General features: G+C 60.1%; 59 protein-coding genes (2 of these 59 running past the window's edge). 16 read left to right on the top strand and 43 right to left on the bottom strand.

All coding sequences use genetic code 11. From position 1 onward, the window contains the following. Both AX768_RS25965 and AX768_RS25960 read right to left on the bottom strand, forming a co-directional pair. Positions 1-201 carry the start of a MipA/OmpV family protein gene (locus tag AX768_RS25965; RefSeq protein ID WP_231941610.1) on the bottom strand. 615 nt of this gene lie to the left of the window's left edge, so 201 of the gene's 816 nt are visible here — the first part of the coding sequence; it begins with the start codon at positions 199-201; the stop codon falls past the left edge of the window. A 95-nt stretch (positions 202-296) separates the two neighbouring features. Next, positions 297-1,175, bottom strand: coding sequence for a LysR family transcriptional regulator (locus tag AX768_RS25960; protein ID WP_062002962.1), 879 nt, complete (start codon positions 1,173-1,175; stop codon positions 297-299). 137 nt (positions 1,176-1,312) lie between these two features. Here AX768_RS25960 and AX768_RS25955 point away from each other — a divergent pair, with 137 nt between their 5' ends. Genes AX768_RS25955 through AX768_RS25945 form a run of 3 tightly spaced genes read left to right on the top strand, consistent with a single transcriptional unit; the run spans position 1,313 to position 4,786 of the window. Further along, positions 1,313-2,425 carry a TauD/TfdA family dioxygenase gene (locus AX768_RS25955; protein ID WP_062002961.1) on the top strand — a complete coding sequence of 371 codons (1,113 nt, stop codon included), beginning with the start codon at positions 1,313-1,315 and terminating at the stop codon, positions 2,423-2,425. Between the two features lie 45 nt (positions 2,426-2,470). Further along, positions 2,471-3,355 (top strand): isocitrate lyase/PEP mutase family protein, encoded by an 885-nt coding sequence (locus tag AX768_RS25950; protein WP_082779087.1) that lies wholly within the window; start codon positions 2,471-2,473, stop codon positions 3,353-3,355. A gap of 48 nt (positions 3,356-3,403) precedes the next feature. After that, positions 3,404-4,786, top strand: coding sequence for an MFS transporter (locus AX768_RS25945; protein WP_062002960.1), 1,383 nt, complete (start codon positions 3,404-3,406; stop codon positions 4,784-4,786). Between the two features lie 107 nt (positions 4,787-4,893). On the opposite strand, the gene AX768_RS25940 is transcribed toward AX768_RS25945, so the two are convergent. The 4 genes from AX768_RS25940 to AX768_RS25925 form a co-directional block, all read right to left on the bottom strand. After that, positions 4,894-6,384 (bottom strand): helix-turn-helix transcriptional regulator, encoded by a 1,491-nt coding sequence (locus AX768_RS25940; protein WP_062002959.1) that lies wholly within the window; start codon positions 6,382-6,384, stop codon positions 4,894-4,896. 133 nt (positions 6,385-6,517) lie between these two features. Continuing rightward, positions 6,518-7,507, bottom strand: a complete 990-nt coding sequence (locus AX768_RS25935) for a YrzE family protein (protein ID WP_062002958.1) — start codon at positions 7,505-7,507, stop codon at positions 6,518-6,520. A 68-nt stretch (positions 7,508-7,575) separates the two neighbouring features. After that, a complete protein-coding gene (locus AX768_RS25930) occupies positions 7,576-7,824 on the bottom strand; it encodes a CsbD family protein (RefSeq protein WP_062002957.1) in 249 nt (82 codons plus the stop codon). 86 nt (positions 7,825-7,910) lie between these two features. Then, the gene (locus AX768_RS25925; protein WP_062002956.1) at positions 7,911-8,108 is read right to left on the bottom strand and encodes a CsbD family protein; all 198 of its coding nucleotides are present in this window, start codon (positions 8,106-8,108) and stop codon (positions 7,911-7,913) included. Between the two features lie 354 nt (positions 8,109-8,462). Here AX768_RS25925 and AX768_RS32995 point away from each other — a divergent pair, with 354 nt between their 5' ends. Beyond that, complete coding sequence (locus AX768_RS32995; RefSeq protein WP_155524342.1) at positions 8,463-8,639, top strand: hypothetical protein; 177 nt, start codon at positions 8,463-8,465, stop codon at positions 8,637-8,639. Here the strand turns inward: AX768_RS32995 and AX768_RS25920 are convergent. The 6 genes from AX768_RS25920 to AX768_RS25900 form a co-directional block, all read right to left on the bottom strand. After that, on the bottom strand, positions 8,636-8,992 hold the full coding sequence (locus tag AX768_RS25920; protein ID WP_231941643.1) for a DMT family transporter: 357 nt from the start codon (positions 8,990-8,992) through the stop codon (positions 8,636-8,638). The genes AX768_RS32995 and AX768_RS25920 overlap by 4 nt on opposite strands. 84 nt (positions 8,993-9,076) lie before the next feature. After that, complete coding sequence (locus AX768_RS25915) at positions 9,077-10,243, bottom strand: IS256 family transposase (RefSeq protein WP_062002954.1); 1,167 nt, start codon at positions 10,241-10,243, stop codon at positions 9,077-9,079. 135 nt (positions 10,244-10,378) lie between these two features. Further along, positions 10,379-10,504, bottom strand: coding sequence for a hypothetical protein (locus AX768_RS34160; protein ID WP_257722391.1), 126 nt, complete (start codon positions 10,502-10,504; stop codon positions 10,379-10,381). A gap of 17 nt (positions 10,505-10,521) precedes the next feature. Then, a complete protein-coding gene (locus AX768_RS25910) occupies positions 10,522-11,769 on the bottom strand; it encodes an arsenic transporter (protein ID WP_062003680.1) in 1,248 nt (415 codons plus the stop codon). Positions 11,770-11,828: 59 nt separating this feature from the next. Continuing rightward, positions 11,829-13,043 (bottom strand): MFS transporter, encoded by a 1,215-nt coding sequence (locus AX768_RS25905; RefSeq protein ID WP_062002953.1) that lies wholly within the window; start codon positions 13,041-13,043, stop codon positions 11,829-11,831. 71 nt (positions 13,044-13,114) lie between these two features. Next, positions 13,115-14,242 (bottom strand): metallophosphoesterase family protein, encoded by a 1,128-nt coding sequence (locus AX768_RS25900; RefSeq protein ID WP_062002952.1) that lies wholly within the window; start codon positions 14,240-14,242, stop codon positions 13,115-13,117. Between the two features lie 434 nt (positions 14,243-14,676). Here AX768_RS25900 and AX768_RS25895 point away from each other — a divergent pair, with 434 nt between their 5' ends. Together AX768_RS25895 and AX768_RS25890 are read left to right on the top strand one after the other, a co-directional pair. Beyond that, the gene (locus tag AX768_RS25895) at positions 14,677-15,531 is read left to right on the top strand and encodes an alpha/beta fold hydrolase (RefSeq protein ID WP_062002951.1); all 855 of its coding nucleotides are present in this window, start codon (positions 14,677-14,679) and stop codon (positions 15,529-15,531) included. Beyond that, a complete protein-coding gene (locus AX768_RS25890; protein WP_062002950.1) occupies positions 15,485-17,059 on the top strand; it encodes a hybrid sensor histidine kinase/response regulator in 1,575 nt (524 codons plus the stop codon). The genes AX768_RS25895 and AX768_RS25890 overlap by 47 nt, the downstream gene beginning before the upstream one ends. Positions 17,060-17,167: 108 nt before the next feature. Here the strand turns inward: AX768_RS25890 and AX768_RS25885 are convergent, their stop codons facing one another. The 8 genes from AX768_RS25885 to AX768_RS25850 all read right to left on the bottom strand — a co-directional run bounded on the left by AX768_RS25885 (position 17,168) and on the right by AX768_RS25850 (position 25,429). Further along, on the bottom strand, positions 17,168-17,386 hold the full coding sequence (locus AX768_RS25885; protein ID WP_062002949.1) for a hypothetical protein: 219 nt from the start codon (positions 17,384-17,386) through the stop codon (positions 17,168-17,170). A 152-nt stretch (positions 17,387-17,538) separates the two neighbouring features. Continuing rightward, complete coding sequence (locus AX768_RS25880; protein WP_062002948.1) at positions 17,539-18,873, bottom strand: amidase; 1,335 nt, start codon at positions 18,871-18,873, stop codon at positions 17,539-17,541. Between the two features lie 11 nt (positions 18,874-18,884). Next, a complete protein-coding gene (locus AX768_RS25875; RefSeq protein WP_062002947.1) occupies positions 18,885-19,865 on the bottom strand; it encodes an ABC transporter substrate-binding protein in 981 nt (326 codons plus the stop codon). 30 nt (positions 19,866-19,895) lie between these two features. Then, entirely contained in the window at positions 19,896-20,738 is an 843-nt protein-coding gene (locus AX768_RS25870) for an ABC transporter permease (protein WP_062002946.1), read from the bottom strand. Further along, a complete protein-coding gene (locus AX768_RS25865) occupies positions 20,735-21,511 on the bottom strand; it encodes an ABC transporter ATP-binding protein (RefSeq protein ID WP_062002945.1) in 777 nt (258 codons plus the stop codon). The genes AX768_RS25870 and AX768_RS25865 overlap by 4 nt, the downstream gene beginning before the upstream one ends. Before the next feature lie 39 nt (positions 21,512-21,550). Beyond that, the gene (locus AX768_RS25860; RefSeq protein WP_062002944.1) at positions 21,551-22,795 is read right to left on the bottom strand and encodes an acetamidase/formamidase family protein; all 1,245 of its coding nucleotides are present in this window, start codon (positions 22,793-22,795) and stop codon (positions 21,551-21,553) included. Between the two features lie 100 nt (positions 22,796-22,895). After that, positions 22,896-24,500 carry an amino acid ABC transporter permease/ATP-binding protein gene (locus AX768_RS25855; protein WP_062002943.1) on the bottom strand — a complete coding sequence of 535 codons (1,605 nt, stop codon included), beginning with the start codon at positions 24,498-24,500 and terminating at the stop codon, positions 22,896-22,898. Beyond that, entirely contained in the window at positions 24,500-25,429 is a 930-nt protein-coding gene (locus tag AX768_RS25850; protein ID WP_082771481.1) for an ABC transporter substrate-binding protein, read from the bottom strand. The genes AX768_RS25855 and AX768_RS25850 overlap by 1 nt, the downstream gene beginning before the upstream one ends. A 332-nt stretch (positions 25,430-25,761) precedes the next feature. On the opposite strand from AX768_RS25850, the gene AX768_RS25845 reads away from it, so the two are divergent. Next, positions 25,762-28,137: an acetamidase/formamidase family protein gene (locus tag AX768_RS25845; protein WP_062003678.1), complete on the top strand. Its 2,376-nt coding sequence runs from the start codon at positions 25,762-25,764 to the stop codon at positions 28,135-28,137. A 5-nt stretch (positions 28,138-28,142) separates the two neighbouring features. Here AX768_RS25845 and AX768_RS25840 read toward each other — a convergent pair whose 3' ends face one another. Then, complete coding sequence (locus AX768_RS25840) at positions 28,143-29,018, bottom strand: lipid A biosynthesis lauroyl acyltransferase (protein ID WP_062002942.1); 876 nt, start codon at positions 29,016-29,018, stop codon at positions 28,143-28,145. A gap of 269 nt (positions 29,019-29,287) precedes the next feature. Further along, a complete protein-coding gene (locus AX768_RS25835; RefSeq protein WP_062002941.1) occupies positions 29,288-30,394 on the bottom strand; it encodes a LacI family DNA-binding transcriptional regulator in 1,107 nt (368 codons plus the stop codon). 303 nt (positions 30,395-30,697) lie between these two features. Here AX768_RS25835 and AX768_RS25830 point away from each other — a divergent pair, with 303 nt between their 5' ends. Both AX768_RS25830 and AX768_RS25825 read left to right on the top strand, forming a co-directional pair. After that, entirely contained in the window at positions 30,698-32,065 is a 1,368-nt protein-coding gene (locus AX768_RS25830) for an MFS transporter (RefSeq protein WP_062002940.1), read from the top strand. A 32-nt stretch (positions 32,066-32,097) separates the two neighbouring features. Beyond that, entirely contained in the window at positions 32,098-33,261 is a 1,164-nt protein-coding gene (locus tag AX768_RS25825) for a mandelate racemase/muconate lactonizing enzyme family protein (RefSeq protein WP_062002939.1), read from the top strand. 33 nt (positions 33,262-33,294) lie between these two features. Here AX768_RS25825 and AX768_RS25820 read toward each other — a convergent pair whose 3' ends face one another. From AX768_RS25820 to AX768_RS33910, 4 genes are all read right to left on the bottom strand, one after another. Beyond that, entirely contained in the window at positions 33,295-33,672 is a 378-nt protein-coding gene (locus tag AX768_RS25820) for a TraR/DksA family transcriptional regulator (RefSeq protein ID WP_062002938.1), read from the bottom strand. Between the two features lie 80 nt (positions 33,673-33,752). Next, positions 33,753-34,763, bottom strand: coding sequence for a Dyp-type peroxidase (locus AX768_RS25815; RefSeq protein WP_231941609.1), 1,011 nt, complete (start codon positions 34,761-34,763; stop codon positions 33,753-33,755). A 54-nt stretch (positions 34,764-34,817) separates the two neighbouring features. Then, positions 34,818-35,261, bottom strand: a complete 444-nt coding sequence (locus tag AX768_RS25810; RefSeq protein WP_062002937.1) for an ester cyclase — start codon at positions 35,259-35,261, stop codon at positions 34,818-34,820. A 106-nt stretch (positions 35,262-35,367) separates the two neighbouring features. Beyond that, positions 35,368-36,483: a GAF domain-containing protein gene (locus AX768_RS33910; RefSeq protein ID WP_062002936.1), complete on the bottom strand. Its 1,116-nt coding sequence runs from the start codon at positions 36,481-36,483 to the stop codon at positions 35,368-35,370. Between the two features lie 237 nt (positions 36,484-36,720). Here AX768_RS33910 and AX768_RS25800 point away from each other — a divergent pair, with 237 nt between their 5' ends. After that, positions 36,721-38,310 carry a methyl-accepting chemotaxis protein gene (locus tag AX768_RS25800; RefSeq protein ID WP_062002935.1) on the top strand — a complete coding sequence of 530 codons (1,590 nt, stop codon included), beginning with the start codon at positions 36,721-36,723 and terminating at the stop codon, positions 38,308-38,310. 315 nt (positions 38,311-38,625) lie between these two features. Here the strand turns inward: AX768_RS25800 and AX768_RS25795 are convergent, their stop codons facing one another. Further along, positions 38,626-38,934, bottom strand: a complete 309-nt coding sequence (locus AX768_RS25795) for a putative quinol monooxygenase (protein ID WP_062002934.1) — start codon at positions 38,932-38,934, stop codon at positions 38,626-38,628. 21 nt (positions 38,935-38,955) lie between these two features. Then, complete coding sequence (locus AX768_RS32990; protein ID WP_086382831.1) at positions 38,956-39,126, bottom strand: hypothetical protein; 171 nt, start codon at positions 39,124-39,126, stop codon at positions 38,956-38,958. A 269-nt stretch (positions 39,127-39,395) separates the two neighbouring features. Here AX768_RS32990 and AX768_RS34155 point away from each other — a divergent pair, with 269 nt between their 5' ends. Further along, a complete protein-coding gene (locus AX768_RS34155) occupies positions 39,396-39,530 on the top strand; it encodes a hypothetical protein (RefSeq protein ID WP_257722390.1) in 135 nt (44 codons plus the stop codon). Positions 39,531-39,656: 126 nt separating this feature from the next. Then, the gene (locus AX768_RS25785; protein ID WP_062002932.1) at positions 39,657-39,893 is read left to right on the top strand and encodes a hypothetical protein; all 237 of its coding nucleotides are present in this window, start codon (positions 39,657-39,659) and stop codon (positions 39,891-39,893) included. Between the two features lie 85 nt (positions 39,894-39,978). Here the strand turns inward: AX768_RS25785 and AX768_RS25780 are convergent, their stop codons facing one another. Further along, the gene (locus AX768_RS25780; RefSeq protein WP_062002931.1) at positions 39,979-40,710 is read right to left on the bottom strand and encodes a Crp/Fnr family transcriptional regulator; all 732 of its coding nucleotides are present in this window, start codon (positions 40,708-40,710) and stop codon (positions 39,979-39,981) included. 874 nt (positions 40,711-41,584) lie between these two features. Here AX768_RS25780 and AX768_RS25775 point away from each other — a divergent pair. After that, positions 41,585-42,100: an SLATT domain-containing protein gene (locus tag AX768_RS25775; RefSeq protein WP_062002930.1), complete on the top strand. Its 516-nt coding sequence runs from the start codon at positions 41,585-41,587 to the stop codon at positions 42,098-42,100. Between the two features lie 4 nt (positions 42,101-42,104). On the opposite strand, the gene AX768_RS25770 is transcribed toward AX768_RS25775, so the two are convergent. The 7 genes from AX768_RS25770 to AX768_RS25740 form a co-directional block, all read right to left on the bottom strand. After that, positions 42,105-43,049, bottom strand: coding sequence for a histone deacetylase family protein (locus tag AX768_RS25770; protein ID WP_062002929.1), 945 nt, complete (start codon positions 43,047-43,049; stop codon positions 42,105-42,107). 123 nt (positions 43,050-43,172) lie between these two features. Further along, on the bottom strand, positions 43,173-43,388 hold the full coding sequence (locus AX768_RS25765; protein ID WP_062002928.1) for a hypothetical protein: 216 nt from the start codon (positions 43,386-43,388) through the stop codon (positions 43,173-43,175). Between the two features lie 28 nt (positions 43,389-43,416). Next, the gene (locus AX768_RS25760) at positions 43,417-43,623 is read right to left on the bottom strand and encodes a hypothetical protein (RefSeq protein WP_144022237.1); all 207 of its coding nucleotides are present in this window, start codon (positions 43,621-43,623) and stop codon (positions 43,417-43,419) included. Positions 43,624-43,712: 89 nt separating this feature from the next. After that, complete coding sequence (locus AX768_RS25755; RefSeq protein WP_062002926.1) at positions 43,713-45,086, bottom strand: sigma-54 dependent transcriptional regulator; 1,374 nt, start codon at positions 45,084-45,086, stop codon at positions 43,713-43,715. Between the two features lie 233 nt (positions 45,087-45,319). After that, positions 45,320-46,831 carry an aldehyde dehydrogenase gene (locus tag AX768_RS25750; RefSeq protein ID WP_062002925.1) on the bottom strand — a complete coding sequence of 504 codons (1,512 nt, stop codon included), beginning with the start codon at positions 46,829-46,831 and terminating at the stop codon, positions 45,320-45,322. Positions 46,832-46,845: 14 nt separating this feature from the next. Then, positions 46,846-48,234 (bottom strand): MFS transporter, encoded by a 1,389-nt coding sequence (locus AX768_RS25745; protein WP_062002924.1) that lies wholly within the window; start codon positions 48,232-48,234, stop codon positions 46,846-46,848. 47 nt (positions 48,235-48,281) lie between these two features. Then, positions 48,282-49,013, bottom strand: coding sequence for an enoyl-CoA hydratase/isomerase family protein (locus AX768_RS25740; RefSeq protein ID WP_062003676.1), 732 nt, complete (start codon positions 49,011-49,013; stop codon positions 48,282-48,284). A gap of 68 nt (positions 49,014-49,081) precedes the next feature. Between AX768_RS25740 and AX768_RS25735 the strand changes: the two genes are divergently transcribed. Both AX768_RS25735 and AX768_RS25730 read left to right on the top strand, forming a co-directional pair. Next, entirely contained in the window at positions 49,082-49,840 is a 759-nt protein-coding gene (locus AX768_RS25735; RefSeq protein ID WP_062002923.1) for a GntR family transcriptional regulator, read from the top strand. Positions 49,841-49,869: 29 nt separating this feature from the next. Continuing rightward, positions 49,870-50,460, top strand: coding sequence for a pyridoxamine 5'-phosphate oxidase family protein (locus AX768_RS25730; RefSeq protein WP_231941608.1), 591 nt, complete (start codon positions 49,870-49,872; stop codon positions 50,458-50,460). An 81-nt stretch (positions 50,461-50,541) separates the two neighbouring features. Here the strand turns inward: AX768_RS25730 and AX768_RS25725 are convergent, their stop codons facing one another. Genes AX768_RS25725 through phnG form a run of 7 tightly spaced genes read right to left on the bottom strand, consistent with a single transcriptional unit; the run spans position 50,542 to position 56,371 of the window. Continuing rightward, positions 50,542-51,675, bottom strand: coding sequence for an alpha-D-ribose 1-methylphosphonate 5-triphosphate diphosphatase (locus AX768_RS25725; RefSeq protein WP_062002921.1), 1,134 nt, complete (start codon positions 51,673-51,675; stop codon positions 50,542-50,544). Then, the gene (gene phnL, locus AX768_RS25720; RefSeq protein WP_062002920.1) at positions 51,669-52,460 is read right to left on the bottom strand and encodes a phosphonate C-P lyase system protein PhnL; all 792 of its coding nucleotides are present in this window, start codon (positions 52,458-52,460) and stop codon (positions 51,669-51,671) included. Before phnL ends, AX768_RS25725 begins: the two co-directional genes overlap by 7 nt. Before the next feature lie 9 nt (positions 52,461-52,469). Continuing rightward, positions 52,470-53,255 carry a phosphonate C-P lyase system protein PhnK gene (gene phnK / locus AX768_RS25715; protein ID WP_062002919.1) on the bottom strand — a complete coding sequence of 262 codons (786 nt, stop codon included), beginning with the start codon at positions 53,253-53,255 and terminating at the stop codon, positions 52,470-52,472. After that, positions 53,252-54,127 (bottom strand): alpha-D-ribose 1-methylphosphonate 5-phosphate C-P-lyase PhnJ, encoded by an 876-nt coding sequence (locus AX768_RS25710; RefSeq protein ID WP_062002918.1) that lies wholly within the window; start codon positions 54,125-54,127, stop codon positions 53,252-53,254. Before AX768_RS25710 ends, phnK begins: the two co-directional genes overlap by 4 nt. After that, entirely contained in the window at positions 54,124-55,224 is a 1,101-nt protein-coding gene (locus tag AX768_RS25705) for a carbon-phosphorus lyase complex subunit PhnI (RefSeq protein WP_062002917.1), read from the bottom strand. Before AX768_RS25705 ends, AX768_RS25710 begins: the two co-directional genes overlap by 4 nt. Continuing rightward, positions 55,224-55,880: a phosphonate C-P lyase system protein PhnH gene (phnH, locus tag AX768_RS25700; protein ID WP_062002916.1), complete on the bottom strand. Its 657-nt coding sequence runs from the start codon at positions 55,878-55,880 to the stop codon at positions 55,224-55,226. Before phnH ends, AX768_RS25705 begins: the two co-directional genes overlap by 1 nt. Continuing rightward, complete coding sequence (phnG, locus tag AX768_RS25695; RefSeq protein ID WP_062002915.1) at positions 55,880-56,371, bottom strand: phosphonate C-P lyase system protein PhnG; 492 nt, start codon at positions 56,369-56,371, stop codon at positions 55,880-55,882. The genes phnH and phnG overlap by 1 nt, the downstream gene beginning before the upstream one ends. 184 nt (positions 56,372-56,555) lie before the next feature. On the opposite strand from phnG, the gene phnF reads away from it, so the two are divergent. Then, positions 56,556-56,597 carry the 5' portion of a phosphonate metabolism transcriptional regulator PhnF gene (gene phnF, locus AX768_RS25690; RefSeq protein ID WP_062002914.1) on the top strand. It continues 717 nt past the right edge of the window, so the window shows 42 of its 759 coding nt (coding positions 1-42); the start codon lies at positions 56,556-56,558; the stop codon falls past the right edge of the window.

Here is a 56,597-nt window from a genome sequence, read left to right as displayed (position 1 = left end):
CTTGTACGGCGCCTGCTGGTATCCGAAACCGGCTCCCAATCCCCAATGCGTGACGTTGGTCGCGTTGCTCAACACGGTGAAACCCGAGTCGTCCGCGTCAGGTGGCTGCGCGCCTGCCCCGTCGGCCCAGACCGGCGCTGATACGAGCATTGAAGCAAAGGCCAGCAGCCACGCACATTCGCCGCATACATTCTTTCTCACTGTCGATCCCTGGTTAAATGGCAAAAACGGGACCGACTTTAAAACGGTGTGACTTACTGTTTACTTACCTGCAACGCCGGTTGCTTATCGCCTGCCTATGGCCTTGTGGTCTTCAATGCAAGGCTCAGCGCCTCACGAACGGCCAGCAACAGCCGGCTATCTACGTCATCCTTGCGGGTCACCACGGACAACTGCAAGGTTGGCGGCGACGCGCCGAGACGGATCGTTTTGACCGGGTACTGCTCGCAGACACGCGGATCCACCACCTGCAGCACGGACACGCCAAGCCCGGCGCTCACCATCGCGACAATCGCAGTCACGCTGTCCAGCTCGAGCGCGCTGCGCTTCTCAGCCATCACCTCACGAACGTAACGCGCGCCCATTGCTCCCGTCGTCGTCTGGCGATCGTAGCGAATCCAGTCGTAATGCCGAAGGTATTCGTACACGGTTGCGGCTTTGGCATCAGGCGGCGCGATAAGGACCAGCTCCCGCTTCAACAGCGGATACCAGATCAGTCCGGCTACTCTCCCCTTCTCGGGCTGCGCGGCCACTGCTGCGTCAAGCACACCTGCCTTGACGTCGGCCGTCAGGCCCGCGCTTCGTCCCCGCTGCGGCCTCAACAGGAGTCGCGGATGGGTATCCCGGAGCACGCGCATGGTCCCGGGCAGCAGCATGGGCTGGATCGATTCAATCAGGCCGAGCCGAATGGTTCCTTCCACGACGACGGTATTGCGACGCCTCAGCACGTCGATCTGTTGCAGGCCCTCGCGCATCGCGGCAATCACCTGATGCGCCATTGCGGTCGGTTGTACGCGCAAGCCGGCACGCCTGAACAGTGGTTGGCCGAGATACTGTTCGAGATGTTTCATCTGCATGCTCACCGCGCTCGGCGTAAGGTTCATCGCGGCCGCGGCAGCAGCAAACGAGCCTTCGGAAAGAACCGCTCCAAGCGTTTCGAACGCTTCCAGTTTCATCAAGATCTCTTATCTAAAGAGTGAAATAAAGTCACTTTTATTGACTATCCGCCGAGCCTATACTTTTTGCAAGACATGCAGCGGGAGTTCACTCCATCCCGCCGCTGACAATTCAGACAGCCGGAGACATGACAGCAATGAACAGCTTCAGACCCGTTCCGTGGCTCGCGACCGACGCGAAAGACGACACATCCTGGATGCAGCGTCTGAGCGCCGACGAAGTGGCCGGATTCGACGTCGCACTCGCGCATGCAAAAACGCTCGGCCGCGACCTTCTTGAGATGACCCCCGACGATTTCCCGTTGACCGCCGTCTCCCGCCATGCGCTGCAACGCGCAGTCGATACGACGCAGGGCCGCTGGGGCATGTGTCTGCTGAAAGGCTTCCCGGTGGACCGCTGGAGTGAGGACGACACCCGTCTTGCATACTGGGGCATGGGCCTGCACATCGGTGTGGCGCGCACGCAAAACCGCGCGAGCGACATCCTCAACGATGTACGCGATGTAGGTTCCTCGTACAAGACCACGAACGGCCGGGGTTACAACACGAACGCATCACTTGATTTCCACATGGACTCATGCGATGTAGTCGGCCTGCTATGCCGTCGAGCGGCGAGGACGGGCGGCGAGAGCAAGGTTGTCAGCTCGATCGCCGTGTTCGAGGATATGCAGCGCCAGCATCCAGAACTTGCAAATGCGTTGCGCGGACCTTATTACTTCAGCTATCAAGGCGCTCAGGACCCAGCCCAGCCGCCTTACTATTGCTGCCCGATCGTTGGCAACCAGCCGGAGCATTTCGCCATGCGCACGAATCGTAAGAATATCGTCGCTGCGCAGCGCGATTTCGATGACGTTCCGCGTCTTTCAACCCTTCAGACCGCCGCACTGGATCTGCTCGATGAAACGATGATGGACCCGCGCTTCTGCTTTTCGATGTCGCTCGAGCGTGGCGACCTGCAACTGCTCAACAACTACGTCACGATCCATTCCCGAACCGGCTTCGAGGACTACGAGGAGCCGGACATGAAGCGTCATCTGCTGCGTCTGTGGCTGTCCATTCCGAACGCGCAACCGCTGCCGGAAAACTGGCTCGAATACTTCGGCGACATACGCGCTGGCGCAGTGCGCGGCGGCTTGCGCGGAAGCGCTCGCTCGCAGGCATTCGAAGCGTATGAAAAACGTCAGGCGGCGCTCATGGGCATGAGCCTGCGCGAATGGACGCCGACATCATCGCCGGTCAGCGCGGCCTGATTTTCAACGCGCGGTCCGCTATCGGGCATTTCGGAGACTAGGCTCTTGAACGACAACAATCAGGTCCCCGCTGCGGCACGTCTGCGCCAGCACTTGAACTCGGGCGACATGCTGGTAGCGCCTGGCGTCTACGACGGCATCACGGCGCGGCTTGCCGAGCAGGCGAAGTTCACCGCGTTATACATGACCGGCGCAGGCACGGCCGCGAGCTACGGTTTGCCCGACTATGGACTGCTCACAATGACTGAGATGGTTGCGAACGCGGCGCGCATCGTCGCGTGCACCACCCTGCCGGTTATCGCCGATGCCGACACTGGTTTTGGCAACGAGCTGAACGTGACGCGGGCCGTACGCGCTTACGAGCAGGCGGGCGTCGCGGGCATTCATATCGAGGACCAGGTGTCGCCCAAGCGCTGCGGTCATCTCGACGGCAAGGAACTCGTACCCGCCGCAGAGTTCGTGGCCAAGATCCGTGCCGCCCTCGCTGCCCGTCGCAATCCGGATTTCGTGATCATTGCGCGGACCGATGCGAACAGCGTCTCCGGTCTCGGCGATGCAATCGCGCGTGCAAACGCCGCGCTCGCTGCGGGAGCGGACCTCGCGTTTGTCGAAGCGCCGCGCAACCTGGACGAAATCGCCGCGATCCCGCGGCGCGTGAACGGCCCTTGTCTCTTCAATATCGTCCGGGGCGGCAAGACGCCCGACATCTCGCTGCACGATGTACGCGAGATGGGCTATCGGCTAGCGATCCTGCCAAGCTTGCTGCTGGCAAGCGTGATGCGGGTATGCGAGCAGGAACTGGCGGCGCTGGCCGCAACCGGCATGCCCCCGCTTGCAGCCAGCGCACTGAGCGCGAAGGAACGTTTCCAGCGCATGGGTTCGGACGACTGGGACGCGCTGCGTACGCGTTTCATCGATAAACCGCGCTGACGCCACGCACAACAACGCAACAAAACAGAAAAACAAACAGGAGACAACATGGCATCCCCGGCATCCATTGGCTTGCGCCTCGACGCGCTGCCGCTCAGCGGTTTTCACCGGCGCATGCTGTGGCTCATTGCGGCAGGGATGTTCTTCGACAGCTTCGACATCACGCTTGCCGGCTCCGTGCTCGGTGCGCTGGTCCATAGCGGCATGTCGAACCTGCAGCTCAACGGCTATTTCATATCAGCCACGTTTGTCGGCATGGCGATTGGCGGAACGCTGGCAGGCATGCTTGGTGACCGTTTCGGGCGCCGCTTCACCTATCAGGCGAATCTTCTTGTATTCGGTCTTGCGTCACTGGCGGCGGGCTTTGCGCCTTCCATGCCGTGGCTCATCGCTTTCCGGCTCGTGATGGGTATCGGACTCGGTGCCGAAATTGTGGTGGGATATTCGACCCTGATCGAGATGACGCCGCCGAAGCAGCGCGGCCGTTATTCCGCATTGCTCGCACTGGTGACCAACAGCGCGCTGTTCGTGTCGTCGCTCGCGGGTTATTTCCTGATTCCGTTGTGGACCTGGCGTTCCATGTTTTTCGTCTCCGGCGCGGGTGCGTTGCTTGTCTGGGTTGCGCGTAAATCGATGCCTGAGTCGCCCCGCTGGCTCGCAAGCGAAGGCCGGCTGGAAGAAGCCGATGTGATCGTGACCCGCATCGAGGAAGAAGTGCATGGCAAGGGTTATCGGGCGCCCATGCAGTCCGGCACGCCCCCGGACCTCGAGCCGACGCCGCCCCTGTCGGTGCTGTTTTCAAGCCAAGTCTGGACGCGTACGCTGGTCGGTTCAACCATATCGATTGTCATTGGCATCGCCATTTACAGCTTCGTCACCTGGGTGCCTACATTTTTGCTTAGGCAGGGCCTCAGCCTGTCGTCATCGCTTGGGTACAGCATGGTGATGTCGCTGGGTGGCCCGATAGGCGCGGGTATCGGTCTCATCTGCACTGACCGCTTCGGGCGCCGCCGATGCATCGCGATCGCATCGATAATCGGCGCGGCAATGGGCGTGAGCTACGCGCTCTCGAGCTCGCCGATGATGGCCGCAATAATGGGCTTTCTCCTTTTTTGCTGCCTATATGCAATCGTTGCTTTGGCTGTTGCCTGTTACATTCCCGAGTTGTTCGGAACGCGCTACCGGCTTCGGGGCAACGGTTTTTGCGCCGTACTCGGACGGATTGCGTCGTTTTGCGCGCCCGGCATTACGCTGCTCCTGTACCGCACCGGTGGCATTCGATACGTCGCCTTCAGCGTCGCGGCATTGCTGGTGGTCCAGGCACTCGTGGTGCTCGCGTTCGGCATCGAGACACGCTCGCAATCGCTCGAGGCAATCGAGGAACAGGGCGGCCCGCTCGAGCCGGAAGGTGCCCGGCTATCGCAGCAGTAGTCCAGCTTTTGAAGGCAACGAGTGCCGTACCACGGAAGCCGGGTAGCACCGTACACCACGGCTAGATGTTCATCTTCCGGAAAGTCCAGAACTCAAGCGACCATGAGCTACCGGTTGTTCTTGCGATCAGCAAGCCCGAAGTAAGAATTCTCGCGCGCCCAGACCAGCACCTCGCTGCGACTGTGCAGATCGAGTTTTGCGTAGATGGTCGCCACGTGATTACGAACCGTGTTCAATGCTAGACCGAGATGCTTGGCGATTTCCTTGTCGGCCTGCCCTTCACACAGGGCATCGAATACGTCGCGCTCCCGTGCGGTCAGGTCGTCGAGTCGGCCAGCAGACGTTCCCGGCGCATTGGCACGCCGGACATTCGCCAGCTTTTCGATCAAGGTCTTGCTGAACCAGGATGCATCCTGCATGACCGCTTCGATGGCATCGACGAGTTCCATTTCCGAGCGCTTTCGTTCACTGATATCGAGCCACGCCATCAACACGCAATCCTGCCGATTGATGCTGACTGATTCCGCCGAAACAAGGCAGCGAATCGTCTCGCCATTCTTCTTCCGTACGTCGAACTCGACGTTGCGCACTCCGGTGCCGGTCTCGAGCAGACTTGCGAGTCGGCTGCGGACATCACCCATCCAGACGTTCGCATCTGCGCCTGCCCGACCGATGATGTCTTCGGCCGCATAGCCCGTCGTTACAGTGAAGGCCTCGTTGAGATCGAGAATCACGAACTCGTCTGCGGTCACAACGGCACTGGGGACCGGCAGCATGCGAAAAGCCTTTTGAAACCGCTCCTCGCTTTGACGCAGTGTGCTCTCTGCTTTCCTGCGCGGTTCCAGATCCATGAAGGTGAAGAGCATGCAGTTTTCTTCACCGATATCGATTGGTTGTCCCGCCACCACGACGGGTTTCAAACCGCCGTCCGGAAGCCTGAGCTCCGCTTCCATTTGTGGGATGGTCGCGCCCTGGCTCAGGCGTTCGATCGCGATGCCCCGCTTCTCGGCGTTTTCGAATACATCGAGTTCATACACTGATCGGCCAATGACGTCTTCGCGAACGTAACCCGTCATCTCCAGGAACCCCTGATTGACCTTCATGTAGCGCTGATCGCTCAACCGGCAGATCACCGCAGGTGCCGGGTTTGCATTGAAGGTCTTCTCGAAGCGCTGTTCGGCGCTTGCCCATTCAGTCGCATCGTGAACGATCAAGGCGAGACAGTCCGGTTCGCCCTGGCTGTTCGTCAGCACTAGACTGCGCACCCGATGCACCCAGTTGACCGAGTCGTCATCTGCGGGGAATACCTCGACCACGACGTCGCTAAAACATTCTCCCGCGATCACGCGCTCGATCGGATACTGCCCATTCGAAAGAATATGGTTGTTACGATAGCGAAGCCGGAACCGTTCCCGATACTCCCCCACGTCTTTGCCGAGGTCGCTCACATTTTCCACACCATGCATGCCGAGAGCAGCCTCATTCGCCCATAGAATGCGTTGATCCGGCTCGATCAGGATGACGCCCTCGGTCAGTCCGGTAATGATCTGCTGGAGCTGACGCCGGTCCGTCTCGGTACGCAGCACGCGGTCGTTCATGGTTGGGTTCTTCCTGGATGTCGATGCGGCCATGCCGCCTGCACTGTCGTGAAATATGAAAAATCGCGCCTTGGTGCTGCGAGCAAAAGAGATCGCGGCAACCAAGGGCACTGGCAGAATACGTCAGTCGCCATTACACCACGACTTCCTCACGCAGAGGATTGCTACGGCGTCCCAGAAACCCGGCAAATCCGGAGACAAGCGCGCCCAAAAGCAATATCACGACGCCCGCCCACGCTGCATGACTCACGCCGGTTGCGGCCGCCTCGCCGGCTTGACGCGCTTTCTGTTCGGCCTGGATCTTCAGGCTGCGGTACTTCTCGAGTGCCTGGTTGTAGGTCTGCTCGTAGTTATTCGCGATGGTCTGTGCTTCAGGACGACTTTTGCCGGTGCGCGCCATGATGACGTTGACAAGCGCTTCCTTGTCCGTCGCGTCGAGGGCAGGATACGCCTTCTGCTTCAATCGATCGAAAAAGCTGCTGAGATCATCGGCGGAGTTCTGCGGTTTCGCGGCAGCGCCTGCAGCGGTCGCAGTGCCGTCACTCGCTGCGCCCAGAGCGGACGCTTTGAGATTGGACGGGTCGAGCGCGGGCTTGCCGGTCTGACGCAATAGCGTCTCCAGTTGTCCCTGGACATCGGTCATATCGATATCGATGCCATTGCTCTTGAGCGCGCCCTTCACGCCGGAAGCGATGCCCGGAGCCGCTGCAGCAACGCCCTGACCCGCCACCGACAGTCCCGCCCGAGCCACCCCGGATGCGGTACCGATCGCGCCGCCGGCCAGGCTCGACAGTATGTAGAGCGTTACCAGGGTGGTCAGTGACCAGCAGAGGACGCCGTGCAGCGCGCCGCGCCGTGGCGAGGACCGCCCCGCGAAAAACCCTCCGACCGCAAGCGACACGAGCGTGGACACGCCGACCCAGATCCCCGCGCCGGTGCCGAAGCCAGCAAGCGGATTACGCTCACCCATTGGGTCGAGTGCGCTTGCACCTATCGCCGTGCCCAGTACGCCAAGGAACAGATACGTCATCATGGCCAACAACAGGCCGACGAACACGGCACCCCAGGAGACACGCAATACGTTCACTGGTTGGGGGTCAAGAGATGTATTGATTCGATTCATGGATTACCTTTTTATTCTAGTTCAGGGAGCGCACGAGCCGGTCCCGCCCGACATGTCTGTCAGCCGGTCTAGCGCTTCGCCCATATGGCACCAGCGATAAAGCTCACCGCCGCGACAAGCGCCAACGACGCCACCGGGTTACTCTTCGTCGCACCACGCACGGTGTCGAGCGCCTCGCCATACGATTGCTGAGCTATGCCAGCAGCTTTACGCGCACGGCCCTCCAGTTGCGACCCGTTATCGCCCGTGACGTTGCCGAGCGCGGCCTGCGCCTTCCCAGCAGCTTCTTTGATCGATCCTTCCGCTTTTTCAAACATGATTACCTCGTTACTTTAGTGTTTCGGATGACGAATCATCGATGACTTTCGATGGTCGATCTACCCCGGTCATCGAATGCCGGGAATCAGTCCTTGCCGGTTGCTTTATCGGCGATGTCCTTGGCTTTCTCCTGCGTCTTCCCGACGCCTTCCTGCACTTTTCCTGCAGTCTTTTCAGCAACCCCTTCAACTTCCAGTGACGTATTTCCGGTCACTTTACCCAGCGCTTCCTTCACCGAGCCCTTGATCTGCTTAAGCGTCCCGTCGACCTTATTCTTGTTCATATGAATGCTCCTTAGGGTGGGTTAACAACACGGAGCAATGTGGCACCGTGTGACTGGAAGTGTAGGTGCAGCGAGTGATGCGGCACCAGATACAAACGCGCTATAAAAAATAGTGCGTTTGCGCTCCAGTGCTCGCTGGAAACTCGCCAGCCGTCCCGGAGCGCCGACCAGCGACGTGCCGTAGTCAGGACAACACCATTGAACGCAGGCTCTCCAGTCCTTGACGATCCCCAGGCTAGGGCCGTCTCACGCATTCGACACATGGCGAAACAACATGTGCGGAACAGGTGCGCTGGCGACAACCCGGTCGAATGCCTATACAGGTGGGCACGCTGGTTCAGAGTGGAAAGCTGATTGCTCGCATCGAGCAACGCGCCTGGATCGGGCGACGTCTATGCAAGCGGTGGCACGGTCGCAGTCCAGGCATCGACACGCGCGATCATGGGCGGCAAGTACACGCAACTTGCAGGACGAACACCCGCGATCAACCGTGGCAATGGCAATGGCAATGGCACTTGGAATGACACTTAAAACTTCATCACCAGCGCCACGCCACCTACCATGAGAACGGCTCCAAGCGCCCTTAACCAACTCAGCGGATGGTCCGGCACACCGATCAGACCGAAGTGGTCAATGACAATCGAGGCTATCAGATTCGCACAGATGGTCAGCCCGTTGATTGCTCCGACACCAACCTTTTGGACCAATGTCAAGCCCGCAAATACAGCCACGGCTCCCACAATGCCGCCCAACGGTGCCCACCATTTCATGTCCTTGAGCTCAGTCAGCGTCGGCAGCGGGGTTGGCTGTATCCAGAACAGCGCTATGGCAAGGAAAGTGACCAGCATGAAAGAGACCGCCGATGCCAGCCACGGGTTGACCAACGATGCCTTCAATACGCCGTTGATTGGGGTTGTGCAACTTTTTTTCTGTAAAAGCGTTCAGGCGATTCCATCGAGAAGCGGAGATCAGGGGTTCATGTTGAGATAGATTTTTCCGCTCATCCACTCTTCGTCGCACTCGGCGAGCAAGGCAGAGACGAGACGAAGGCAGGATGGGGCGTTCGGGAAGATCGAGGCGACGCGGGTGCGACGCTTGAGCTCGCGATTGATCCGTTCGAGGCCATTGGTGGTGCGCAGGCGGATCCGATGGGCATGCGGCAACTCGAAGATGGCAAACCCTTCAGGTAGATTGTCTTCGGCCCAGGTAGCGAGCGCAGGCGCTTCGACGGCCCAGAGTTCGACCGCCTGCTTCAGCAGACGTTGGGCTTCGGCGCGATCCGGGGCATTGAAGATGGTCCGGATACGCAGCGCCACGGGTTTGCGCTGATCGAGACGAGGAACGTAAGCATGCGCATTCTGCTGCAGATGGAACTGGCAGCGTTGCCAGGGCACGCTTGGCAGCGTCGCGCGACGGGCAGCCTTAAGACCGGCATGATCGTCGGAGACGATGAGCTTGACGCCCTTGAGGCCGCGGCGAACCAGGCTGTCGAGGAAGGCGCGCCAGTGAACTTCGGCTTCGGACAGGGCAACCGACACGCCCAGGACCCGACGATGACCGCCTGCCGTGATGCCGACGGCGACGAGCACGGCGCAATCGACGAGGTGACCCGCTTCACGAATACGCTCATAGCGGGCATCGAGAAAGACGTAAGGCGTTTCATCAAGGGGACGCTCACGCCAGATCGCAAGACCCGCGTCGAGTTGTTCGGCAGCCCGGCTGACCTGAGTCGAGGAGATCGACACCTCCGGCCCCAGCAGCTTGACCAGGACGTCGGTGACCTTGCGGGTGGAGACGCCCTGGACGTACATTTCGGCCAGCGCGAGATTGACCGCCTGCTCGGTGCGAGTTCCTTTTTCGAGCGCGCTGGGGTAGAAGCCGCTGCCGCGCACCTGGGGGACATCGAAGGTCAGTTCGCCAACACGGGTCATGACGGTTTTGGGTTTGAAGCCGTTCGCATAATCGATTCGTCCGGCGGTTCGTTCATGAGACTGGGCGTTGAGGTACTGCGCCCGCTCGATCTTACTTGCTTCGTTGACCAGGATGCGCAGGGCTTCGCCCGCGCCGTCCAGGCCGTTGAGCAGAAGCGCTGCAAAAGCGTCTTCAAGGGGATGATGTTCTACGCGTTGCGCCATGCTGTCGACTCCTTCGTGAATGTGGGTAAGAATGCTCCGAAGGAATCGCCTGCAAATATGACCTGCGAGGGTTTTGCCGCGCGGCTATGCCGTCCTCCGCTCTTCGGGCGCTACGCGCCCTCATCACGGCGGCCGTCACAGCCGCGCAACACCAGCAGCTACGAATTTACAGAAACGATGTTGCACTAACTTGATTGGTGCACCGGCCGCCTGCAACACACCACCTAAAATAATGAAAGGATAAATCCATGCATTGCTCATCGGTCCTCTCCAGATTGTCAGATCAGTACGCGTGCTCCTAGCGCCAGGATCAGCGCCGGGATCATCACTACCGTTCCCACTTGCAAGAACTTCCAGAATCCTACGTCTTCGCCTTCACGCCGGATGGCATTCAACCAGAGGATGGTTGCCAGCGACCCCGTGATCGAGAGATTGGGCCCGAGATCCACCCCGATCAGCAACGCATCGATGACCCGCTCAGGGCTGTGTGCCTGCATCACAGTCGCACTCGAAATCAGCCCCGCCGGGAGATTGTTCATTAGATTAGAAGCGATCGCGATCACGCCACCCGACAGTCCGGCGCTCAATGATTCGTCGCGCTGAGTAGCGGACTGGAGCATCTGTGCGAGGTGCGCGATAACGCCTGTGTGCTGCAACACCTCCACCAGCACGAACAACCCGGCAACCAAAGGCAAGACACTCCAGGAGATGTCCCTCACCAGAGCCCAAGGCGATTTCCGCTCCTGGATCAGCACGATTGCAGCGGTCGTCGCACCAAGAATTGCGGTCGGCAAGCCAAGCTGCATGTCGAACGCCGAGACAAGGAGCAGCACGATCGCAGTTACGGCGATTCCACCCAGCGCAATGCGGCCGCTGGATGACAACGGCACATTGTCCAGGCCAGACTTGCATTCGCCTCTCAAATCGCGGCGCTGCGCCCAGCGAAGCATGAAATAGGTCGCCGCGATGGACAGTACCGAAGGCACGATGAAACGGCCCAACCAGAGAGACAGCGCGGGCGTATGGTTACCGTACAAAACCAGATTGGCGGGATTCGAGATCGGCAAAACAAAGCTTGCCGCATTCGCAATGAATGCGCATACGAACAACAAAGGCAAGGGCTTTGTATCGGCTTTCTTCGCAGCGGCGAAGACCGCCGGTGTCAGCACAACCGCGGCAGCATCATTGGACAGGAATGTCGTAACAACCACGCCTACCAGGTACACCAGCGAAAACAGGCGTGCGGGCGACCCCTTCGCATGATTGACCGCAAGTACCGCGACCCAGTCGAACAAGCCCTCGCGGCGCCCTACTTCGGACAGCAACATCATTCCAAACAAAAAGAAATATACATCTGCTCCTTTGGCGACCGCCTGCAGAGCTTGCGTAATAGGCAACAAACCCAGAGCGACAATGAGCAACGCGCCAGCGACGGCCCAAATAGCCTCAGGCCATTTGAACGGGCGCGTAATGACGCCGGCCGTAGCCATGGCTGCGATGCCCCAGGAAAGGAAGGTTGGATTCACGTCGGCGATTCTCAAAAAGTAAAGGAGTACAGACGGGCCCATTGAGCGCCGCACGTACGTCAGGCACTCGAAGCTGCGGTTTTGCCTTCGATCGATATGCTTTCAGAACTGCGGCATGCGTTACGAAGACTGGTGCCAAATCCCAGCCACAAGGCGATCGATGCGGTAGACACAGCGCCTAAAACCAGGAATGCGGCTGAGTATCCAAACGTATGGGCAAGCAGTCCGCCCAATAATGGACTAAGCGCAGCACCCGCAGCCTGGCACGTCATGACAACGCCCTGCCCCACATTGACGCGCCCTGTGCCGTCAAGGAGGCGAACAACAAGCGCCGGCACCGCCACGCTTTGCAAGCCAGCGCCGATGCCATCGAGTGCCTGCACAGGCCACACCCCCCACGCATGAAGCACACTGGCGGCAATGGCGCCGCGCACTGGCAACGCCAGAAATGTGATCAAGATCACCCACCAATACCCGCGCCATTTGATCAGCCGACTCGCCATCATCGATACGATAACCATCACGAGCTGTGCAACGATAATCGTCTGCGCAGTGAAGGCGCTGGGGTCGCCCTGCTTGGCAGCCACGATCGCAAGTCCGTAAAGCGGAAGCATTGCGGCATTGCCAAGATGAAACATTGCCAACGCCGCGGCCAGCACCAGAAGCGGCTTGGACTGCAGCAGGGTGCGAAAGCCGCTCATTTCGTCGTTGCCGCGTTCGCTTGCCTCCTTGTTTCCCCCCTCCAGACCGCGCGCATGATCATGATCAATGGCATCTGCGGGAATCAGGAGCACCGTGAAAACTGAAACCACGCCGAATATCGCGCTCAGGCCAAATACGGCGCCGAACCCGAAGCGCCAACCCAGCCAGCCGGAGAGCGCCGCCGCGGCCACGTTGCCTGCGTGATTGGCGACTTGATTGCGGCCGAATTGCCTGTCAAAGCCGCGCTGCCTCACCATTCCCAGCGTGATGCCGGCAATTGCGGGTCCGAGCGCGGCGCCCGTCACTGCGGTAGCAATCTGCGATGCGGCCACCATCCAGAAGCCATGTGCAAACCAAAGCAGCAAAGACGCGAGCACAGTCATCACGCCAGCCACGATGATTACCGCGCGCTTGTACCGGGTGGCATCCACAAGGGCGCCGGCCGGTGACGTCGCCAGCATTCCCGCGATGCCGCCGATGGTCATCACGGTGCCGATCAGATCAGTTCCCCAACCCCGCCCCTGCAGGAATACGCCGAGAAATGGGCCAATCCCTGCCTGCACGTCGGCCATGAAGAAATTCAGAGCCTCAAGCGGGCGTGTTGCCTTGCCGGCGGGCCGGACGGCCACCTCAGCAGACGGCGTCACCAGGCACGACCTTTTTTGTTGGGGCCGAGTTGCGAGCCGAGCAAGCCGTGGTCGGCCCATTCTCCAACCGCGTGCGCATCAGTGCCAGGAGGGGCGGCGGCGAACGCGCGGCTCCCGGCGCCCTGTCGCGAGAGCACATCTATCGTGTCTGACGCTTTGTTGCCGTTCGCGTCAGACGCCACGACCGTTACCTGATAGCGATCCACATCCGGAGGGCGCGGCAGCTCCGCTTGCCAAACCGCATGTTCACCAGACACTGGCTGCATGGTTGCACGCTGCTCGCCAATGGAAACCACGACTTCGGCTATCTGCTGGCCAAACACCTTGGCGCGCACCTCGCAGTTGCCAACCGGCACTTGTCTTTGATCAGCGGGGTCAGTCACGAGCCTCCTGTCTGCCGGCGTCGTGATCATCACCAGCGGCCAAGCTGCAGAGACAGGCTGAAACCGCCAACTCACCACGCTGGCGTCTACGGTGACGATCGCAACGCCCGCTCGCCCGTCGTCTTCTTCAATCTGTCCGGTCGAGCGCGTCGCGGCGTAAATAACCGATCCGTCATTGAGCAGTTCGTTGTAGTGAGTGTGGCCGGTGTCGACGACAAGTACTCCAGCGGATGCAAACAGGTGTGCCAGCGCTTCCCCACCTTCAGCAAGATCGCCGGGGTAAGCATGCATGAAGACAACTGGCCGTTCCTTGTCGTCCACGCAAGCTGCCAGCTGTGCTGCGATCCATTCTGTCTGCGCCGCGCCCAGGCGGAAATCAGGACCGCCTTCACCGGCGGACACGATGTCCAAAAACAGGCAGCGATGTCCTTTCACCGTGACTTGCTTGGGCAGTGAGTCGACGCCCAGTTCGCGATGGAATGTTTCAAGCGAGCCTGGTTCGAAATCATGGTCCCCTGGAATCGCATTGGTAGGTAATCGAAGCGAACTTAGGATCGAGCGAATCTTGGCGTATTGTTCGGGCTTGCCATTGTTGGCGTTATCTCCCGGAAGATAGGCGAACTCCACCGCATGTGCGACGTTAGTGTTGACTGCGCTGACTAGACGCTCTAGAAGGCCGACACTCTCATAGCTGTCGTCGTGCGAAACGTGGAGATCCCCAAAATGTACCCAACTCAACATGGCGCGACTCGATGAAAACCGGCAACCCGGCAATGACCACGCTTCTGCAAGTCGTATGCCATGATGAGAAGCCATATTGCAATTGGCTGAGCACCTTGATCGGCACCTGTGGGTGCTTGGTGGATAGACACCCATCGTCCAGGAATTGGACACAGTTCGACGGGGATCTGACCGAATGCAACTGATAAGCCTGCTGCATAATTCTGTAGAGATTACTCGACCGACATGTCACAGAAGCATTTATTTCCGCTGTCCCATCGCTGAAAAAATGCATCTGATGGGCATTACTTAAGCCTGTGATTCGCCACATCACACCGCTAGGAGAAATTAAACCAAACGTATTAATATTCCAATGCGCCCGCAACGTCTCGCGGGGTTCAAGAGGCGGTCGCGGAATTTATCCTGATTGATTATTTATCGATGACAGGCGCGCAATGGAAGCCCACAAACGCAATCATGTCCACGTCGTCGGAGACGGCCCTGTCACGCTGGTTTTTGCGCACGGTTTTGGATTCGACCAGAGCATCTGGCAGTGTCTGACCGACGCGTTTGCGCCGACCTACCGCATAGTTTTACTCGACCTGGTGGGCAGCGGCCGCTCCGATCTGTCCAAGTACGATTTCGTCAAATACGGCACGCTTTACGGTCATGCGAAAGACCTGCTCGAAGTACTGGCCGAATTAACCAGCGCGCCGGTGGTTTTAATTGGCCACTCCGTGGGCGCCATGATCGGAATGCTCGCGGCGATCGAGGCGCCCGAGCGTTTCAGTGGGCTGGTGATGATCGGACCAACACCTTCTCTTATTGACGACGTTGACTACAGAGGCGGATTCAAGCGTGGCGATATCGAGGCGCTGCTTGGCTCGCTGGAGAGTAACTATCTCGGATGGTCCAATTCGATCGCACCAGCAGTCCTGGGCACGCAAGAGCAATCGAAACTTGGGTCCAAATTCGCCAACACCTTTTGCCGCAACGACCCTGAGATTGGAAAACACTTTGCGCGCGTTTCCTTTCTATCGGACCATCGCGCCGAACTGGTCCGCGTCACCACGCCGACCCTGATCGTGCAATCAAGCAACGATCCGTTCGTGCCCCTGGAAGTAGGCAACCATATGCGGCGGATGATCCGGGAAAGCGTCCTTGCCACCGTCCAGAGCACCGGACACTGTCCTCATATCAGCGCGCCGCGTGCATGCATCGATGCAATCGAGGCTTTCTTAACAACCCTTCCAACGCTCGCAGATGGCCCATCAAAAGAGACTGTTGCCGACAATCAGCGAGACGCTTGATCGCGCGCCGTGCGGTCTGTTCACGACGACCAAAGACGGGACCATAGTCCGAGCGAACGAAACGTTTTGCCGTTGGATTGGCTATCGGGAAGCAGACCTCGTTGGACTGCGCCGCATTCAGGATCTGCTGACGGTCGGCGGCCGGCTTCTCTTCGAGGCGCACGTGGCGCCCTTGCTGCAGTTTCGCAATTCGGTTGCCGAGGTCAAGGTGGACATCGTCAGCCGGGTCGGTCCTGTCGTGCCGATTCTCTTCAATGTGTCGCGAACGCAATTCGATGGCGAAGATATTGATGAGTTCGCGGTGCTCGTCGTTGCGGAGCGTCACCAGTATGAGCTCGAATTGCTAGGCGCCCGGCGCAACGCCGAGCAAGCGCTCGAGGCACGCAGTGAAGCGGAAAATGCCCTTCGCGAGGTCAATCGGCGCAAGGATGAATTTCTTGCCACGCTGGCGCACGAGCTTCGAAATCCACTTGCGCCCATGCGCAACGTCCTGGAGATGCTGAGCCTGAAGGAACTCGTCGACCCACAGATTATCTGGGGTCGCGAAGTGTTTGAGCGGCAGGTCCGTCACATGACCCGCTTGGTGGACGATCTGCTGGAAATGTCGCGTATCACACAGGGCAAGCTTGAGTTGCGCAGGGAGAATATCGATCTGGTTTCAGTGCTGACGGGAGCAGTCGAGAATTCGAGGCCTCTCGTGCTTGCAGCCTCGCATGAACTCACTATCGCAATCCCCGGTGAGCCTGTCATGCTGGATGCCGACCCGACGCGGCTTTCGCAGATGATCCAGAACCTTTTGGACAATGCCGCCAAGTTCACTCCCCCTGGAGGAAAAATCTGGCTCAGCGCGAATCGCGAGGGGGCTGACGTCGCCATCAGGATTCGCGACTCAGGCATCGGCATTCCGCAGGGCAGCCTGGAAACGGTATTCGAGATGTTCTCGCAACTCGAGAATGCAATTGACCGGACCCAGGGCGGCCTCGGCATCGGGCTGGCGTTGGTGCGAGCTCTCGCACGGCTGCATGGCGGCAGCGTGGCTGCGCGCAGCGACGGGATTGGAAAAGGCAGCGAGTTCGTGATCCGTTTGCCCGTCTCCGAGGAAGAGAGGATCGTCGCGTCGAAGCCTCGACGCCTGCCTCCTGCAAGCGGAAGAGGACGCAGCGTGCTGATAGTCGACGACAACGAAGACGCCGCGATAAGTCTTTCCATGGTTCTTGAAATGGAAGGACATCGAGTTCATGTCGCATTCGACGGTACCTCGGGCTTCGAGGCGGCCCAGGACAACAGACCCGAGGTCATCATTCTCGATATCGGCCTGCCTGATACCAACGGATACGAAGTCGCCCGACGCATTCGCAAGGAACCGTGGGGGGTGCACGTTGATCTGATCGCGCTGACGGGATGGGGGCAGGAAAAGGACCGGCAGGACGCCCAGGCCGCAGGCTTCGATCATCATTTCACGAAGCCTGCGGATCTTGAACGGCTCGCCAGGCTGCTCAATAAGGAACAGGGGGAAGAGACCTGGTGAGCGGAACAAAAAAAGGCAGCCTCGTTCCGATGCGCCGTTCTTGCGGCGCGGGGATCTTGGCTGCCTACCCGAATCTCGACTGCTCTCGAAACCGGTGATTCGGGGTGACTACTTGATTGCGAGCACTCGGCGTGCTTCCGCTTCGGCGAATTCCAGAGCTGCCGCTTCGGTTTTGACCGGCCGACCACAACCGCGACCGATCGTCTTGTTGATCGTGTGGTTGCGCCACGTGGTGGTAACGCGAATGTAACCCTTGAACATTGCGCCAGGGGCGGGCATTACGCAAGCTTCGACGGTCTTATCGCCTTTGGTTTCTTTGAACGCCATGGCGATCTCCGTTTTGATGGTGGGCGGATCGTACCATGAAGAGGTGCGCGAACTTTGAATTCGTTGGGCTTTTCTGCTAGGCGTGGCCGCCAGGGATCGATCCGTGCAGCCCATGGTCGACGCGACATGGACGCCGCACGATTTCGACGACTTCAGGCCCCAGTATCGTTGGTGGTTGAAACACGACTTGCCCAATTCGTCCTGGCCTCGATCCACTCAGCCAGATCGAGCAACGCAGCATCACTGCCGGCCGCGCCCACGATTTGCGCACCCAACGGCAAGCCAGCAGGTCCAAAACTCATCGGCACGGTCACAGCCGGCACGCCGAGAAACGTCCACGGGGCGCAGAACGAAGCATCGCCGGTGGAATCCAGTCCGTGCGGTGGTTCGCCATTCGCCGGTGCGACCAGCAACGCATCGAGCGTCATCGTTTTCCTCAGCCATGCGTCGAACCGATGCGCCATCCGGCCTTGCAAGACCTTGGCTTTCGCGTAATCGGTCGCCGCACACCGCAGTCCTTCTTCGATCAATCCGCGCATGGGAGCGCTGACGAGCTCCGGCGAACGCCGATACAAATCGCCGTGTGTGATGGCCGCTTCCACGCCCATCAATGTCAGCGCGTGAGCCGGTGTATCGAAGATTTCAGCCGGAAGATCGACCATCACGATCTCGGCCCCGTCGCGTGAAAGGCGCTCGGCAAGGGCATCGAGGGCGGCTTGTTGTGCGGGTTCGACAGCGCCGCCGACCTGCCTCGCCAGCATTCCGATACGACGCCCCGCTGCAACCGTCGATGCCAAAGGAACATGTGACGCGTGTGGATCATCCGGGCCTGCGCCTGCGACCAGCTTGAGCACATAAGCCGCATCCGCAACGCTCCTCGTGAACAACCCGACGTGGTCCAATGACCATGCAAGCGGAAGCACGCCCGTTCTCGCAATGGTGCCGTATGTCGGCTTGAAACCGACCACGCCGCAATACGCCGCCGGCCTGATCACGGAACCTTGAGTCTGCGTCCCAAGCGCAAGCGAAACAATGCCTGCGCCCACGGCTGCCGCCGAGCCGCTCGACGATCCACCCGGCGTATATGCGCTGTTCCATGGGTTGACGGTCTGCCCGGGATGACGAAATGCAAATTCGGTCGTGACCGACTTGCCGAGTATGGTGGCACCCGCAGCGCGCAAGCGCGCGACCACTGTCGCGTCCTGCGCCGGCCGCCGTCCAACATAGGCCGGCGAGTTGAACTCGGTCGGCATGTCGGCGGTATCGATGATGTCTTTCACCGCTACGCTCACGCCAGCCAGCGGCAAGTTTTCATCAACGTGCGTGACCGGCAAAGCATCAGGCAAGTACTGGAATGCATGCAGCGTGGATTGCGAAGCCTGAGCGGCGGCGAAACCCTGTGCAACGATCTCTGCGGCGCGAGTCTTGCCTGAGGCCACATCAGCGCGGATCTCAGCGATGGTCGGGCAAACGTAAGTCTTGGTCATGTGCTTGAGCTTTACTTGGCAGCGAGTGCGGGTTGGATATAGCTACGCGCGACGAACGTATCGTACTTGGGCTGTTGCTTCAAATTGCCAAGCGCGATCTGCGTGTCCATGGCGACCGTCAGTGCTTTCGGCGTGATGTCCACGTTCTTTGGATAGACGCCATCGGCAAGCATACGCTTGACGGCGGCGTCGACCACAGGAGCATCGAGCGTGGGGAATTCCTTGCGGGCGATCGCGGCAGTCTCCGCCGGATTGGTCTGCATGTATAGCAACGCGCTTTGCAAGCCCTTCACGAAGCGCTCGGCTGTATCGGGGTCGATGCTGCGCTTGGCCGTGATCGACGAAAACGCGTACTCGCCATACAGCTTGGGAAAACTCAGCACGACTTTCATGCCCTTGGCGACCGCCTGGTCGAGACCCGGCTCGTACATCACCGCGATCTTCGATTGCCCCGCCACCAGCGGCCCGATCTCGGAGCCAAGCGGGACCTGTATGAGCTTGACGTCGCCTGGCGACATGCCATTCTCCTTCAACGCCCTGAAAAACAGCGACGTGCTGGTCGTTGGCATTTGTCCCGAAACCACGACTTCGCCTTTCACGTCCTTGATGCTCGTGAACTTGACGTCGGGCGCCGTCGCAATCCACACGGCGGCCCCGTTCACGACGTTCGCAATGACATCGACGTCCGCGCCCTTCTCCGCCGCCACCGCGGTCCACTCGGGGCCATGAAGCGAAAAGTCGGCGCTGCCCGACAGTACGGCCGATAATGCCGCACTCGGACTACCCGCCGTCTGCTTGGTCACGTCCAGTCCTTCCTTCGTGAAGAAGCCCCCGTCGATAGCAACATAGAGCGGCAGGTACAGCATTGACTGAAATGCCTGCGAGATGGTCGCTTTCTTGTCGGCGGCGAGCGCCGTGGTCGTGACCGACGTCGCGCAAAACGCGAGCACCGAGCCCAGCACGGTAAGAAGGTTTTTTGCGTTGAGAGCCATCAGTATTTCCCTGTTCGAGTAGTTGATCAATCAAACCTTGAGCGTGTTTGCATTCGATGCCTGGCGCCACGGCAGCAGCCGGCGCTCGATCATGTCGATCAGGAAATAGAGCACGAAGCCGATCGCCATCAGCACGAAAAGCCCTTCCCAGACGGTGTTCAGGTCATAAAGGCTCGACGCCGTGAAGATCATGTGCCCGAGTCCATGCTCCGAAGAAATGAACTCGCCGACGACCGCGCCGACCAGACCAAACCCGACGTTGATGCGAAATGTGGAGATCACATACGGCAGCGTGGAAGGCACGACGACCTTCGTGAACACTTCGTTCTTGTTGGCGCCGAGCGTGACAAGCAAGGCCTGGAGATCCGGGTCCGCGTCCTTCGCGGCTTCATACGCGGCAATCAGCGCGACAATGGCCGTGAGCGATATCGCCAGCGCGACCTTCGACACGAGCCCCGTCCCGAACCAGAGAATCACGATGGGCGCGAACGCGATCTTCGGCACGCTGTTGATCGCGACAATGAAAGGCTCGATCAGCCGCGCGATGAACGGCGAATACCAGAGCGCAAGACCGCATACGGAACCGACCGCCGTGCCGAACACGAAACCGAGGATCGCTTCGAACAACGTGTAGCCGGTATCGATGAAAAGCTGGCCTGAATGAATATCGCGCACGAGTGCATCGAAGATCTTCGCCGGCGACCCGACCAGGAAATTCGATACCCACCCGAGCCGCGCGGCGCCTTCCCAGATCGCGAAGAATGCGACCACCGCGGCGAGTTGCAGGAGCGAACGGCCCCAGCCGCTGTCGAATACAAATTTGCGGGCACGCACTTTCTGCTCCGGTTGCACGATGGAAACGGATTGCGTCATGCTGAACCAACCTCCGTCTGGATATCGAGTTCGCCGCACAGCGCGTGGAAGTAGCCGGAGAAGTTTGGATCGCTGCGCGCGCCGATCGGCGAGCGCGCGCTGATATCGATGTCATAGATCTTCTTCACTTGCGACGGGCGTCCGCCAAGCACGACCACGCGTTTGGAGAGCGCGACAGCTTCATCGATATCATGGGTGACGAGCACCACGGTCTTATGAAACGTCTCCACGGCTTCCATCAATACGCCTTCCAGATAGAGCCGGGTCTGATAGTCGAGCGCGGAGAACGGTTCGTCGAGCAGGATGATGTCGGGGTCGTTGATCAGCGTCCGGATCAACGCAACGCGCTGGCGCATGCCGCCCGAAAGCATGCGCGGATACGCGTTCTCGAAACCGGCGAGGCCATACGTATTGAGATATTCCATCGCCATGTCGCGCGCTTGCGCAACCGGCATGCGCGACAGCTCGGGGCCTATCAACACGTTCTGCAGCACGGTGCGCCACGGCAGCAACAGGTCGCGCTGCATCATGTAGCCGACCTTGCCGCGCAGTCCTTCGACCGTCTGCCCCCTGTACACGATGTCGCCGCTGTCGGCTTCGAGCAGACCGGCAATCACATTGAATACGGTCGTTTTTCCACACCCCGATGGACCGATGATGCTCACGAAATCGCGTTCGTTGATATCGAACGTGAGACCACCCAGTACATCGACCGTGCCGAGTTTATTGGAGAACGATTTGCGGATGTTGCGTAACGCGAGCTGCACGGACATGCGGATTTTCCTCGTGTTTGAACGATCGGCCGGTGCCACTTATCTGTGCGCTGCAAACACGTCCTTGCGAATCGAACCATGCACGCCCCAGTTCGCATCGACAACCTGCGTCACGCCGAAGTCCGCCGCGACCGACATCAGCGCGATCGCTTCGTCCTCGCTCAGCTTGTGCACGGTCATCAGGAACCGCCGCAATTTGCGGAATGCATCGCGCATGGCTTTGTCGAGACTTGCATGCTGTGCGACTTCAAGCTGAGCGTTGTCCCCGAGCTCAGCCAGGTAGTTGGGGAACGTGAAGCCGTACACCGACCATTGCTGATCGGTTTCCAGCATCGGATGGGTCAGCCCTTCGAGCAGGGTGCCACCGAGGTCCGCATGCTTATGAAGGATGAATTCGAAGTCGCCCGTAAGCGACGTCTCGATTGCAGTGCCGCCGAGTTCACTGTCGCCCTGCGCTGCGTGCGGATCGCCGACCGAGAAAAATGCGCCTTCGACCGCGACCGGGTAATACATGGTCGCGCCCTTGCCCACGCGCCAGTCGTCGACATTGCCGCCGGTGTAGCTGGGCGGAATCGAGCTGACAAAGTCCGCCTCGGACGGCGCCAGCCCCATCGTGCCGAAATGCAACCGCGCGGGGACCTTGATGTCGGGAAGAATGTTCTCGCGCCGCTTGACGAGCGTGTGGTCGACCCTTACCCCTGGATAGTCGATGTTCGTATGCACGATGCCATCCGGATCGGTCTGCGGCGTCCAGACATAGTTGTAGACGGCACGCGCGAAGGGTTCGCCGGTGGTATCGAGCTCGAAGATGGTCACGACTTCGCGGGGCTTCGGCTCTTCTATCAGATCGTGATACTGGAAGCCCCATGAGGCGGCAACGTTCGAACCGAAGCAACGGCCACGGTGACAGGCGCTGCAGCTCGGACGTGGGCGGACATCGAGGATACGAACTTCCAGCACATCACCAGGCTCGGCGCCTTCAATGAACACCGGGCCGGTCAGCAGATGGACGCCAACGCCCTCTCCCGAGCCGAGTTTGAAGGGGCCGTCGACCGGACCTGCGCCCCGGCGCGATACGGCCTTGTGCTCCCGCGTCCAGTGAAAGACGCTCTCGGCACCCGGGTCTCCGGCAATCATGCGTTCATGGTCGTCGTTGGCATGATGCGTGAGCGTTTCGATGGTGGCGCGGTCACCGGATTTCAGCGTCAGGCTCGGTGAGACCTGTTTGCTGAAGTACCCCCAATGCACGGTTTCTGGTGACACGGGAAGGATGTGATGCTTCATGTTCTGACCTCGGGGAGCAACCGCAGGCGGTAGTGTGTTTGCAGATTTTCTTGGAAGGCACCTGTCGTTCACTGGCGACCGGAGGTGCTCGGGAACATCTCTAGGACATGACTTCCACGCAGCTGTCCGCCCCCATGACGCTCAGGAACCGCGCAGTCAGCGGATGGCGCGGGCGCGTCAATACTTCATGCGCGGGTCCCTCCTCAACCACCGCGCCGCCGCTCAGGAACACCACGCGGTCGGCGACTTCATCGGCGAAACGCAATTGATGGGTCGAGATGATCATCGTCAGGCCGTCCTCGAATGCGAGGCGCCGGATCACCTCAAGCACTTCGCCCACCAGTTCGGGGTCGAGCGCCGACGTCGGTTCATCGAGCAGCAGCACGCGCGGATTCGGTGCGAGCGCGCGTGCAATCGCCACGCGTTGCTGCTGGCCGCCTGAGAGATGGCGCGGCAGCGCATCGGCGCGATGACTCAGGCCCACGCGCTCCAGAAGTTCACGCGCTCGCTGATCGGCGGCCGCCGGCGTCAAGCCATGCACCCAGCGCAACGGGCCGGCAATGTTCTCGCGTGCGCTGAGATGGCTGAAGAGGTTGAACTGCTGGAACACCATGCCAACGCCCACACTTGCGCGCTCGTTTGCGAGATCGTGCGGATTCAGGCGCCGGCCATCGTCGCGAAAGCCCAGGCGCCTGCCGCCGACGCGGATCTCGCCTGCATCCCATTGTTCAAGATGATTGATACAGCGCAGCAGCGTGCTCTTGCCCGACCCGCTCGGACCCAGCAGCGCAACGACTTCGCCGGAGCGGATGGTGAGGTCGAAGCCATCGAGCACGGTCTGCTCGCCGTAGCGCTTTTGCAGCCCGCTTATCTGCACCGCCGCGCCGTTGCGCGACAACGCGTCGTACCGGGTCGCGCGCTCCGAAGCGCTTACGGGAAGAAACGCGGGCGGCATATCGGCTGCGGGTTCAGCGGCTGCGCCGCCCGGGTCAGGCTTTGATGCAGGCGTTGACCTGTACCAGGGCAGAAAGCGCCTGAAACCGTTTGGCGAGGCCGGCTTGTCGAGATCGAGCGCCCGTTCTATGGAGAGCTGGATCGCAGCGATAGCACCGGTCAGACATAAGTAGAGCAAGCCGGACGCAAAGAAGATCGAGAAGAAATCGAAGGTCGACGAGGCGAGTTGCGTGCTGCGCAACGTCAACTCGCCTACCGAGATCACCGAAGCGAGCGATGAGTTTTTCAGCGCGCTGACGGATTCGTTTCCGAGCGCCGGGACCATCGTACGAATGGCCTGGGGCGCAATGATCCGCCGCATCAGCACGCCGGGCGTCATGCCCAGCGCCTGACCCGCGATGGTCTGGCCGCGATCGACGCCCAGCACGCCCGAGCGCAATATCTCCGCTATGAACGGACCTTCATTCAATGCCAGCGCGAGCCCCGCTGCTCCGATCGCGCTCAGTTTCAGTCCGATGTGCGGTAGCGCATCGTATGCAAACACGAGCTGAAGGATCAGCGGCGTCCCGCGGAAGATGACCGTGTAGCCTCGTGCGATGGCCGCCAGCGGCCCGATCCGGCTGAGCTGCATGGCAGCCAGCACAAGCCCGACGACAAGGCCTCCTGCAAGACCCAGTGCCGTGACTGCGACCGTAAAGCTGATGCCCTCGAGCAGATACGGCAGGCGAAGGTAATGGAGAAAAAGATCCATCAGTTCGATACGATCAGCTTGGCCGGTTCGAGATTGCCCGCGCCGAGTTGCCACTTGTTGAGCAACTCAGTCTGCGCACCGCTCTTCTGGATCGCGACCAGCGCGGCCATGATGGCGTCGCGGAACTCGGTCTTGCCCTTCGGTACGCCAATGCCGACCGAATACGGCAACGTCACGGCGGTCGCCTTTTCGAGCTTGTCCGGGAACGCCTTGACCGCCTGGTCGACGGTGTTGACATCGTTGATGTAGGTGTCGGCGCGGCCGGCCAGGATCGCCTGGATGCAGTTCGCGTTGTTATCGTAAAGCTGTACCGTTGCCTCCGGTTTGCCGGCGGCCTTGCATGCCGGCCCGAGGTTCTGGATCAGCGGAACCTCCACGTAGCCCGTGTTTTCAGCGGCTGTCGTGCCGCACATCGTCGTGTTGATGCCGGTGATTTTCTTCGGATTGCCCTTCACGACCAGCACGCCGTCGAACACCTTGGAGTAAGTGATGAAGTCGGCAGCTTTCGCACGTTCTTCGGTCGCGTAGATATCAGAGATGACAATATCTGCCTGACCGCTCTGCAAGGTCGTCAGCAGCGCGGCGAAGGTGACGGGCTTGTAGGTCATCGTGAAGCCGAGGCAACTGCCGATCAGTTCGCCAAGATCGATATCGAAGCCGATGTATTTGCTCGGGTCGTTCGGGTCCAGCGCCTCATAACCGGGCGTATGCGGATTGATTGCGTTGACGAGCGTCTTGCCCTTGAGTTGCGGATACTTGGCCTGCAACGCCGTGCATGCCGCCGGCGTAGCCGGACCCGCCGCGCTGGCTTGTCCCGACACGAGAAACAACACGGAGCACACGCTGCCGAGCAACGCCAGGCGTGCGTGGCTTTTGCCTAACCACGCGCTCATGCGCTGCCAACCCCGGCCAAAAATATTCTTGTTCATTGAAACGCTCCTATGCGGCTGATGACAATGGCTTGCACGACGCACGCCCTGTTGCATTGCACGACACGAGCGTATGTGAACGAAATCAACAAGACTTGTCTGCACGCGCACAACTGCTGGTACAGACGTGAACGCCGGTGTGAGCCGCTCACGGGTGCTTGCTGCGAAGCGTGCTTCTTCGTGCATGAGTGCGCTGCAATGGCGCATGCATGCACTGCATCCGACACACCACGCACGAATTTGCGCTGAATGGTCCAGCACGGCAGCCATTGCCGATGGCGCGAAGGTTGCTTTCAAGCATTGCGTCTTGCCGCTTTCTTCTGGAGTTCTGCTTGGACCTGTTGCGCTTCACCACCGAGTCATACCCTGAAGTCGAACGCGTGCGCGAATGGAGTATGGTGCTCGACAGGCTCGGCTGGTACAGCAGGCTCGACGCCTCCGACCGCACGCTGCACGGCACGCTGACGTCGCAGACATCCACGGGCGGGTTCGAGCTCACGTCGCTCGCGTCAGTCGCGCAGACGCTGGAACTCAAAGCCGATCACGCAGACAGCCTCATGATCGTGCTGCTGCTTGACGGAGACGCCACGTTAGTCGCCGACGACCTGCGCGAGCCGGTCGGCGTGCATGACATCGTCTACGCGTCCTCTCAACAGGCGGCATCGATTGCATTTGCTTCGAGCTTTCGCGTGTTCGTCGTACGGGTGCCGCGAGACGCCGTCAATGCGCGCGTGCTGTCGCCGTTTTCGCTGCGGGCGGCGCGACTGTCAGGCGAAGCCGGCATCGGCCACGTTTTCTCGGGCTTTCTTCGATCGGTCGCGGAAAGCGTGGAAAGCTTGTCGGCGGGAGAACTTCGCCCGCTGGAACTGGCGCTGGCCGAGTTCCTTGTCGCGAGTCTTGCGGGACACGAACGCAAAGGTTCGTTCGGTGGGCTGACGCCTTCCCAGGCGGCGATTTTTTCTCGTGTGTGCCGGTTGATCGAAGCGAGCCTTGGCGACCCCGCGCTCAGCGTCGCGATGCTTGCCAAGGAAGAGCGTGTCTCGCCACGCTACGTGCAGAAGCTCTTCGAGACCGCAGGGCAAAGCTTCTCCACCTACCTGCGCTCGCGCAGACTCGAGCGCTGTCGTGCGGAACTGGTCGACCCGCTGTACGAAAAGGTTTCTGTCTCCGATATCTGTTTCAGGTGGGGTTTCAACGATCCCGCGCATTTCAGCCGTGTCTTTCGCGAGCGGTACGGTGCATCGCCACGCACATTTCGTCATGAGGCGAGTCTTGAGATCGCGCGGCATCTCGTGCGGCGCATCTCGCGTGGATTGCCCGTGAACGCGCCTGCCCTGCTCCTGCAAGCAAAACAGGCCGGCGCCGAGGCGGATGCGGATACGCTGGTAGCGCTCGATAACGGCCTCGATGCAGTGCTTACCGAAGCCCCCGCGCAACGCGGCAAGCCGCGTCATCATCTGCTGCGCGCGACGGCCAACACCGTGCACTGGGGCTATTTCAGCCATGACCTGAAGCCGGTGCTGGAAGTGCAAAGCGGCGACACGGTCACGATCGAGGCGCTCACCCAGCATGCCGCCGATGACTGGGAACGCATGGTCGCGGGTGACCCGGGTGCCGAAAGCGTGTTTCACTGGACTTCAGAGCGCAAGAATGTGAATCGGCGCGGCGCCGGCCCGATGGACGCATCCATTTATGGCCGCGGCGCCGGCGAAGGTTTCGGCGTGCATATCTGCACGGGTCCGATTGCCGTTCGCGATGCCGAACCCGGCGACGTCCTCGAAGTTCGAATTGTCGATATTCACGCGCGCCCTTGCGCCAACCCGAAATTCCACGGCCGTGCGTTCGGCAGCAACGCGGCCGCGTGGTGGGGTTTTCATTATCGTGAACTGCTGACGGAGCCCAAGCCGCGGGAAGTCGTCACCATCTACGAGATTGACGCAGCACCCGCCGACGACGGCGTCACCGCTTATGCACGCGCCGTCTACAACTACCGATGGACACCGCAACGCGATCCCTTCGGCGTGCTCCATCCGACAATCGACTACCCGGGCGTGCCGGTCGATCATTCAACGGTTGTCGAAAATCACAACATCCTGAAGAACGTGACCATTCCAGTGCGGCCGCATTTTGGCGTGATCGCGGTCGCCCCGCAGCAGGACGGGTTGATCGATTCGATCCCCCCGTCAGCCTTCGGCGGCAACCTGGATAACTGGCGCGTCGGGCGTGGCGCAAGCGTCTATCTGCCTGTAGGCGTGGCAGGCGCGTTACTTTCGATTGGGGATCCACATGCGTCGCAGGGCGATTCGGAGCTTTGCGGCACGGCAATCGAATGCTCGCTGACGGGCGACTTCGAACTCGTCCTGCACAAGAAAAAGACGCTGACCGACCAGCCCTTCGCCGACCTCACTTACCCGCTCGTGGAAACTGCTGAAGAATGGGTTCTGCATGGCTTCAGTCATCCTAACTACCTGGCGGAGTTCGGCACGAGCGCGCAAAGCGACGTCTATCAGAAGTCGACGCTCGATCAGGCCATGCGCGACGCATTCATCAAGACACGGCGATTCCTCATGTCGACAAAAGGGCTTTCGGAAGACGAAGCGATCTCACTCATGTCGGTCGCGGTCGACTTCGGCGTCACTCAGGTCGTCGATGGAAACTGGGGCGTGCACGCGATCATCCGCAAGGCGCTGTTCGCGTCCGGCTCATGACGTCGTCAATAAACGCCCGGCAACCCGGCCGGACGATGTTTGAAACGACGATGCACCCAGTAGTATTGTTCCGGAAACCGAAGGATCTGCGCCTCGAGAAATGCGTTCATCCTGCGCGCATCCGTTGTGTCGTTGCCTGAGGGAAAGTCGATCAACGGCTCAAAGATCGTCAGCTTGTACCCCTTGAAGCCCGGCAATACTTCCGTAACGAATGGCACCACTCGTGCACCGGCTACCTTGGCCAGTCGTGAAACCGACGTGAGCGTACAGGCAGGTACGCCGAAAAACGGCACGAATACAGAGTTGGCCGCACCGTGATCGAGGTCCGCCGCGAGCATCACGGGTGTTCCGGCCCGCAGCAGCGCGATAACCTTTCTTGCGCTGGAACCGCGCTCGACCATCTCCGCGCCAAATCGACCGCGCTGCTTTCGCGCGAGTTCGCATAAACGGACATTCGACATCGGTGAATACAGTGCTGCGACCGGCTGGCGTGTTGAGTAAAGCAGGCAACCTACCTCGATTCCGACGAAGTGAAAATCCATGAAAATGGTAGGGGGTGCATTGGCATCGGACAGGTCAATGCTGCTTTCGATCGTGATGCGCTTCGTGAGGGACTGCGCACTTCCGTACCATTGGATGCCCCGCTCAAAATAGCTTCGAATGACTTGTCGAAAGTGGTCACGACCAAGAATATCCCGCTCGTTCGCGCTTTTTAACGGGAAACAAAGGCCCAGGTTTATCAGCACGATGCGTTTTCGCCGACTCGGAATCAGGTAAAGCGCACCTCCGATTCCGCTGCCAAAGCGAGCGACCCACGAATATGGAAGAATCGATAAAACCCGTAACAGCCCGACAATGATGGCGAACCCAATTATTTTCAAAGAACGATCTCCTGCTTGAGGGCCGCCTACCGCGCGCCGTATATGTCCAACACCGCATTTTCAAAATGGTCGAGGCACCGGTGTTTTCAACTCTCGGCGAGCTGGGTAAGAACGAGTTAATGCCCCTCAAACTAACACGTCTGAGTGTCAGGCAAATAAACGGGCAAATCTCGAGCGCAGGGTTGTCCCTGATTATCCATATTTAGTGGATCGATTTTCCAACTTTAATCTTGTTCGGGCCGTTGTCCTGGCAGTCTGAGCTGACGGATTTATTTGCTGGAAATAGAGGGTCCCTGCTTCGCGCGTTTCTTCGCTCCTGGAGAAGCAGCAGACGTGCTGGCCGAGCCCACGAACGGACCACAACTCGCCCGGGCCTCGAACCATGTCGGCATCAATTCAGGATCGGTGGCACCAGGTTCACGAAGCTGGGCAAGAAGCAGTTCCGCGGCGCGTCGGCCGAGCAGAGCCGTATCGCGCATGACCGTTGCAATGGGCGGATGGTGAAGGCGGCATAACGGCAGGTCGTCGCAACTCACCAGAGACAAATCCACGCCCAGCGTAAGTTTTCTTCGATGCACCGCGCGCAGCGCACCTTCGAGCAACTGATTGCCACCCAGGATGACCGCACTTGGCGGGTTCTCGCCTGAAAGCAGTTCTCCGATGGCCTGCTCGCCATGTTCCGGCGACAAGCGTCCCCGGTGAACGATCAGGTTTCGCGCGAGGCCCAGACTGTCGAAGGCCGCCTCCACTCCGCGAATCCGTTCGCGGGTCGGCCTAACGTCGAGCCCCACGACCAGTCCAATCCGGCTGTGACCGGCTTGCAGCAAATGGCGGCCGGCATCGCCGAGGCCCTGGAAGTGATCGGACAGCACATAGTGCGCGCCGATGTCGGAGGGCAAGGTGCGGTCGATCAGGACGACCGGCGCCTGAGCGCCGCGCAACGCAGCCAGCGTCGCAGGATCGTCCTCGAGCGCGGGCAACACGATCAGACCATCGACCTGGCGCTGTAGCAGGATGTCGATGCGCTGCGCATCCACTCCCGGGTCGCCGCCTGAGTTGGTCAGCAAGACCGAATACTTGGCAACGCTCAGCACGCTTTCCGCACCGCTCACTATCGATGCGATCAGCGGGTTATTGATGTCGGAGCCGACGAATCCGATCGAATGCGTCGCACGCCGGCGCAAGCTTTGTGCGAGCACGTTGGGCGCGTAGCCAAGCTGGCGAGCCGCGTCCATCACGCGCTGCGTCATCTGCGGACTGGAGCCGGGTTGACCTGAGAGCACCCGCGACACGGATGCGATTCCCACGCCCGCCAGTTCGGCGACCGCCTTGATGCCGGACTTCACGATGGCAGGTTCTGTTGTCTTGTTGCTCATCTCGAAATTTCCCAATCAATTCTTGACAACACATGTTTGAAGCAATTATCGTCTGGAAACGTTTCCGGAAACGTTTCCAGACGATAATTGAAGACGCGGGGTGTTTGTACCGGACGCGTCGAGCAATATCGCCGGCAAGCGTATCAAAAAGCAGCATTGTGAAGTCCGGCGGAGTTCGGTCAATGAAAAGCCTGCGTCAGCGCGGCATTGGAAGTGCCAGATACTGCGAGCTGCACCGCTCGGAGCCGATGGAGACACGCAGCGCCTCGCGCGCGGCGTTCGATAAAAGAACAGAGGTTGCCCTTGCAAAGCACACACCGTCAATCGCCTGAAGTACGGCGCGCAGTCCGCAACGCCATTCTGAGCGCCATCGTCGGGACGGCGGTTGAATGGTACGACTACTACCTGTACGCGACGGCCGCCGCCACGCTGTTCAACAAGCTGTTTTTCCCGTCATACGATCATCTGACGGGCACTCTCCTGGCTTACGCAAGCTTTGCTATCGGATTCTTCGTGCGGCCTGTGGGCAGCGTGATCTTTGGACGGCTCGGGGACCGGATTGGCCGCAAGAAGGTGCTGATCATCACCCTTCTGCTGATGGGCGGCTCGACCACTCTGATGGGATTCCTGCCAACCTACGCCATGATCGGCGTCTGGGCGCCGCTCCTTCTGTGCGTCCTGCGGGCGCTGCAAGGACTGGGGTCCGGCGCGGAGTACGCAGGCGCCGTCCTGATGGTGATCGAATATGCGCCCCCGAAACGGCGCGGCCTCTATGGTTCGTTGCCGTATGTAGGCGTCGCACTTGGCCTGCTGATGTCGCTTGCCACTTTTCATATTTCATCGAGCCTGTCGAAAGGTGCGTTCGAGCAATGGGGCTGGCGCATACCCTTCCTGCTGAGTGCGGTGGTGGTGATCCTCGGCCTGGTGCTGCGCAGCTCGCTCAAGGAAACGCCCGCGTTCCTCGACCTGCAAAAACGCAATGCTGTCGTCAAGGCGCCGATACGCGAAGTCTTCAGCACCTCGCTGCGCCCTATGCTGTGCGCATGGGGTGCGCGTCTTGGCGACAATTCGCTCGCCTATATCTACGAATCGTTCGTGATCGTCTATGTCACCCAGCAGTTGCATATGTCGCGCGACGTGATCGTGACAGCACTGATGTTCAGTACTGCACTGCAATTCGTAACCGTCCCGTTCTTCGGCTGGGTCTCCGACCTGGTGGGACGCAAACCCGTCTATATAGGCAGGGCGTTGATCTCCGGACTGGCGATCTTCCCGTTCTTTCGCATGCTTCAAAGCGGCGAGATCATATGGATCTACGCGGGACTCATCCTGGTTTCGTCGATAGCCAAGACGATGATGACTTCCGCGCAAAGTCCATGGCTCGCAGAGATGTTTCCATCGCGCGTGAGGTACACCGGCTTTTCCCTCGCCCGCGAGGTCACTTCGCCCATCTCGGGCGGCATCGCGCCGATGATCGCGGTCGGCCTGCTCTCAGCCGGCGCTGGCTCGCCTCATCTGGTCGCATGGTATGTCGTGGCGCTCGGCGTCATCACGGCCGTCTCGGTCTCCCTCGGACCGGAGACGCGAGGCCGAAATCTCGACGAACCAACGGCCAGTGCAGACGCTGCTGCAATCAAGAACGACACCGCGCCGGCGCAAGCATCACGGTAATAGTCAAAGCACAGGACAAAACAGGAGTAGCCATGAAAATCACGAAAGTCGAACCACTGCATGTCGGTCAGTTCATGTTTGTTCGCGTCGATACCGACGAAGGAATCACAGGATACGGAGAAGCCGGCGCATGGGGGCATATCGAAGCGTCAGGCGCTGCCATCCGCCGTTTTGCCGAATATCTCGTCGGCAAGGATGCGTTTGCAATCGAACATCACTGGAACGTGATGCATCGCTTCAGCTACTTCCAGGGACTGGCCATCAACGCCGCGATTTCCGCCATCGATATCGCGCTCTGGGATATCAAGGGACGCGCATTCAACGCGCCCATTTATGAGCTGCTCGGCGGTCCGGTGCGCACGAAAGCGCGTATTTACGGGCATATCTACGAAAGCAATATCGAGAAGATCCTGGTGGAATGCCAGGCCAAGATGGAAGCGGGTTTTAACGCATTCGGCCACCTGAATCCGTTCCTGGACGAAGGCAACGACCAGGTCTACTTCAAGACGCACATCAAGAAGATGCGCGATGCCATCGGCAACGTGCATCAGATGCGTGAAGTAGTGGGCGACCGCGTGGACTTGTTGATCGAATTGCATCGACGCCTGACGCCGGCCGAGGCGATCGTATTTGCGCGCGGCATTGAAGACACGCATCCCATGTTCATTGAAGACCCGATCCGTCCGGAGGGTCCCGACGGGATGGCCCGTGTGGCGGAAAAAATCCATATTCCGATCGCGACGGGCGAACGCTTTTCGACCATCTATGAATTCCAGACCTTGATGGCCCGGGGCGGCGTGGAGTATGCGCGCGTCGACCTGTGCCTGTGCGGCGGCATTACCGGCGCACGCAAAGTCGCGGCAATGGCAGAGGCGCACCATATCCAGGTCGTGCCGCACAACCCGCTCTCGCCTATCGGTCTCGCTGCGTGCCTGCAGCTCGATGCCGCGATCCCCAACTTCGCGATCCAGGAATACGCGACAGGTTTCGAGGCCGGGATCTTCGAATCGCGGCCGGAACATCTGGGCAGCAATATCGTCGACAAGGTGCCGTTGCCGAACCAGGGTTTCGTGGACATACCCAATGGTCCGGGGCTCGGCATGGCGTTGCTGCCGGATGCGCAGCGCATCCGTCCGCCCTTGTCCAAGCCCATTTCAATGAGACCGCATTTCGACGGTTTCGTTGTCGATCAGTAAACAAGCGAAGCGCCGTCCAGCACGCGATGGCGCTTACCCGGCCTCACGGCGCCCCTGCTCCGCAACGGTGTAGATGGCTTCCGGCATTGCCTCGAGCCGGGCCTTGGGGATGGGATCGCCACTTTCGTCCGAGAGGCCATAGGTGCCTTCGCTGATTTTCTGCAGCGCGCGCAGGATATCGCCAATGCGATGTTCATTCACGTTGCGCAGCGACTGGTTGATCTCGTCCTGTGCCATGTTCTGCGCGTCGTCCTCGAACTCGACCGCCTCGTCGTCATGCTTCTCCTGGGAAGTGCGCTCATCCGCGATCGTATTTTCCTCGCCGCCCAGCAGTTCACGGCGCATTGCCTCGAGGCGTGTGCGCTGCTGTGTGATAAACGCCTCACTCAAGTCGCTCTGTTGATCCGGCATGGTTGCCTCCTTTACCTTGAAGCGCCAGGCGCTCCGGTTTGAATAACTTCGGCGGCCGAGCAAACGGCCGGGACAACGCGTCAGTCACCCAGGTCGCTTAAAAACTTGCGGGCCGGCGCAAAGAACGTGACCCCGCTGACAGCCCGGGAGAAGTCGAGAATCCGGTCATGAAGCGGCGCAGGGTTGCCGATGAACATCCGTTCCAACATCTTGTTGATCACCCACAGATGGCGCGAATAACCAATGAAGTAGGTACCATACTCGCCCCGGCCAGGGACGGCGAACGGCATGTTGTCCCGAAGAATGTCATGCTCACCCTCTGCGTCCTCGATCGTGCAGAGCGTCTTGTGCGATTTCTGGCCTTCCGTCGCATCCGGCAACTCGCTGTTGCTGAACTTGGTACGACCGATGATCGCCTCCTGGGTTTCCACACTCTGCGCGCGCCAGGCGCCCATGTCGTGCAGATACTTCTGGATCACAACATAGCTGCCGCCGGTATAGGCCGGATCTTCGTCGCCGACTATCGTAGCAGCAGGCAGGTCCAGGCCGTCGGGATTCGCGGTGCCGTCGACAAACTCCAGCAGGTCGCGGCCGTCGAAGTAGCGGAATCCTGCGACGTCGTCGATTGCGGTAACAGAGTCCCCGAAGGCCTCGAGCAGAAGCTTCTCGAACTCGATGATCACGCCCATCGACTCGGCACGAATGTGATACAGCAGATCGCCTTCTGTGGCCACCGCGGTATGCTTCGCGCCGCGCACTTCCTTGAACGGCGCGAGTTCGCTGGGCGCCGGTTTGCCGGTGAGCGGCCCCCATACGCGATGTGAAATCCCCACGTTGCAGGTGAACACGCCGCCCTCGGTCCGGATCCTGACATCCTTGACGAGGTCATCGGTGCTCCCTACAACTGAGCGCGCTGTGGCAATCGACGCATCGTCGTCCTTTATGACGAGGATCAGGAACGCGGCTGCTGTTGACAACGGTGCATCGATGGATTGCGGCTCCGTATCGAGCGCGCGCCGGGCAGCGGAGATTGGCGAAGATGTCGGGCTCAAGATTTCTCCTGTGGTATCGGTTGCCGCGTCCAGTTCCATTATCGATGAAAATCCGGACGCATCAACTGGACCTCCCGGTTCTTCTTATCGGTTTCAGTGAGACAGGTCGGTGGGCAGTTCGCCGATCTGACGGAACATGCTGAGCCAGTCCTCGAGATGCCACGTCCGGGTAATCTTGCCATTCTTCACTTCGTGGAACGCGTGAATAGCGAAACTGACTGGCTTCGACGTCGCCGCCACGCCCATGATCGGGCCGGTTTGCGTTCCCGAGACACTCGCACGAACGGCGACGCGGTCGTCGCTGACGAGAACATCGAGCAGATCGATTTTCATATCGGGCAAGCCGATCGCCAGATTCCTGAATGCGGGAATCATCTGGTCCGGGCCGGACTGGCCGTCAGATATCGCGGGGATGTACTGCCAATCGCCCGCCACGACCGCGCGCAATTGTTCGATATCGTGCGCGGCGACCGCCTTGTAAAAATCGACGATGAGCTGCCGTTGCGCCGTGTGCGGCATTTGATGCAAATGTTCCATGTCAGCTCCCGGGCCCGCGATGAATGAACGGTTGATCGTTCCTATCTTAGCGCCGACGCGAATTTTCATCGCGTCACGCCGCTGGCTCGCTGCGCTCCGCCGCCCGTTACCTCGTCGGCCCGCCGGCAAGCTGGCGCGTGTGGGTTCTCAGATTGATGCGATCGGAGGTGAGCTCGGCGAGCGTCTTGAGCGTTGCCCGCTGCTCGTCATTGATCTGTCGTGGCTTGTTGTCGATGACGCAAAGCGATCCCAGCGCGTAACCTTCATAGTCCTTGATCGGAGCGCCGGCATAAAAACGAATCTCCGGCGTTCCGGTCACGAGCGGATTGCCGCGAAAACGATCGTCGGCAGCCGCATCTTCCACGACAAAAACGCCATTCTGCACGATCGTATGGTTGCAGAAGGCCCATAGGCGCGGCGTCTGGCGTTCGGCCAAGCCGACCTGCGCTTTGAACCACTGCCGGTCGTGCGTCAGCAGACTCATCAGGCAAACCGGCGTTTGCAAAACATTTGCCGCCACCTGGACGATCTTGTCGAAGGCCGGCTCTAAAGGTGTATCGACCAGGCCCGTTCGGTTCAGCGCTTTGAGCCGCTCGTTTTCGTCGGGAGGAACCGGATATCCGCGCATGCTTTCCAATAGCGCAGGTACTCGATTCGATGCACCGGGCTCACCTTGCGCCAGGATCGTCTCGACGATCGCGCGAAGTTCTTCGCCGCCAGACTGCGGCGACGCCACCGATACCTGCTCACCGGGACGCATTTGCGCCACGACCTGCCCAGCGGTCATGTCGCCAAGAACGAGCACATGCGTATGCCCGAGCAACGGATCGATAAAAAGATGCGTGAGCATTGCGAGCTGTTCGAGGTTCGTATCTCCCACTTCAATCACTACGACCGCCGGCATGGTTCGGCCGATGATGGTCAGGGATGAGAGCGGATCGCTGTCGTCGATCGCGATCACCTCGCCCAGCGCCGATAGTGCTTCGCAAATTCGCGCATTGTTGAGCTTGCCCGCCTGAACCAGCATCACCGGTCTGCGCTTCGGCTCGGAAGGCGCCAGCCGTTCGCGCAGCGCGATCACTTCGCTGCGACGCACGCGCCGGTGTCCGCCGGGTGTCTTCCACGACTCCAGTGCGTATTGCTCGATCCAGACTTGCGCAGTGCGCGTCGACACTCCCAGCAAGGATGCGGCTTCTCGGGAGGTGATGATTGGATCGTCCATGGTGCGGGAAAAAGTGGATTGGGCATGGACACACGCTAGGACAACGATTGCGCGGTCATTCCTACATCTTACCCGTTCGCGCAATCCCTATTCAGTAGAAATGCCAAAATTGGCAAATTTGGAAAAATTGCTAAAGTATCCAGCCTTCCACTCGTTAACCTTCCATGTACGCGTTCGCTGATTTTTTCGGGACCCGGAAAACACTGATCCGCTCAACCACAAAAATAGAGGTGTTCAATGAGATCGAAATCCTGGACCGTGCGCGGTCGGCTAGCAGCTTCGTATGGCATGTTGATGATGCTTCTCGTGGTGGTCGCGGGACTCGCGCTCATTGAACTCAGCGAGGCGAATCATCGGCTGAAAACGTATATCGATGGTGTGAGCGAGCGCGCCGACCTCGCCATGCGCGTGCGAACCGCCGTGGACCGGCGCGCGATCGCAGCGCGCAATCTCGTGATCGTCACCTCGGCCGACGACATGGCCGCAGAGAAGGCGGCGGTCCTCGCCGCGCACGACGATGTCCAGTCGAACCTGAGAAAGCTCAACGACTCGATTGCCAGATCCGACGACCCCAACGCTAAAACGCTGATCGACGCCATTGCATCGGTCGAGCGCGATTACGGGCCCGTTGCACTGGACATCGTCAAGGACGCGCTCGAAGGCCGCCAGGATCAGGCGCGCGTGAAGATCACGTCGAAATGCCGCCCGCTTCTCGCCGCACTCGTGAAGTCGACCGATGATTTCGCGCTCTACACGCGAGAACAAGCGGACAAGCTGGAAATACGGGCTGACACCGCATATGCGACGCAGCGCGCAATTCTTGTCGGGCTTTGCGCCCTGGCGGTGGCGCTTGCGCTCGCGGCCGGCGTGCTCATCACGCGCAGCCTTACCCGCGCGCTCGGCGCCGAGCCGGACATGTTACGCGCCGAGGCCGAACGGGTGGCACGCGGCGAACTCACACCCTCCGACGCGTCGCTTGACGCGCACGAAGGCAGCGTGATGGCGTCGATGGCGAACATGCGCGCGAGCCTGATCCGGCTGATTGGCGAAGTGCGCGGAGCGGCGCAGAACATCGCGAATGGCTCGACGGAAATTGCCGCGGGCAACATCGACTTGTCCTCCCGTACGGAGCAACAAGCCGCGTCCTTGCAGCAAACCGCCTCGAGCATGGACGAACTGACCTCGACCGTGCGCAGCAATGCAGAGAACGCCGTGCTCGCGAGCACGCTTGCAGCGGACGCATCAAATGTCGCGACACGCGGCAACGAAGTCGTCGGCCGTCTCGTGAACAGCATGGCGGCGATCAGCGACAACTCAGGCAGGATTGCGGAGATCACCGGCATTATCGAAGGCATCGCGTTCCAGACCAATATCCTCGCGCTCAACGCCGCCGTGGAAGCGGCGCGCGCCGGCGAACAGGGGCGCGGTTTCGCGGTCGTCGCGTCTGAAGTACGCAGCCTCGCCCAGCGTTCATCCAGTGCGGCCAAGGAGATCAAGGGGCTCATCTCGACGTCGGTTGACAACGTCCGCCAAGGCTCGCAATTTGCGGACGAAGCAGGCGTCACCATTTCAGAAGTGACAGAGGCCGTCTCGCGCGTCACCACCATCCTTGGTGAAATCTCCTCTGCCTCGGGCGACCAGAGCCGTGGCATCGAGCAGGTCAACCTCGCAATCACGCAAATGGACCAGGTAACGCAACAGAACGCCGCGCTGGTGGAAGAGGCAGCGGCCGCTTCGCAATCGCTCGAAACCCAGGGCAGACGGCTAATCGAAAGTGTGTCGCAATTCCGGCTTGCCACTGCGCCGGGTGGACACATGGCAGGTTGAGATCCAGATGACCGAGTCTTCGGAACCCGAGTATGAGAACGACCGGCTGACTGAACGAATTCAGCCGGTCTTCTCGACACACGTGCAGAGCCACTCTACGACTGCTTGACCCGCATTCCGGCAGTCTCAACGCTGATCCGGTTCTGGCTCCGGGCTGCCGACATCGGGCACATCTGAAGGCGATGGTCCGGGGTTCGGAGCGTCTGGCGGCGTTTCGGGAATGGTTGAGTCCAGGGTTGCGAAATCCATGATATCTCCGGCTGAGTAATTTAAAGCGAATTGCAGGTCGCCCCATGCGAGGGGTGCATTGAACGACTACAGCGTGCTTCCGGGAAGCGCATTCAAGCGTATTTGTTCCATTGGCTCGGCCAAGATTTCTTTCATGACCGGTGTTGCCTGCGTGAGTGTGGGCGCCTTCATATGCGCCTGTAATGCAGCTTCGCTTTCCCATGCCTCGTAGGTGATGAAGCGCGTCGGCTGCTCAAGGTCATTGAGCAGCGTGTACGCGAGGCAACCCGGCTCCGCCTGGAACTTGGGCAACGCGTCAAGCAGCAAGCCCTTCAACTGATCTTCCTTACCGGCACTCGCCTTCATGACGGCGATGACATTCAAGACCTCAGCCATAGTTTCTCCTTGAATGTGCTACTAGCTGGCGGTTTCATCGTCCGATGGCGTTGCCTTGTTTTCATCTTCCTTCAGATGCGGCTTCTTCCCTGGCTGTGGAGCATGAACGGCTTCAGGAGCAATCTCCTCGCCGTGATGCTTTTTCTCTTGCTGTACTTTCTTGTCGTGTGCAACGTTACGTGGATCAGTCATGGAAACCTTTAATGGAGGGTTGATGGGAGCGGGCTGAAACCGGCGGGAGCCGAACGTGCACGAATGCAGTTGCGGCGCGGGTGACAGCTTTTTTCGCCACCTATCAGGCCATCCGCAAGGCGCATGCCTCCATGACTCGCAGGGAGGAGCCGTCGGGTCCGCCGATGATTTTTGTCGCACAAACAGCAGGCAAGATTTTCGCGGATAGTCAGGCACGGCCATGCCACAAAACGAGGCGCCTCAAAGCGACACCGAACGCAGGATATCCAATGCCATCGACGGCAATCTGGAAAGGCCTCGGAATTCGCCAGGCGCGAAGATGGGAAACGGAAATGCTGGAAGCGGCGACCAACCCTGATGCCGTACCGGACGCAGTAGAACAACGAAAGACAGACGATGCGTAATCGTCAGGCACGAAAGGAACACGTAAGCCCGGTCAAACAGTTCTCACCTAACGTCTTGCACGGATAAATATGTCGTGTGCTAAGGTTAGTAAAAACCCTAGCACTGAAATTTAGACAGGACGCGCCATGCAAACACGTTCCAATTTGCTTGAACAGCCATCGACGACATTTCGCACCGCACACTCCCGCATTGAAGCGATGCTGGAACAACTGCAGCCTACCAATGAAGCGGAGCGCGAAGCGTTTCAGATGGCTCGAGCGCTAGCCGAGGCCGGAGATGCCGAAGCCGCTGAACTTGAAATGAGTGAAGTGCTTGCGCGTCGCCGTTATCGCGTGGGCGGCCCGCTTAATACTTCACGTTAAAACATTGCCTCAAGCTGCGTAACGGGCTTTCACCAGACTCGCGGCTTGCGCGAATCCGGGGCCGTCGTCTCGCTCGCTACCCTCATCAAACTTCTTCAGTCTGGCGCATGCGCGGCAGCATGCGGTCGAATTCACGCTTGACGATGCCGTAGCATTCGCACGCACGCGCTTCAAGACCGGCCCGATCGAGCACTTTGATGCAACCGCGGCTGTGGTGAATCAGCCCCGCGTCATGGAGCTTCCCCGCTGCTTCCGTCACACCTTCCCGGCGCACGCCCAGCATGTCGGCAATCATCTGCTGTGTGACCTGCAGGTTATTCGTCGGCGTACGATCGATCTCGATCAACAACCAACGGCACAACTGCTTGGAAAGCGAGTGATGACGGTTGCATGCGGCCGTCTGCGCCACTTGCGTCAACAGCGCTTGCATATACAGCAGCATGAGGCGGCGCAGAAAATCGGAACGGTTGAAGTGCTCACGCAAGGCGCTTGCGCTCATCCGGTACGCGAACCCGCTGCACTGGACCTGAACGCGCGTGGGCATGGTGTCGCCGCCCGTCAGCACTGGAACACCTGTCATGCCTTCGCGTCCGATCGCGGCGATCTCGGCCGAACCGCCGTCTTCCATCGTGTGAAGCAGCGAGATGATGGCCGTCGTCGGGAAATACACGAAGTGAATCCGCTGTCCCGAATCACACAGCAACTGGTCCGTACGCAATTGAACGAGCTCCAGGTGGGGCGTGAGCGCTTGCCATTCGTGCGCCGGAAGCGCGCCCAACAGATGATTGCCGTGCAGGTCGGATTGAAGCGTCAACATGATGGTCTTCTCTTATATTTTTGCGCTGTGCGCCGTACTTTTTATTCCAGCCTGCCTTGAGTTCAGTGGATGCATCTGGTGGCATCCATCGTGAACATCAAAGCGGCCAGCCCCGTAAGCAGTTCTCGTGATTGTCGTATTGCCTGTTTGTCGTTCCGGCTTTTACGACACCAGCGAGTGCTGCACCTCACTATTAGCGAGGACCGTGCCAAGAGGGGCGAAACCCAATGCCAGCAAGGGGGCAGGCTGGATATGCCGCACCGCACACAGGACCCGAGAAGATTTATGTTTCACTTCTGAACATTGGGACGGAAGTATGCGCGGAACCTTCCGACGAATGTCATCAGCGGGTTTTGTCTGCCGAATGCCTTGCCAGTAGCGCCTTGCGGACTTAAATGCCTGCTGAAACACGTTGAAATTAAGGGGGATAAACCCCTACAGACAGGCCATTCGTCGGGCGAATCAAAAATGATGCAGAACTGTTTCATCGAGCTGAGTTGGATCGCCCGAGAGACGCCCGATGTATCGCCGAGCCCCGCTGGTGTGGCGAAAGCCCAGTGTGGGCGGGGTCCGCTTCAACTTGCATGCGAATTCGGAGGCGAACTGAAAATGTTGCGTTCTTGTTTTAATGCTTCGAAAGCGAACGTGTTCTGGCGAACATCGTGGCGATAGTGGCAGAACGACTGAGTCCGTGACCCGGCAATGCCCTTGACGGGCCAAACGTTTGCGAAGAAATCTCAGCGCGACCACGACTCGACAATATCTACGCGAGCCGCAACGCGAGAGATTCCCCGGGTTTCGTCCCGGCGTGCGCGCCGCAATGCCATCCCCGATAATGACCCGTCCATGTAGCGAACAAAAAGGAAGCCAACCCATGTCAACACTCGGCGACTACGAGCCGGCCATCGATACCGATTCTCTTTTGCTGAAGTGGACTCGCCGCGCGCGCGAGTCGCAGATGAGTCACTACGACATGGCCAACCTGCTCGGCAGACGCAATCGTGGGCTGGGCGTTTCGGTGATCGCGCTCACTGCCCTGATCGGGACCGGCGCGTTCTTGTCGATGATCGCCACAGGCGTATCGCCTTTGGTGAGGATCGTGATCGGTCTGGTCAGTGTATTGGCATCGGTGATGGCGTCGCTGCAGACGTTCCTGCGCTATGCCGAGCGAGCCGAGCAGCATCGCGCGGCAGGCGCCCGTTATGGCGCCATCAGGCGAAGGCTCGAGTCCATTTATGCGCGGTCGCCGGACACGCGCGCGGCACACGATTTCGTCGAGATTCGCGAGGAACTGGACCGCCTGGCGCAGGAGGTCCCGAACGTGCCGACAGACGTCTTCATCAAGACGCAGCAGGACATGTCGGCAGGCGAGCGCAGCGGCTCGAAATGAATCGTCAATCGGCCACAGTGCCCATCAACGCGCGCACGTGCACGGTCGTGCCGGCAGCCAGGGCTTCAAGGCTATAACCGCCTTCCAGGATCGAAACGATGCGCCCTTCGCACGCGGTATCGGCGATACGCACCAACTCCGTAGTGATCCATTCGAAATCGCTGTCCTCGAGGTTCAGACCCGCAAGCGGATCGAGCCGATGTGCATCAAAACCCGCCGAAATGATGATGAGCTGAGGATCGAACTCGCGTATCGCCGGCAGCATGCCGGATTCAATTCGCGTGCGAAACAGCGCGGAATCGCAGCCGCGCGGCAACGGCACGTTGACGATGTTGTGATCCACGCCTGTTTCGGATGCCGCGCCCGTTCCCGGATATAAAGGCGACTGGTGACTCGACGCGTAGAACAATTCCGGGTGGTTGAAGAATGCAGCTTGCGTGCCGTTGCCATGATGGACGTCGAAATCGACGACCGCGACGCGTTCAAGCCTGAACGTTTCCAGGGCGTAGGCAGCGGCAATCGCGGCCTGGTTGAAGATGCAGAAGCCCATCGCTCTCGATGGTTCGGCATGGTGACCGCACGGCCGCGTCGCGCAGAATGCGTTGCGGGCGTCCCCGTTCATCACGGCATCGACGCCCGCACACGCCGCGCCGACGCAACGCATCACAGCCTCCCACGACCCCGGCGACATTACGGTATCGCCGCCATCGAGCGGCACGTAGCCGTGGCTCGGCGCCATTTCGGCAACGTCGTCCACAAATTCTGGATCGTGGATCAATTGGACCTGTTCGATCGTGCCAAGCGGCGCGTCGCGCCATTCGAGCGATGCAAACTCAGGCGATCGCAACGCGTTCAGCACTATTTTCAGACGTTCCGGTGACTCTGGATGATGCGGTCCGGGACGATGTTCGAGGCAGGCGGGATGGGAGAGAATGATCGTGCTGTGCATTGCAATGAACGCCTCAAGTTTTGCTGCAACTCAAACCAGCAAGCTTAAGGCCGTCCAGGCGTACACGATAATCAGACATTGTTTAACGAATCATAGGTCTTTGCTTATGCATGACCTGAAGCGTCAATATTTTGCTGTTTCAACGGGTTGGGTCGCGGGCGCGACGCTTGAACCGCTCGCGGCAAATGGGGTAGCCGCCAGAGCCGAGGCCGAAGGCGAACCGCCCGCGTCCACGAGTTTCGGTCCACCGCCGCGATAACTCGCGACCCAGACGACCGCAGCGACCGCAAGGCCAATCAGTATGGGCACGATCACCACGCCGCGGGTCTTGTGTCTCATCGGAATCTCCGGCGCACAGATGCGAAACCTACGCGCCAAAATAGTTGATCACCAGCCGCCGGACGCCCCACTGCGACTCCGAGACCCTGATTTCACTGATACGTCTTGCACGGACGTCGCTCAAGAGCCGGTCCATCCCCTCGACCGAATCGCAATGATACGCGTGCGTCGCGACATGAACCCTGCCGCCCGTTCCCCTTGCGAGGTCGGCGCGGATCTGAACGAGCTGGGACATGACCGATTGCACACCTGTCACAAAGATATACGGTTCGTCCGTGTGACCAAGCGAAGCTTTTCGTGCCGATTCGTTTTCTCGATAAAGCGTCACGCCGCAGGCCGGGAATCCTGCGCCGGCACGGTGCTGACGTCCGCGCGCAAGCCGTGCGCGGTCAACAGGCGGTAAAGCGTGACTCGCGAGATGCCGAGTTCCTGCGCGGCGTCGCTGAGACGTCCGCGATGACGCAACAATGCAAGCTCGATAGCTTGCCGTTCCGCCGATTCGCGCGCCTGCGCAAGCGACACCGGTGCGACTTCAACGTAATCGGCGAGCTCGAGATCGCTGGCGCCGATTTGCTGCCCTTCGGACATCACGATTGCCCGCCGGATCCGGTTGATCAGCTCGCGCACGTTGCCGGGCCAGCCGTAGTTGTGAATTGCAGCGATGGCATCGGGCGCAAAGCCGCGCAGTTTCCGGCTCGCTTCCTTCTTGAAGCGGTCGAGCATGTGCTTCGCCAGCAATTCGATGTCCTTGCCGCGTGCGCGCAACGGCGGTTCGTCGAGTTGCAGGACGCATAAACGGTGATACAGGTCGGCGCGAAAGCGCCCTTCGATCATCGCGGTTTGCATGTCCACGTGCGTGGCCGAAATGATGCGCACGTCCACGGGTGTCGACCCGTGTCCGCCAAGCCGTTCGACCTTGCGCTCCTGCAGGAAACGCAGCAGGCTCGCCTGGCTTTCGAGCGGCAGGTCGCCGATTTCATCGAGAAACAGCGTGCCGCCGTTCGCCGCTTCCACTCTTCCGATCTTGCGTTGATTCGCGCCGGTAAACGCGCCGCGCTCGTACCCGAACAGTTCCGATTGCAGCAGATGCGCGGGAATGGCGCCACAGTTGATAGCGACGAACGGCTCATCTCGCCGGGTCGAGCGTTCGTGAATGGCGACTGCGGTCAGTTCCTTGCCCGTGCCCGATTCGCCCGAAATGAACACGGGCGCATCGGTCATCGCGACCTTGCGGATCGAGCGGAACAACGTAAGCATGGCCTCGCAGGATCCGACCATCTCGCCTTCGGGATGGCCGTCGCGTACGTCATTCGATGTATTCACCTGCAACGCCACCATACCGAGCGCGTGGCCGACGGCATCGACTATGCGGTCATCCGAGGTGGGCAGCGTGATGTAGTCGAAGCAATAATCGCGAATCAGGCCGCGCACGGTCGCGTCTTCCAGGTCTTCACGATGGCCGAGTGCAACCCAGCCTGTCATCGAACTTGCCAGAAGTTCGTGAAGGTAACGCAGGTCCGCCGGAAATTCGAGCGACGAAAAGTCGAGAATCCCCGCCGACGGCTGCCTGGGCCCCGCTTTAGGTACCGAACCCGGTTCGAGCACCTCGACTTTCCACGCACGTTCCTTCAGGCGCGCCCGCAAGGGCGGATGCAGCGTGCGTCCTACGTAGTAAAGCGGCCTTTTTTCCCCGTGCATGGTTTTCTCTCATTGCTTTATTTGTATGACGTAGTATGCACGCTGTAAGCGGGTCCGAGTATCCGGGGCAAACGTTAAACCGGTTTTGATTCTTTAGATCAATTTAGAAACTTGATATAAACAGTTGAGGCATGATTTGCCGTTGCAGGCCCATGAATCAGCGGGGATAGGAAAAATGTGCAGAAATGGCCGGTAGCATGACCGGCCATCCCTTAAGTTAAATTGTCGCCTGATTAATTAAGGCGCTTGAGCTGGCCGTCATCGGCATACCAGTCGACCGTGACGCCGCTCGTGTTGACCGTCACCGCACGCGGCTCACTGAACTGATCGAACGATTCGATCCCGGTCTCCCGCCCTACCCCGCTGTTCTTGAAACCGCCCCAAGGCGAAGCCGGGTCCAGCCGGTGATGATCGTTGATCCAGACCATCCCGAACACCAGTTTGCTCGCCACGCGGTGGGCTCGCGCCACGTCGAGCGTCCACACGGACGCCGCAAGACCGAACTGAGTGTCGTTGGCAATGCGCAGCGCATCCGCTTCGTCCTTGAAGGGCATGATCACCGTGACTGGACCGAACACTTCGCCCTGGCCGAGTTCCCATTTCGGATCGACATCGTAGAACGCGGTGGGTTGCAGGTAGAAACCTTCGCTGAGATGCGCGGGAATGCCGCCGCCCGCAAGCAGCTTCGCGCCGTCGGCAATGCCGCGTTCCAGCATGCCGAGAATGCGCGCACGCGAGCGTCCGGAGATGACCGGCCCCAGTTGCGTGTTGAGATCGGCGGGATCGCCCACGCGGATCGCCTCGACCTTCGCGCGGAATTTCTCCAGGAACTTTTCGTAGATGGTTTCCTGCACCAGCAGGCGCGCGCCGCACACGCAGGTCTGCCCCGCTCCGATAAACGCCGCGAACGCCGCACCGTTCACCGCGCGATCGATGTCCATGTCATCGAACAGGATCACCGCGCCCTTGCCGCCGAGTTCGAGCGTCGTCAGCGCAAAGGTCTGCGCGGCCGCTTCGCCAATCGAGCGACCGACCTCCGTGCCGCCCGTGAACACGACCTTTGCAATCAGCGGATGGCGCGCGAGCGCGGCGCCTGCTTCCTTACCCTCGCCGTTGATCACGTTCACGACGCCGTCCGGAACACCCGCCTGCTGCAATAAAGCAACGAGGCGAACGGTGGTGAGCGGTGTCTGCTCCGACGCCTTGATCACGACGCTGTTGCCGGTCGCAAGCGCAGGCGCCAGGCTCTTCGACAGGATCATCAGCGGATGATTGAACGATGTCATCAACGCACACACGCCGAGCGGCACGCGCTGCGTATAGCAAAGATACGGCCCTTCGATAGGAATCACATCGCTGCGGCGCGTGAGTGCAAGCGCGGCGAAGTATCGGTAAAACTGCGGCAAACGCGATATCTGCGCACGCGTTTCGACGATCGGCCGGCCGTTGTTGAGCGTCTCCAGCTTGTAGAAGTTTTCGAGGTCGGCTTCGAACAGATCGGCAAACCGGTTCATCACGCGCGCACGTTGCTGGAACGGCATGTCGCGCCATACGCCGCTTTCAAACGCGTTGTGTGCGCACTGCACCGCGCGGTCCACATCCTCGGCAGATGCCTTCGACAGCGTGCCGATCGCCGCGCCATCGGCCGGATTGATGATGTCCATGGTCTCGCCCGAGGCGGCATCGACGAACTTCCCGTCTATGAACAACTGCGCGCTCAGGAACTGCTTGTTCACTGCATCCATCTTGCTTTCTCCGTTTACTTGAGCGGGGACACCCGCGTATCGGCGCCGACATCGAGACGCGCGGGGGCGTCCGTCGGCTGAATATCTTCCAGGCGCTGGCCGGTCGGTTCCACACCGAGCCATGCCACCACCACGATCTGAATGGCCAGCAAGCCGATCATCAATGCGAGCACGCCGACTACGCCGTAATGCCCGAAGAGCGCCACAACAATAAACGGCGTGACGATGGTCGCACCCCGGCCAAGCGTATTGCATATGCCCGACGCCCGCAGGCGCACTTCAGTCGGGAACAGTTCGGGCACGTAGATCGCGAACAGCAGGGCGACCAGCACATATATGGGGATCACGAGCAGCAGGCCGACGACCGGCAGCATGACCGGGTTGCTCACGAACGGATAAATCGCGCCGAAGATGATCGCGAGGAAAGACGCGCCGATGATGGTGGGCTTGCGGCCCCACCTGTCGGCGGTCAATGCGCCGATGCCCGAACCGATGGGCGCACCGATCGACATCACGAGCGCATAGCCGAACGACTTCGCAATGCTGAAACCCTGATGAACGAAAAACGTGGGCAGCCAGGTAACGAAGCCATACAGCAAGGTGTTGATCACCACCAGCGTCACGCATCCGACGATCATGCGCGGCAACATCGCCCCGGTGAAAAGCGAGCCCAGCGCACGCGAGGGCGCAACGGAAGGCTTCGGCGATGGCGCGGGCAACGTGCCGCCATGTTCGGCCTTCACTTCCGTTTCGATCTTCGAAAGAATTGCTTCGGCATCCTGATGGCGCCCCACCGACTCCAGCCAACGCGGGGACTCCGGCAGCGATTTACGCGCGTACCACACGCCGATTGCGCCGATCCCGCCGAGCACGAACATCGCACGCCAGCCCATGGCGGGGATCAGAAACAGGCCGATCAATCCCGCCACCGGCAAGCCCGAGACCACGAACACGGCCATCAGCCCCTGCATCTTGCCGCGCGACGCGGGCGGCGCGAACTCGGTCAGCGTCGAATAACCGACGACGTTTTCCGCGCCGAGCCCCAGGCCCATCACGAAGCGAAAAGCGATCAGCACCATCATGTTCGGCGCGAGCGCAGCGCCCAGTGAGGCGATGCCGAATACCATCAGGTTGGTCTGGTACGTGAAGCGCCGGCCGAATCTATCGCCGAGAAAACCCGTCGCCAGCGAGCCCAGCATCATGCCGAAGAACGTGAGCGACACGAACAGCGCGTTTTGGCCGAGCGTGGAAAAACCGCTTTGCAGCGTGGCGCCGAGGACGGTCGAGGCCACGTAGATATCGAAGCCGTCGAAGAACATGCCGATCCCGATCAGCCACATGATGCGCTTGTGAAAGCCCGATACCGGCAGCCGGTCCAGGCGTGCGCCTGCATTCACATTCATTTCCGTCTCCTGCAAACCATCGAGGGTTTGTCGTAATGCATGACCGGTTATTTCGATGCCATCAGCCGCAACGCCGACACCGTCAGCGTTTCCGTTGCGCACCGGAAGTTGTGTTCGAGCGAGCTTTCCTCCGCGTTCTGGAAGAACGACTTGCACTGCCGCGCGCCGGTTTCATCGAGTGAGAGGATTCGTTCAACGAGCGCATCGGTATCCGCCTGCAACGCGTCGGGCGCGCAGACGCGGGTCACGAGTCCGGCGGCCAGTGCGGCGTCGGGCGTGATTGCGTCGCCGAAAAGAAGCATCGGGAACACTTGCTTGGGCAAGGCATAGCGGCCGAGGTAGGCCATGATCGCGGCCGGCGGCAAGCCCTTGCGCATCTCGGGAAAGGCGAGCTTCGCGCTGCCCGCTACCAGCGTGAAGTCGCACAGGATCGCAAGACCAAAGCCGAAACCGAGCGCATCGCCCTGCACCTCGGCAATCGAAATCATCGGCGATACCCGCAGTAGCCGCTTCAATTCGATCAACCGCGAGACTTCGCGATGAATCGAAACCGCGTCCGTTCCGGCGCGTTCCCGCCCTGTGCAGAACGTTTCACCGCTTGCCCGAATGCGCAGCACGCGCGCCGTAGGCAAGGTTGCCTCGCTACGCAAGACGGCGATCATGGCGTCGAACATGGGCGCAGTGATTTCGTTGCCGGCGGCGGCATTGTTCAGCGTAAAGGTCAGAATTTCTCCCGATCGATCGATCACGACCGGGTCCGGCAAGCGCGCGTAGTCCAAGCAGCCTCCTGTTGTATAATCGCCTGTATAAGCTGTATACAGCGTATTCATCGAACAACGGAAAGTCAATGGCCTCTGCAACGAAACCTGCTGAAATGGAAATGACTGATCGCGTGCCCGAGCAGGCGCTCGAAACCATCGGCCGCAAATATCACTCGAAAATGCGCATGGTCGACGCGTCCGGCGACTCGCTCAGCGACGGCGTGGTCGTGCCGGCGTTGCGAGAGGCGATCGTGGAAGGAGTGCTGGCGCCGGGAAGCCGGCTATCGGAGGTGCAGGTCGCGAAGCAATTGAACGTCAGCCGCACGCCGATGCGTGAGGCGTTTGCACAACTCGAACGCGAAGGCCTGGTGACCGTGGTGGCGCGCGTAGGGGCGTTCGTACGGTCCGTGACACTGCGTGACGTTGCGGAGATTTACACAGTGCGCACGGCGCTCGAATGCCTCGCCGTTCAGCTTTGCGCGGAAAACATCACGACGCTCGGGCGCGCTCAACTGGAAGACGTGATTGGCGAGATGCGTGCGAATGTGGCCGCCAATGATCCCGCGGCGTACGTGGATGCCCTCGACCGCTTCTATTCGATCGTAATGACCCTCGCCGATAACCGCACGCTTCAGGCAACGCACGCGAGCCTCATGGGTCCGGTACGGCGCTTGCGACGGATCGCGATGGCGCGCGGCGGACGGATGCGGGCATCGTTTGAACAGGCCGTGAAGATCAAGGACGCGATCTCCACCGGCGACAAACGCGTGCAGGACCTGATGCGAGAGCAACTGCGTGGCGCATGCGAAGCAGCAACGGCAGTATTGAAGGAAACTGAGGGCTGAACCATTCACCTCACACCCGGGACCAACAAGTGACTGCAAGCGCCTCTGCTACACCAGACATGAAGGACTTGTTCAAGTCGATCTGGGATTCCTTGCGTGCAGGCGCCGGACGATCGCCGTTCAGCGTGCTGCAGGCGGCGACTGTAGGCGTCGATGGAAATCCCAAGGTTCGGACCATCGTATTGCGCGATGCAAACGATGAGCTTGCTCGTCTTTCATTTCACACGGACATCCGTTCCGAGAAAGTCCGCGAACTACGCGCACGCCCGGCCATTTCGATGCACGGGTACGACGCCGAGCGACTCGTGCAGATTCGCGTGGAAGGCATTGCGTCTTTCGTGACCGATGAAGCCGAAAAGCTGGCCGTGTGGAATTCGAGCCGGCCGCGTACGTTGATCTTGTATCGATCACCGGTCGTGTCGGGAAGTGTTATCGATGACCCCGCCCAGGCCGCCGCGCCTGATGCCGCGGACCCCATGCTCGGCTACGAGAACTTCTGCCTCGTGCATGTTTCGGTGCGGCACATCGACTATCTCGATCTGTCGAACGAGCCGCACCACAGAGCGCAGTTTCATGTACGTGACGATGGCGCCTTCCAGGGGCAATGGGTCGCGCCATGAGACTCAAGGCGCTTACGCTCAGGCCGCCTCGCCTGAGTCAAGAATTGCCCATCGCGGTTTTATCGACCCTTTGTTGATCCGCTATGCGACGCGTTTTCCCTCCAGATAGGTCGCACGCGGAATCGGCAGACGATCGGACATAGCGACGCGCACGAAGTCCGCTCGCAAGCCGATGGCGATGGCGCCCCGGTCTGTCAATCCCGCCGCTTTGGCCGGCGCGGATGACACCGTTCGCATTGCCTGCGGCAGGGACCAGCCGGCTTTATCGACGAGATCGAAGGTCGCGGTCAGCAGGCTCGAAGGCACGTAATCCGATGACAGGATATCGAGCAATCCCGCCCTTGCCATTTCGAGCGCCGAGACATTGCCCGAATGCGATCCGCCGCGCACGATGTTCGGCGCACCCATGATCGTCGAGATTCCACGCTCGCGCGCCGCCTCTGCTGCCACGAGCGTGGTCGGGAATTCAGCCAGCACGATGCCGTCTTCCGCCGCTTCGAGCACATGGTCGACCGACGTGTCGTCGTGACTTGCGAGCGGCAGGCCACGCGCCTTGCAACGCGCGACGATCTCCGTCCGATGCAGCCGCGCATACCGCTGCTGATCGCGGGTCAGTTCGTCGAGCATGGTGTTCGCGTGCGCATCGGTCCATTTGCCGTGACGCTCCTGATACTTGCGCCATTGCACGGGGTCGTGCCATTGACGCTGGCCCGGCGTATGGTCCATCACCGAAACGAGCCGAAGCAGAGGATGCGAAACGAGACTATCGAAAACTTCGAGCACATCCGCCGCCGCGATCTCGCAGCGCAAGTGCAGGAAGTGATCGACACGCAACAAGCCCTTTCCCGCAAGGCGTTCTATTGCCCGCGCGTTATTGGTCTGCAACTCCTTGCCGCGCACACCCACGCCCCCACGTGAGCCAATGCCCAATGCATCGAAGACGGTCGTGATGCCGGCGCTCGCCACTTGCGCATCATGCACGACGATCGCGGCATCGGAATTCCACAGCACGCCGGGACGCGGCGCGATGTGTTTTTCGATGTTGTCCGTATGCAGTTCAACGAGGCCGGGCAATAGATAGTCGCCGCCCCAGTCTTCGGCGTCGCCGGCTGAAGTCGTGCCGGGCGCAACCTCGGCAATGCGTCCGTCGGCAATGCATACAACACCTGTGAACTCTTCGTCGCGAGTGACGATTCGCGCGTTCTTGATCAACATGTCTGCAAGGTTTCCGTAGTCGTGGCCGCCTGCCCGGCGGGAGCGTTGAGTTGGATCAGACGAGTCGCGACGCGTTCGCGCGTGTCCTCGTCATGAAAAATGCCTACGATCGCCGCGCCCCGCTCACGCGCTTCGACTATGAGATCGGCGACCACCTGCCGGTTCTCTGCATCGAGCGATGCGGTGGGCTCGTCGAGCAGCAAGAGCGGCTGCCCAGCAATCAACCCGCGTGCGATGTTGATACGTTGTTGCTCGCCGCCTGAGAACGTGGCTGGCGCGAGCGTCCATAAACGGCGCGCCACGTTCAGACGTTCCAGCAGGACACCGGCCCGTTCGCGCGCTTCATCTTCATTCATGCCGCGCGATACGAGCGGCTCGCTGACGAGATCGATGGATGAAACCCGCGGTATCGCGCGCAAAAACTGGCTGACGTAGCCCATGGTCGTGCGGCGCAGGCGGATCACGTCGTGCGGTTCAGCATGGGACAGCGACAGGAACCCGGATGCGCGGCTCTCGTCGCGAATGGTAACCGTGCCGCGTGTCAGCAGATAGTTGCCGTACATGCAGCGCAGCAAGGTGCTCTTGCCGACACCCGAGGGCCCCGACAACACCACGCATTCGCCGCGCTCCACATCGAGCGACACGCCGCCCAGTGCTGCAATGCTCACACCGCCCTGCTGATGCAGCGTGAAAGTCTTCTCGACGCCGCGCGCGCGCAGCATCAGCGTTTTACTTTCGGCGAAGGCGGCGTCGTCGGCGAGTTCTTTGAAGCGATTGGCGTTCATTCTAGGCTCTCAGACGGGCAGCACGGACGCTACCAGCGTCTGTGTATAGGGATGTTGAGGATCGTCGAGGACCTGATCGGTCAGCCCGCTTTCCACCACGCGGCCATCCTTCATCACCATCAACCGATGCGCAAGCAGGCGCGCCACGCCGATATCGTGCGTCACGATCAGCGCTGCAAGATGCAGCTTGCCGGTCAACGTGCGAAGCAGGTCCAGCAAGCGCGCCTGCACCGATACATCAAGCCCCGCCGTCGGTTCATCCATGAAAACGAGGCGCGGTTTCGTCACCAGGTTGCGCGCGATCTGCAGCCGCTGCTGCATGCCGCCTGAAAACGCGGACGGCAATTCGTCGATACGCGTGGAATCGAGCTCGACCTGGCTCATCCAGTCGGACGCTGTCTCGCGAAGCTTGCCGTAATGACGGGCGCCGTTCGCCATCAGGGGCTCGCCAATGTTCGCTCCCGCCGATACACCGTGACGCAAGCCATCGCGTGCATTCTGATGCACGAAACCCCAGTCCGTACGAGCGAGCATCCGGCGGCGCGGCATGGGCAGCGCAAGCAGGTCGAGTACTTCGTGCCCGGCCGTGCGATACATCAATGCGCCATCGTCCGCAGGGGTGCGCAAGGCCAGCGCGTTCAGCAAGGTCGATTTCCCCGAGCCCGATTCACCGACAATACACAGGACTTCGCCCGGATAGATGTCTATATCCACGTCGGCACAACCGCCGCGTCCGTTATAACGCCTGGTGAGTCCGCGTGCGCTGAGCAGCGGAGCTACGGATGAACCGTTCATGCATCCCCCTGTTCATTCGCAGCACGATGTTCCTGGCAATAGTCGCTGTCGGAACACACGAACATGCGTTTGCCCTCGTCGTCGACAATCATCTCGTCCAGGAAACTTTCATGCGATCCACACAGCGCGCATTCGTGTTCCCAGTGCTGGATGCTGAACGGATGATCCTCGAAATCGAGGCTCTTGACCTTCGTATAAGGTGGAATGGCGTAAATGCGCCGTTCGCGGCCCGCTCCGAAAAGCTGCAGCGCGGGGTTCATGTGCATCTTGGGGTTGTCGAACTTCGGGATTGGCGAAGGCGACGAAAGATAGCGGTCGTTCACAAGGACCGGGTAATCGTAGGTCGTTGCAATGCTGCCATGCTGCACGATGTCCTCGTAGTACTTCACGTTGATCAGGCCATAGTCGGCGAGCGAATGAAGCTTGCGGCACTCGGTCACGCGCGGTTCCAGCCGGTAAAGCGGCTCGGGCATCGGCACCTGGTACACGAGGATCTGCTTGTCCGTCAGCGGCGTTTCCGGAATCCGGTGACGCGTCTGAATGATCGATGCATCCACGGTTCGCGTTGTCGTTGCAATGCCGGCCGTGCGCGCGAAAAAGCGCCGGATGTTGACGGCATTGGTCGTTTCATCCGAACCCTGGTCGATGACCTTCAGCGTATCGCTGCGCCCGATGATGGCGGACGTAACCTGCAATCCGCCCGTTCCCCAGCCATAAGGCAACGGCATTTCGCGCGATGCGAACGGAACCTGGTGTCCGGGTATGGCAATGGCCTTCAGCAACGCACGACGGATCATGCGCTTGGTTTGTTCGTCGAGATAGGCGAAGTTGTAGCCTTCTGCAATCCCAGTTTCCTGCGTACGCGCGTTCATGCTGCGTTCTCCTGCTGTTCTTTTTCCAGACCCGCGCGCAGTCGCCGCAGCAACTCGAGCTCCGACTGGAAGTCCACATAGTGCGGCAATTTCAGATGCTGAACGAAGCCCGATGCTTCCACGTTGTCGCTGTGGGAGAGCACGAACTCGGCGTCCTGCGTCGGCGATGCGACCGTCTCGCCCAGATCAGGCGCGCGCAGTGAACGGTCGACGAGCGCCATTGCCATCGCCTTGCGTTCCGAATGGCCGAACGCGAGTCCATAGCCTTGCGTGAACGTCGGCGGCACGTCACCACTGCCGGCAAACTGGTTGATCATCTGGCATTCCGTGATTTCCATATCCCCGATTTCAATGGAGAAGCCGAGCTCTTCAATATCCATTTCCACCGCAACTTCGCCGTTGCGGATCTCGCCTGCGAAAGGATGCGTGTGCGAATAACCGCGCTGTGTCGCGTAGCCCATCGCGAGCAGGAACCCTTCATCAGCACGCGCGAGATTCTGCAGGCGAACCGTACGATCGACCGGAAACGTCAGCGGTTCGCGCGTGATATCGCCGGGTTCGGACGCATCCGCGTGCGCCCTTTCCTGCTCGATCAAGCCCTCCTTGTCGAGCAAGGCAAGCACGCGCGGCATGGGATCCTCCTTCACCGAGGGCGGCGCGATCTTCTTGCCGGCATCGGATGCGGCGCCTTCCGCAAGCAGTTTGAAATCAAGCAGCCGCTGGGTGTAATCGTAGGTGCCCCCCAGCATCTGTCCGCCGGGAATGTCCTTGAAGGCAGCGGAGATTCGCCGCTCGACGCACATCTCTTCTGTATCGACAGGAAGCGTATAGCCGAAACGCGGCAACGTGGTGCGGTAAGCCCGCAGCAGGAATATCGCCTCGACCAGATCGCCCGCCGCCTGCTTGATTGCGAGCGCGGCGAGTTCCTCGTCGTAGACGGAACCCTCGGTCATCACGCGTGCGACGGCCAGCCGAAGCTGCTCGCGAATCTGGCCTACGCTGAGTTCTGCCAGCGCCTGATCGCCGCGGCGTTTTTCTGCGAGCAGGTCCCATGAACGTTCGATCGCGCGTTCGCCACCTTTGACTGCAACGTACATCAGTCCACCTCCACGCGTGTTGTGCGGGGCAATCCGATCACCGAACCGCCACGAACGAAATAACAATCGACGCCGCACGGAAAGTCGCTCGCAAGTTGCGCGCGCTCGTGCCAGAACGAGGCAGGCACGCCTTCCACACAAACCGTTTCCGACTCGCGGATTCCGGGACCGCGCCACGTCACAGGTGCGCCGCTTGTCAGCGACTCCACGCGGATGAACAGCATCGCGGCCGTTTCCGGCGTCTCGGGTTCGCCAAGCGAAAACTCTTCAAGCGACGGCATGGAGTGTGCGTCGTCGAGATAGGCAAACACGGCTTCCGAACAATCGTCCGTCACCGGCGCGCCGGTGTGAAAGCGCAGGGCGTCGCTCAATGCTCGATGTGGATGCTGCAGCAGCACGGGCGTCGAATAATCCGCCAGCGCGAGCAACGCAGCGTAGGCGGCAACCGGCACGTACGCCTCTTGCTCGTTCGCCAGAGCCGGCACGACCGTGTCTATGGATACGATCTTGCCTGGCCGGGACAATGCATCCAGCAGCGAGCGGAACACGCCCTGCGAGTCATGGATGGTATCGGTGAAACCAGGCGTGAGCGTGGCGAGGTCGATGCTTCCCGCACTCGCCCCCCGAGCACCCGCAGATGGGTTGTTACGTTGCATCAGTCACCTCTCACCATCGTGAAGAATTCAACTTTCGTGGCCGCCGCGCGCGCCTGCTTTTGCTGGCGGTTTGCAGCGATGCGCGCCGCCAGCGGCGCGATCACATGCTGCTGCATGCGTGCTTCGAACGCGGGCATTTGCAGCAGAGCGTCCGCGAGCGCGGCAAGCGTTGCACGCTCCTTGTCGCGTCCCATGTGAACTGCCATGCCGACCGTTGCACGCCCTTCGTCCGACCGGACACGCAGCGTTGCACGCGTCACGGTCACTTCGCCGAGATTGAACGCGTCGCCCGTCCCGCCCACTCGGCCGCGCACCATCGCCAGACCGATATCCGGCGCGCGCAGCCAGTCGAACTCCGGCGGACTGGCCGCGCCTAGCGCCGCGTCCATTGCAGCCTTCATGCTGGCGTGCGGCGTACGCGCCAGGATCGCCAGCCACTCGCGCCGGGTCGCGGGTTGCGCCAACTCGGACGGCCGCGCAGAAATGTTCATCGTCAACCTCGTGAATTTGGTGATGCTGCAGAATCCATACCCTACTAGAATAGTCATCTGGTCGTCTAGACGTTTACAGGTACAGATATAAATCGATCCAATGTGCCCCGCTTTCACATTTCCATCATCGGCGGCGCACTACAATGCCCATGACGATATTCAAACCGACAGGAATGACACCACCATGACATCCAACGAAACGGGGACACCGGGGCTTGCAGTCGAG

The organism is Burkholderia sp. PAMC 28687, from assembly GCF_001577465.1.
Lineage (GTDB): Bacteria > Pseudomonadota > Gammaproteobacteria > Burkholderiales > Burkholderiaceae > Caballeronia.
This window is presented reverse-complemented; position numbering and strand designations above follow the sequence as displayed.

Bases quoted from the DNA above. Each gene is read 5' to 3' on its own strand.
- AX768_RS25960 (WP_062002962.1), bottom strand. From the start codon at position 1,175: ATGAAACTGGAAGCGTTCGAAACGCTTGGAGCGGTTCTTTCCGAAGGC.
- AX768_RS25955 (WP_062002961.1), top strand. From the start codon at position 1,313: ATGAACAGCTTCAGACCCGTTCCGTGGCTCGCGACCGACGCGAAAGAC.
- AX768_RS25945 (WP_062002960.1), top strand. From the start codon at position 3,404: ATGGCATCCCCGGCATCCATTGGCTTGCGCCTCGACGCGCTGCCGCTC.
- AX768_RS25940 (WP_062002959.1), bottom strand. From the start codon at position 6,384: ATGAACGACCGCGTGCTGCGTACCGAGACGGACCGGCGTCAGCTCCAG.
- AX768_RS25935 (WP_062002958.1), bottom strand. From the start codon at position 7,507: ATGAATCGAATCAATACATCTCTTGACCCCCAACCAGTGAACGTATTG.
- AX768_RS25930 (WP_062002957.1), bottom strand. From the start codon at position 7,824: ATGTTTGAAAAAGCGGAAGGATCGATCAAAGAAGCTGCTGGGAAGGCG.
- AX768_RS25925 (WP_062002956.1), bottom strand. From the start codon at position 8,108: ATGAACAAGAATAAGGTCGACGGGACGCTTAAGCAGATCAAGGGCTCG.
- AX768_RS25915 (WP_062002954.1), bottom strand. From the start codon at position 10,243: ATGGCGCAACGCGTAGAACATCATCCCCTTGAAGACGCTTTTGCAGCG.
- AX768_RS34160 (WP_257722391.1), bottom strand. From the start codon at position 10,504: ATGAGCAATGCATGGATTTATCCTTTCATTATTTTAGGTGGTGTGTTG.
- AX768_RS25905 (WP_062002953.1), bottom strand. From the start codon at position 13,043: ATGGCCGACGTGCAGGCAGGGATTGGCCCATTTCTCGGCGTATTCCTG.
- AX768_RS25900 (WP_062002952.1), bottom strand. From the start codon at position 14,242: ATGTTGAGTTGGGTACATTTTGGGGATCTCCACGTTTCGCACGACGAC.
- AX768_RS25895 (WP_062002951.1), top strand. From the start codon at position 14,677: ATGGAAGCCCACAAACGCAATCATGTCCACGTCGTCGGAGACGGCCCT.
- AX768_RS25890 (WP_062002950.1), top strand. From the start codon at position 15,485: ATGGCCCATCAAAAGAGACTGTTGCCGACAATCAGCGAGACGCTTGAT.
- AX768_RS25885 (WP_062002949.1), bottom strand. From the start codon at position 17,386: ATGGCGTTCAAAGAAACCAAAGGCGATAAGACCGTCGAAGCTTGCGTA.
- AX768_RS25880 (WP_062002948.1), bottom strand. From the start codon at position 18,873: ATGACCAAGACTTACGTTTGCCCGACCATCGCTGAGATCCGCGCTGAT.
- AX768_RS25875 (WP_062002947.1), bottom strand. From the start codon at position 19,865: ATGGCTCTCAACGCAAAAAACCTTCTTACCGTGCTGGGCTCGGTGCTC.
- AX768_RS25870 (WP_062002946.1), bottom strand. From the start codon at position 20,738: ATGACGCAATCCGTTTCCATCGTGCAACCGGAGCAGAAAGTGCGTGCC.
- AX768_RS25865 (WP_062002945.1), bottom strand. From the start codon at position 21,511: ATGTCCGTGCAGCTCGCGTTACGCAACATCCGCAAATCGTTCTCCAAT.
- AX768_RS25860 (WP_062002944.1), bottom strand. From the start codon at position 22,795: ATGAAGCATCACATCCTTCCCGTGTCACCAGAAACCGTGCATTGGGGG.
- AX768_RS25855 (WP_062002943.1), bottom strand. From the start codon at position 24,500: ATGGATCTTTTTCTCCATTACCTTCGCCTGCCGTATCTGCTCGAGGGC.
- AX768_RS25850 (WP_082771481.1), bottom strand. From the start codon at position 25,429: ATGAACAAGAATATTTTTGGCCGGGGTTGGCAGCGCATGAGCGCGTGG.
- AX768_RS25835 (WP_062002941.1), bottom strand. From the start codon at position 30,394: ATGAGCAACAAGACAACAGAACCTGCCATCGTGAAGTCCGGCATCAAG.
- AX768_RS25825 (WP_062002939.1), top strand. From the start codon at position 32,098: ATGAAAATCACGAAAGTCGAACCACTGCATGTCGGTCAGTTCATGTTT.
- AX768_RS25820 (WP_062002938.1), bottom strand. From the start codon at position 33,672: ATGCCGGATCAACAGAGCGACTTGAGTGAGGCGTTTATCACACAGCAG.
- AX768_RS25815 (WP_231941609.1), bottom strand. From the start codon at position 34,763: ATGGAACTGGACGCGGCAACCGATACCACAGGAGAAATCTTGAGCCCG.
- AX768_RS25810 (WP_062002937.1), bottom strand. From the start codon at position 35,261: ATGGAACATTTGCATCAAATGCCGCACACGGCGCAACGGCAGCTCATC.
- AX768_RS33910 (WP_062002936.1), bottom strand. From the start codon at position 36,483: ATGGACGATCCAATCATCACCTCCCGAGAAGCCGCATCCTTGCTGGGA.
- AX768_RS25800 (WP_062002935.1), top strand. From the start codon at position 36,721: ATGAGATCGAAATCCTGGACCGTGCGCGGTCGGCTAGCAGCTTCGTAT.
- AX768_RS25795 (WP_062002934.1), bottom strand. From the start codon at position 38,934: ATGGCTGAGGTCTTGAATGTCATCGCCGTCATGAAGGCGAGTGCCGGT.
- AX768_RS32990 (WP_086382831.1), bottom strand. From the start codon at position 39,126: ATGACTGATCCACGTAACGTTGCACACGACAAGAAAGTACAGCAAGAG.
- AX768_RS34155 (WP_257722390.1), top strand. From the start codon at position 39,396: ATGCCATCGACGGCAATCTGGAAAGGCCTCGGAATTCGCCAGGCGCGA.
- AX768_RS25785 (WP_062002932.1), top strand. From the start codon at position 39,657: ATGCAAACACGTTCCAATTTGCTTGAACAGCCATCGACGACATTTCGC.
- AX768_RS25780 (WP_062002931.1), bottom strand. From the start codon at position 40,710: ATGTTGACGCTTCAATCCGACCTGCACGGCAATCATCTGTTGGGCGCG.
- AX768_RS25775 (WP_062002930.1), top strand. From the start codon at position 41,585: ATGTCAACACTCGGCGACTACGAGCCGGCCATCGATACCGATTCTCTT.
- AX768_RS25770 (WP_062002929.1), bottom strand. From the start codon at position 43,049: ATGCACAGCACGATCATTCTCTCCCATCCCGCCTGCCTCGAACATCGT.
- AX768_RS25765 (WP_062002928.1), bottom strand. From the start codon at position 43,388: ATGAGACACAAGACCCGCGGCGTGGTGATCGTGCCCATACTGATTGGC.
- AX768_RS25760 (WP_144022237.1), bottom strand. From the start codon at position 43,623: ATGTCCCAGCTCGTTCAGATCCGCGCCGACCTCGCAAGGGGAACGGGC.
- AX768_RS25755 (WP_062002926.1), bottom strand. From the start codon at position 45,086: ATGCACGGGGAAAAAAGGCCGCTTTACTACGTAGGACGCACGCTGCAT.
- AX768_RS25750 (WP_062002925.1), bottom strand. From the start codon at position 46,831: ATGGATGCAGTGAACAAGCAGTTCCTGAGCGCGCAGTTGTTCATAGAC.
- AX768_RS25745 (WP_062002924.1), bottom strand. From the start codon at position 48,234: ATGAATGTGAATGCAGGCGCACGCCTGGACCGGCTGCCGGTATCGGGC.
- AX768_RS25735 (WP_062002923.1), top strand. From the start codon at position 49,082: ATGGCCTCTGCAACGAAACCTGCTGAAATGGAAATGACTGATCGCGTG.
- AX768_RS25725 (WP_062002921.1), bottom strand. From the start codon at position 51,675: ATGTTGATCAAGAACGCGCGAATCGTCACTCGCGACGAAGAGTTCACA.
- phnL (WP_062002920.1), bottom strand. From the start codon at position 52,460: ATGAACGCCAATCGCTTCAAAGAACTCGCCGACGACGCCGCCTTCGCC.
- phnK (WP_062002919.1), bottom strand. From the start codon at position 53,255: ATGAACGGTTCATCCGTAGCTCCGCTGCTCAGCGCACGCGGACTCACC.
- AX768_RS25710 (WP_062002918.1), bottom strand. From the start codon at position 54,127: ATGAACGCGCGTACGCAGGAAACTGGGATTGCAGAAGGCTACAACTTC.
- AX768_RS25705 (WP_062002917.1), bottom strand. From the start codon at position 55,224: ATGTACGTTGCAGTCAAAGGTGGCGAACGCGCGATCGAACGTTCATGG.
- phnH (WP_062002916.1), bottom strand. From the start codon at position 55,880: ATGCAACGTAACAACCCATCTGCGGGTGCTCGGGGGGCGAGTGCGGGA.
- phnG (WP_062002915.1), bottom strand. From the start codon at position 56,371: ATGAACATTTCTGCGCGGCCGTCCGAGTTGGCGCAACCCGCGACCCGG.